The organism is Desulfurivibrio nitratireducens, assembly GCF_044068515.1.
GTDB lineage: Bacteria > Desulfobacterota > Desulfobulbia > Desulfobulbales > Desulfurivibrionaceae > Desulfurivibrio.
Genome location: NZ_JBIPKI010000014.1, coordinates 1 through 48098, shown reverse-complemented (window position 1 = coordinate 48098; position 48098 = coordinate 1). Strand labels below are relative to the sequence as shown.

The 48098-nt window shown below is 61.4% G+C and carries 52 protein-coding genes and 2 tRNA genes; 28 read left to right on the top strand and 26 right to left on the bottom strand.

The annotated features are described in order from the left end of the window. Positions 1-43: 43 nt before the first annotated feature. The 5 genes from ACHHTY_RS05865 to ACHHTY_RS05845 all read right to left on the bottom strand — a co-directional run bounded on the left by ACHHTY_RS05865 (position 44) and on the right by ACHHTY_RS05845 (position 3510). Positions 44-1321 carry a coiled-coil domain-containing protein gene (locus ACHHTY_RS05865; RefSeq protein ID WP_395493165.1) on the bottom strand — a complete coding sequence of 426 codons (1278 nt, stop codon included), beginning with the start codon at positions 1319-1321 and terminating at the stop codon, positions 44-46. Between the two features lie 18 nt (positions 1322-1339). Beyond that, on the bottom strand, positions 1340-1819 hold the full coding sequence (locus tag ACHHTY_RS05860; protein WP_395493164.1) for a hypothetical protein: 480 nt from the start codon (positions 1817-1819) through the stop codon (positions 1340-1342). Positions 1820-1924: 105 nt separating this feature from the next. Beyond that, on the bottom strand, positions 1925-2470 hold the full coding sequence (locus ACHHTY_RS05855) for a hypothetical protein (RefSeq protein WP_395493163.1): 546 nt from the start codon (positions 2468-2470) through the stop codon (positions 1925-1927). A 26-nt stretch (positions 2471-2496) separates the two neighbouring features. Next, complete coding sequence (locus ACHHTY_RS05850) at positions 2497-3018, bottom strand: hypothetical protein (protein ID WP_395493162.1); 522 nt, start codon at positions 3016-3018, stop codon at positions 2497-2499. Positions 3019-3183: 165 nt separating this feature from the next. Beyond that, positions 3184-3510 carry a hypothetical protein gene (locus tag ACHHTY_RS05845; RefSeq protein ID WP_395493161.1) on the bottom strand — a complete coding sequence of 109 codons (327 nt, stop codon included), beginning with the start codon at positions 3508-3510 and terminating at the stop codon, positions 3184-3186. A gap of 346 nt (positions 3511-3856) precedes the next feature. Between ACHHTY_RS05845 and ACHHTY_RS05840 the strand changes: the two genes are divergently transcribed. After that, positions 3857-4060, top strand: a complete 204-nt coding sequence (locus ACHHTY_RS05840) for a hypothetical protein (RefSeq protein ID WP_395493160.1) — start codon at positions 3857-3859, stop codon at positions 4058-4060. A gap of 68 nt (positions 4061-4128) precedes the next feature. On the opposite strand, the gene ACHHTY_RS05835 is transcribed toward ACHHTY_RS05840, so the two are convergent. From ACHHTY_RS05835 to ACHHTY_RS05820, 4 genes are all read right to left on the bottom strand, one after another. Beyond that, entirely contained in the window at positions 4129-4506 is a 378-nt protein-coding gene (locus ACHHTY_RS05835) for a GtrA family protein (protein WP_395493159.1), read from the bottom strand. Further along, entirely contained in the window at positions 4503-5480 is a 978-nt protein-coding gene (locus tag ACHHTY_RS05830; RefSeq protein WP_395493158.1) for a glycosyltransferase family 2 protein, read from the bottom strand. The genes ACHHTY_RS05835 and ACHHTY_RS05830 overlap by 4 nt, the downstream gene beginning before the upstream one ends. A 78-nt stretch (positions 5481-5558) precedes the next feature. Further along, positions 5559-7127 carry an O-antigen ligase family protein gene (locus ACHHTY_RS05825; protein ID WP_395493157.1) on the bottom strand — a complete coding sequence of 523 codons (1569 nt, stop codon included), beginning with the start codon at positions 7125-7127 and terminating at the stop codon, positions 5559-5561. A gap of 128 nt (positions 7128-7255) precedes the next feature. Continuing rightward, positions 7256-8011, bottom strand: a complete 756-nt coding sequence (locus tag ACHHTY_RS05820) for a prepilin peptidase (protein ID WP_395493169.1) — start codon at positions 8009-8011, stop codon at positions 7256-7258. Between the two features lie 330 nt (positions 8012-8341). Here ACHHTY_RS05820 and ACHHTY_RS05815 point away from each other — a divergent pair, with 330 nt between their 5' ends. From ACHHTY_RS05815 to ACHHTY_RS05750, 14 genes are all read left to right on the top strand, one after another. Then, positions 8342-8596: a Flp family type IVb pilin gene (locus tag ACHHTY_RS05815; RefSeq protein WP_395493156.1), complete on the top strand. Its 255-nt coding sequence runs from the start codon at positions 8342-8344 to the stop codon at positions 8594-8596. 168 nt (positions 8597-8764) lie between these two features. Then, on the top strand, positions 8765-10141 hold the full coding sequence (locus ACHHTY_RS05810; RefSeq protein WP_395493155.1) for an ATP-binding protein: 1377 nt from the start codon (positions 8765-8767) through the stop codon (positions 10139-10141). Between the two features lie 41 nt (positions 10142-10182). Beyond that, positions 10183-11085: a Flp pilus assembly protein CpaB gene (cpaB, locus tag ACHHTY_RS05805; RefSeq protein ID WP_395493154.1), complete on the top strand. Its 903-nt coding sequence runs from the start codon at positions 10183-10185 to the stop codon at positions 11083-11085. Further along, the gene (locus ACHHTY_RS05800; protein WP_395493153.1) at positions 11085-12500 is read left to right on the top strand and encodes a type II and III secretion system protein family protein; all 1416 of its coding nucleotides are present in this window, start codon (positions 11085-11087) and stop codon (positions 12498-12500) included. Before cpaB ends, ACHHTY_RS05800 begins: the two co-directional genes overlap by 1 nt. A 13-nt stretch (positions 12501-12513) precedes the next feature. Beyond that, positions 12514-12786, top strand: coding sequence for a hypothetical protein (locus ACHHTY_RS05795; protein ID WP_395493152.1), 273 nt, complete (start codon positions 12514-12516; stop codon positions 12784-12786). A 34-nt stretch (positions 12787-12820) separates the two neighbouring features. Next, a complete protein-coding gene (locus ACHHTY_RS05790; protein WP_395493151.1) occupies positions 12821-14458 on the top strand; it encodes a pilus assembly protein TadG-related protein in 1638 nt (545 codons plus the stop codon). Further along, the gene (locus ACHHTY_RS05785) at positions 14451-14978 is read left to right on the top strand and encodes a TadE/TadG family type IV pilus assembly protein (protein ID WP_395493150.1); all 528 of its coding nucleotides are present in this window, start codon (positions 14451-14453) and stop codon (positions 14976-14978) included. Before ACHHTY_RS05790 ends, ACHHTY_RS05785 begins: the two co-directional genes overlap by 8 nt. Further along, positions 14971-15495 carry a TadE/TadG family type IV pilus assembly protein gene (locus ACHHTY_RS05780; RefSeq protein WP_395493168.1) on the top strand — a complete coding sequence of 175 codons (525 nt, stop codon included), beginning with the start codon at positions 14971-14973 and terminating at the stop codon, positions 15493-15495. Before ACHHTY_RS05785 ends, ACHHTY_RS05780 begins: the two co-directional genes overlap by 8 nt. A gap of 48 nt (positions 15496-15543) precedes the next feature. Beyond that, positions 15544-16734: an AAA family ATPase gene (locus tag ACHHTY_RS05775; RefSeq protein WP_395493149.1), complete on the top strand. Its 1191-nt coding sequence runs from the start codon at positions 15544-15546 to the stop codon at positions 16732-16734. Positions 16735-16781: 47 nt separating this feature from the next. Next, on the top strand, positions 16782-18095 hold the full coding sequence (locus ACHHTY_RS05770) for a CpaF family protein (protein ID WP_395493148.1): 1314 nt from the start codon (positions 16782-16784) through the stop codon (positions 18093-18095). Positions 18096-18163: 68 nt separating this feature from the next. Beyond that, on the top strand, positions 18164-19153 hold the full coding sequence (locus tag ACHHTY_RS05765; RefSeq protein ID WP_395493147.1) for a type II secretion system F family protein: 990 nt from the start codon (positions 18164-18166) through the stop codon (positions 19151-19153). 45 nt (positions 19154-19198) lie between these two features. Continuing rightward, positions 19199-20155: a type II secretion system F family protein gene (locus tag ACHHTY_RS05760; RefSeq protein ID WP_395493146.1), complete on the top strand. Its 957-nt coding sequence runs from the start codon at positions 19199-19201 to the stop codon at positions 20153-20155. 29 nt (positions 20156-20184) lie between these two features. After that, complete coding sequence (locus tag ACHHTY_RS05755) at positions 20185-21702, top strand: LytR C-terminal domain-containing protein (RefSeq protein WP_395493145.1); 1518 nt, start codon at positions 20185-20187, stop codon at positions 21700-21702. After that, complete coding sequence (locus tag ACHHTY_RS05750; RefSeq protein WP_395493144.1) at positions 21695-22567, top strand: tetratricopeptide repeat protein; 873 nt, start codon at positions 21695-21697, stop codon at positions 22565-22567. The genes ACHHTY_RS05755 and ACHHTY_RS05750 overlap by 8 nt, the downstream gene beginning before the upstream one ends. Before the next feature lie 131 nt (positions 22568-22698). Here the strand turns inward: ACHHTY_RS05750 and ACHHTY_RS05745 are convergent, their stop codons facing one another. Together ACHHTY_RS05745 and ACHHTY_RS05740 are read right to left on the bottom strand one after the other, a co-directional pair. Further along, a complete protein-coding gene (locus tag ACHHTY_RS05745; RefSeq protein ID WP_395493143.1) occupies positions 22699-23457 on the bottom strand; it encodes a transposase in 759 nt (252 codons plus the stop codon). An 83-nt stretch (positions 23458-23540) separates the two neighbouring features. Then, positions 23541-24446 (bottom strand): DUF4382 domain-containing protein, encoded by a 906-nt coding sequence (locus ACHHTY_RS05740; RefSeq protein WP_395493142.1) that lies wholly within the window; start codon positions 24444-24446, stop codon positions 23541-23543. Between the two features lie 491 nt (positions 24447-24937). Here ACHHTY_RS05740 and ACHHTY_RS05735 point away from each other — a divergent pair, with 491 nt between their 5' ends. Together ACHHTY_RS05735 and ACHHTY_RS05730 are read left to right on the top strand one after the other, a co-directional pair. Beyond that, entirely contained in the window at positions 24938-25264 is a 327-nt protein-coding gene (locus tag ACHHTY_RS05735) for a DUF4156 domain-containing protein (RefSeq protein ID WP_395493141.1), read from the top strand. Between the two features lie 134 nt (positions 25265-25398). After that, positions 25399-25545 (top strand): DUF3096 domain-containing protein, encoded by a 147-nt coding sequence (locus tag ACHHTY_RS05730; protein WP_395493167.1) that lies wholly within the window; start codon positions 25399-25401, stop codon positions 25543-25545. 102 nt (positions 25546-25647) lie between these two features. On the opposite strand, the gene ACHHTY_RS05725 is transcribed toward ACHHTY_RS05730, so the two are convergent. Beyond that, positions 25648-26313, bottom strand: a complete 666-nt coding sequence (locus ACHHTY_RS05725) for a response regulator (RefSeq protein ID WP_395493140.1) — start codon at positions 26311-26313, stop codon at positions 25648-25650. A 118-nt stretch (positions 26314-26431) separates the two neighbouring features. After that, positions 26432-27880 (bottom strand): ATP-binding protein, encoded by a 1449-nt coding sequence (locus ACHHTY_RS05720; RefSeq protein WP_395493139.1) that lies wholly within the window; start codon positions 27878-27880, stop codon positions 26432-26434. Between the two features lie 197 nt (positions 27881-28077). On the opposite strand from ACHHTY_RS05720, the gene ACHHTY_RS05715 reads away from it, so the two are divergent. The 11 genes from ACHHTY_RS05715 (at position 28078) to ACHHTY_RS05665 (ending at position 37705) form a co-directional block, all read left to right on the top strand. Beyond that, entirely contained in the window at positions 28078-28944 is an 867-nt protein-coding gene (locus ACHHTY_RS05715) for a DUF6515 family protein (RefSeq protein WP_395493138.1), read from the top strand. Positions 28945-29093: 149 nt separating this feature from the next. Further along, positions 29094-29576, top strand: coding sequence for a Spy/CpxP family protein refolding chaperone (locus tag ACHHTY_RS05710; protein ID WP_395493137.1), 483 nt, complete (start codon positions 29094-29096; stop codon positions 29574-29576). A 199-nt stretch (positions 29577-29775) separates the two neighbouring features. Next, positions 29776-30816, top strand: coding sequence for an FAD:protein FMN transferase (locus ACHHTY_RS05705; protein WP_395493136.1), 1041 nt, complete (start codon positions 29776-29778; stop codon positions 30814-30816). A gap of 1 nt (position 30817) precedes the next feature. After that, positions 30818-32188 (top strand): Na(+)-translocating NADH-quinone reductase subunit A, encoded by a 1371-nt coding sequence (locus tag ACHHTY_RS05700; RefSeq protein WP_395493135.1) that lies wholly within the window; start codon positions 30818-30820, stop codon positions 32186-32188. 165 nt (positions 32189-32353) lie between these two features. Further along, entirely contained in the window at positions 32354-33571 is a 1218-nt protein-coding gene (locus ACHHTY_RS05695; RefSeq protein ID WP_395493134.1) for an NADH:ubiquinone reductase (Na(+)-transporting) subunit B, read from the top strand. Then, on the top strand, positions 33564-34349 hold the full coding sequence (locus ACHHTY_RS05690) for a Na(+)-translocating NADH-quinone reductase subunit C (protein ID WP_395493133.1): 786 nt from the start codon (positions 33564-33566) through the stop codon (positions 34347-34349). The genes ACHHTY_RS05695 and ACHHTY_RS05690 overlap by 8 nt, the downstream gene beginning before the upstream one ends. Further along, the gene (locus ACHHTY_RS05685) at positions 34339-34962 is read left to right on the top strand and encodes an NADH:ubiquinone reductase (Na(+)-transporting) subunit D (RefSeq protein WP_395493132.1); all 624 of its coding nucleotides are present in this window, start codon (positions 34339-34341) and stop codon (positions 34960-34962) included. The genes ACHHTY_RS05690 and ACHHTY_RS05685 overlap by 11 nt, the downstream gene beginning before the upstream one ends. A gap of 2 nt (positions 34963-34964) precedes the next feature. Beyond that, a complete protein-coding gene (gene nqrE, locus ACHHTY_RS05680) occupies positions 34965-35567 on the top strand; it encodes an NADH:ubiquinone reductase (Na(+)-transporting) subunit E (protein ID WP_395493131.1) in 603 nt (200 codons plus the stop codon). 182 nt (positions 35568-35749) lie between these two features. Continuing rightward, the gene (gene nqrF / locus ACHHTY_RS05675) at positions 35750-36979 is read left to right on the top strand and encodes an NADH:ubiquinone reductase (Na(+)-transporting) subunit F (RefSeq protein WP_395493130.1); all 1230 of its coding nucleotides are present in this window, start codon (positions 35750-35752) and stop codon (positions 36977-36979) included. A 12-nt stretch (positions 36980-36991) separates the two neighbouring features. Further along, on the top strand, positions 36992-37192 hold the full coding sequence (locus ACHHTY_RS05670) for a hypothetical protein (protein ID WP_395493129.1): 201 nt from the start codon (positions 36992-36994) through the stop codon (positions 37190-37192). A 195-nt stretch (positions 37193-37387) separates the two neighbouring features. Then, the gene (locus tag ACHHTY_RS05665; RefSeq protein ID WP_395493128.1) at positions 37388-37705 is read left to right on the top strand and encodes a DUF6647 family protein; all 318 of its coding nucleotides are present in this window, start codon (positions 37388-37390) and stop codon (positions 37703-37705) included. Here the strand turns inward: ACHHTY_RS05665 and ACHHTY_RS05660 are convergent. From ACHHTY_RS05660 to ACHHTY_RS05600, 13 genes are all read right to left on the bottom strand, one after another. Then, positions 37694-37770, bottom strand: a tRNA-Pro gene (locus ACHHTY_RS05660). The two genes, ACHHTY_RS05665 and ACHHTY_RS05660, sit on opposite strands and share 12 nt — an antisense overlap. Positions 37771-37833: 63 nt before the next feature. Next, positions 37834-38241, bottom strand: coding sequence for a MerR family transcriptional regulator (locus ACHHTY_RS05655; protein ID WP_395493127.1), 408 nt, complete (start codon positions 38239-38241; stop codon positions 37834-37836). Between the two features lie 54 nt (positions 38242-38295). Further along, positions 38296-38589, bottom strand: a complete 294-nt coding sequence (locus ACHHTY_RS05650; protein ID WP_395493126.1) for an integration host factor subunit alpha — start codon at positions 38587-38589, stop codon at positions 38296-38298. Positions 38590-38593: 4 nt separating this feature from the next. After that, positions 38594-41035, bottom strand: coding sequence for a phenylalanine--tRNA ligase subunit beta (pheT, locus tag ACHHTY_RS05645; protein WP_395493125.1), 2442 nt, complete (start codon positions 41033-41035; stop codon positions 38594-38596). A gap of 206 nt (positions 41036-41241) precedes the next feature. Next, positions 41242-42246 carry a phenylalanine--tRNA ligase subunit alpha gene (gene pheS, locus ACHHTY_RS05640; protein ID WP_395493124.1) on the bottom strand — a complete coding sequence of 335 codons (1005 nt, stop codon included), beginning with the start codon at positions 42244-42246 and terminating at the stop codon, positions 41242-41244. A gap of 13 nt (positions 42247-42259) precedes the next feature. Then, positions 42260-42610, bottom strand: a complete 351-nt coding sequence (gene rplT, locus ACHHTY_RS05635) for a 50S ribosomal protein L20 (protein ID WP_395493123.1) — start codon at positions 42608-42610, stop codon at positions 42260-42262. 11 nt (positions 42611-42621) lie between these two features. Continuing rightward, positions 42622-42819, bottom strand: coding sequence for a 50S ribosomal protein L35 (gene rpmI / locus ACHHTY_RS05630; RefSeq protein ID WP_395493122.1), 198 nt, complete (start codon positions 42817-42819; stop codon positions 42622-42624). A 113-nt stretch (positions 42820-42932) separates the two neighbouring features. Beyond that, positions 42933-43424 (bottom strand): translation initiation factor IF-3, encoded by a 492-nt coding sequence (infC, locus tag ACHHTY_RS05625; RefSeq protein WP_395493166.1) that lies wholly within the window; start codon positions 43422-43424, stop codon positions 42933-42935. 215 nt (positions 43425-43639) lie between these two features. Beyond that, positions 43640-45562: a threonine--tRNA ligase gene (gene thrS, locus ACHHTY_RS05620; RefSeq protein ID WP_395493121.1), complete on the bottom strand. Its 1923-nt coding sequence runs from the start codon at positions 45560-45562 to the stop codon at positions 43640-43642. Between the two features lie 163 nt (positions 45563-45725). Next, positions 45726-45800: transfer RNA gene (locus tag ACHHTY_RS05615), tRNA-Val, on the bottom strand. Positions 45801-46339: 539 nt separating this feature from the next. Further along, complete coding sequence (recR, locus tag ACHHTY_RS05610; protein WP_395493120.1) at positions 46340-46942, bottom strand: recombination mediator RecR; 603 nt, start codon at positions 46940-46942, stop codon at positions 46340-46342. Positions 46943-46954: 12 nt separating this feature from the next. Continuing rightward, positions 46955-47263 carry a YbaB/EbfC family nucleoid-associated protein gene (locus ACHHTY_RS05605; RefSeq protein WP_395493119.1) on the bottom strand — a complete coding sequence of 103 codons (309 nt, stop codon included), beginning with the start codon at positions 47261-47263 and terminating at the stop codon, positions 46955-46957. Between the two features lie 183 nt (positions 47264-47446). Continuing rightward, positions 47447-47815: a hypothetical protein gene (locus ACHHTY_RS05600; RefSeq protein WP_395493118.1), complete on the bottom strand. Its 369-nt coding sequence runs from the start codon at positions 47813-47815 to the stop codon at positions 47447-47449. Positions 47816-48098: the final 283 nt, after the last annotated feature.

The window sequence follows — 48098 nt, the reverse complement described above, 5'->3', positions numbered from 1 at the left end:
GCGGAACCCCAGGGGGCCGGCCCCTGATTTTGCTGACCGAGCCCTACTTGCCGGGCTCGAGGTCCGGCTGTTTGCCGAAGCGGAAATTGATTTCGCTCAAGCCTTCCTTGAGCTGTTCGATATTGGTGGCCGAGGGGATGACAAACCCGGCGTTTTGCTCGTCGACGGCGGCGATCCCGACCTTGAGCTTGACCTCGCCATCGCGGATCTCGACCCCCTGCATGCCGGCCTGGAGGCTGGCCTGAAAATCGTTGAGCATCATGCTCACCCGCTCGGGGCTGAGCACGGCGATCCGATTCTCCTGCTGCAACTGGCCCAGCAGGGACTGGTTTTCCCGGGTCAGGGTGGCGAGGCTGCCGCGCAGCCGGTCAAGTTCCGCCTGGGCCGCCTGCAATTCCTGCCTGGCCCCGGCGGCGGCCTCGGCCTGTAGATCCCGCAGGCGATTTTCCAGTAATTGCTGCCCGGCCTGCATGCTGTCCAGCTCTTCCTGCAGGGAACGGTTGAGGGCGATCAGGCCGCCGATCCGCTCATCGAGGGCATCGGCCTCGGCCAGCTTTCGGCGGTCATCCTCCAGAATCGCCTCCAGTTCGGCGATCCGCTCTTCCAGGCGCCGGCGCCCGGCCAGGTAATCCTGGAGAATCTGGCCGAATTCCCGCGATTCGACCGGCTGGTCCGCCAGCCCGGGAACGGCCCGGGCCAAGGCCTCAAGGGCGGCGACCAAGGCCGCGCGGGAACCCAGTTCCGCCTGGCGCCGGGCTTCAATTTCGGTCTTCTCCCGGGCCAGGTTTTCCACCGACTTGATCAGTTTTTCCCGCTCCTTGGCCCAGAGACTTTCCCCTTGCCCCAGCTTGGCCCGCAATTCGGCGATTTCCCCGCCGGTCGCCTTAAGCCGCTCCTCGAGTTCGGTCCGCTCGGCCAGGGCCTTGAGCTGGGCCGCCTGCTCGGCCTTGCCGGTCTTGGCCTGTTCCTTCTGCGCCTGCTCCAGTTCCCGGCGTTCGGCCGCCAAGGCTTGACGGGCCTTGTCCAGCTCCCGGCGCTCGCCGTCCACCTCCCGGCGCGACTGGGCCAACTCCGCCTCGTCCTTTTTGCGGGCCTTGGTCAGTTCCGCCTCGGCGTTTTTCCGCGCCTGGTCCAATTCGGTCTCGGCGTTCTTGCGGGCCTTGGCCAATTCGGCCTCGGCACTCTTGCGGCCCTGCTCCAGTTGCTTGGCCTCCTCGCGCAGCCGGGCCATTTCCTGGCGCAGCGCCTCGTGGTCCGTTTTCAGCTTCTGCAACTGCTGCAACTGGGCGGCCCCCGGGATGTTCAGTTTTTTCTGTGGCATGGCTGTGTCGCCTTAAAATTATTGGTTTTTATCGTTGACGACCAGGATGCGAACGGTGCGGTCCTTGCTGTCCGCCACCCGGACCGTCCACGCCTGCACCTCGGGCTGAAATTTGACCTGGTAGGCCATATCGCCCAGGATATCGCGCAGGCTCTGGATATCCTTGCGCCCCGCCACTTCGGCAATGACCTCCTCCCGGCTCCGGGCGGGGGCGGCGGCCGCCGTCTCCGGGCGGGCGGCGACATAATGGACCTTGATGGTGGACAGCGCCCGGGCCAGCAGCCCGTTGCCGGCCAGGCCGGCGAGGCTGACCGGAGCCAGGATCATGCGGTTGCGGCCGTCAACCCCCAGGCCCTGGACCTTGATTTCAAGCTCGGCCTCCTCGAACATCATCCTGGTCTGCAAACCTTCGGGCAGGCCCAGATCCTGCTGGGCCGCCTCGAAGGACTTGCCGGCGGCTTCGAGCAAATTTTCCAACCCTAGCTGTTGCTTGCTCATATCGGCATCCCGCTGGAATTTTTTTAACCTTAATGATCCGGGAATGACCCGGCCGACATGAAACCCGGCTGGCCGGGCCCCGCTTCACTCGCGCTATAGCCGGGCTCAGCCCCCGTCATCCTCGGGGGCGTTGGCGGTGGTCCGGATCGGCTCGACCCGCAGCGGCATCGGCACCGGCACCAGAGTGGCCGTCACCTTCGAACAGACGCTGACATCGCGGTTGAGCTTGCGCTCGAAGCGAATGCCGGCAGTATCGGCCTGCAGAAAGAGCCGGCCGCCGGCGGAGCGGGTGCCGCTCTCGCTTTCGGTTTCGACCATCTTGAGATCCATCTGCACCTCGATCACCGTCTGGGCGAACTGGTAGAAAGTCGGGTTCACCCCGATTTCCAGCAGGGAAACCTCGTGCGGTTCTTCCTGGCGATAGCTGACCCGGCCGTCGGCCGCGATGGTTTCATGGATGGCGGGCACGACTTTCACCCGGGTTTCGGCCAACTCCCGGACCATTTCCGCCGACGAGGCATCCAGGCCGCGCTGGGCGTCGGCGACACTAAGAGCCACCTCGCGGATCAGGTCGGCCAGGGAGGCCTTGTCGGTCTCCCTGGCCGGCTGCGAGAGGGGAATAAGCGGCGTGCGAATCTTGCTTAAGGGCACGGTGCTCCTCCTTCAGGAACTGGCGTTTAATTAGTTGGGGCCGGGCGGTTGTCCACCGTGTTCATCACCGGCTCGATCCGGGGCGGCGGCGGCACCGGCACCATCCGGGTCACCAACCGGCTGGTGCCGTGCACTTCCTTGCCGAACTTGCGGTTGTGGGAAACATCGGTGTTGACCGACGCGCTCCACATGGAAAAACCAACCTTGGCCTTGGCGCTGACCTTGACGTTGGTTTCCCGCGAGGAGGTAGTCTTGATGTCCATGGTCACCTCGATGGTGGCCTCGGCGAACTGGTAGAAGGTCGGCATCAGGCCGATCTGCAGCAGCGAAACATCCACCGGGTCCTGGCTGGTGTAGCTGACGGTGCCGTTTTCGGCGATGGTCTGGGTTATGGACAGCACCAGGGGCACCGTGGTGTCGGCCAGCAGCTTGGCCGTTTCCACCGAGTTCTCGTCCAGGGCCCGCTGGGCCTCGGCGACGCCCAGCCCGAGCTTCATTACCATTTCCGGTAATGGCACATTGAGTAATTCGTGACCGACACTTGCCATGGCTGTTCTCCTTTCTCCAGGGGTTGATGGTTGCGGCAGCAGCTACCGCGTTTGCATTTGTCGCCTGAACCGCAGGCGGCGCCGGGGCCGCCCGGGGGTAAACCGCGAACCGGCCTGAAAAACCCGGGCTGCCGGGCTCCTCCGGCTATTACCAATTAAGGGCCATCAGGTTCCGGGCTGGGGAGGCTGAGGGCCGGGAGGCGTCGCGCCGGCCCCCTGGGCGGCCAGAAATTTCTGGTAGCGCTCCACATCGAGATGGACCCCGCCGACCTTGCTGATCCCCGGCTCCTTAAGCAGCGCCAAGGCCTGCTTGAGGGCCATCCGGGCCAGCACCTTGGTGCCGTTGAGGCGCATGATCACCTGGCCGTCCCGGGCCCGGACCCGCGGGGCCGGGTCGCTTATGCGGGCAATCACCAGGAACAGCCCCTCGCCGGTGTCGCCAAAGCTTACCTTGGCCCCAAAGCGATTGGCGAATGCCGAACCCGATTCCATGCCCTACCCTCCCTTCATTTTCCTGACCAAATGTTGCTGTATAATTTTGTATAGCGAGGGGCGGGGGAGATTGTCAAGCAAATTTTCTAACAAAAAATAGAGTCGCAAAGCAGACGCGCCAATCGGCCCTCAGAGCCGGTCGGCGGAAGGAAAGTAAGATCAGGGCCCCCGCAGCGGCAAGGTTCGGCGCCAGGCGGCGGGCGGGAGGATGAAAAGAACCGGCCCAGGGGGCCGCCGGCTCCAGCCGCCACCTCTTCACCTGGCTGCTGGGAACCCTGACTTTCTATACCCCGACAGTGTGGAGGGATAAGCTCCGCAGCCGGTCTTCATCGACGGCCGGGCCGATATGTATGGGAAGGAAATTTTTACCGACTACGGCAAGATCACCAAAGTAACCCAAGAAACCGACGCCCTGCTGGCGCAGATCGATATCAACTGGATCATCTTTCCCTGGGACCGCCCCCTGGTCCGTTATCTCAATGCCGGCGGAGGTTGGACGGAAATTTATCGGGATGATCAACTCGCGATTCTGGTGCGGAATCAAGGTTAAGCAACATGATCAGGTAAGACCGGAGCCTGGAATGCGCATTCGTGGCGCCTAAGCCGACTGTCTGTTCGTTACATCCTTCCAGCAAAGGCCCAGTATTTGCCGGCCAGAAAAGTAAGCACCACGATCAGCGCCTGCACCAGCAGCAGGGCCAGTTCAAAGCGCAGCTCCGAGCGGGTCAGCAGCAGGTGAAAAAGGGAGGCGTTGAGCAGGAAAAAACCGCCGGCCACCACAAAAAAGGCCGGCAAGGCGAAACGGAAACGGGAGGGCTGTTCGCGAAAGGTCCAGCGCCAGTGGCCGAGGAAACTGACTCCGAAAGCAACCAGAAAGCCACCCACATTGGCCAGCTCCGGGTGCAAAGCCAGCAAATAAACCAGCCCGACGGCAACCCCGTAGTGGAGCAGGGTGGCGATTCCGCCGACCCCGGCAAAACGCAGCACCTGGGTCATGGCGCGGGCGGCCCCGGTTCACGCAGCGGGCTGTGGTCCAGTTCGTCGGCCACCAGGTAAACCGGGCGCTGCTTGACCTCGTCGAACACCCGGCTCAGGTATTCACCGATCACCCCGATGGAAATCAACTGAATGCCGGCGAAAAACATGATCGAAACCGCCAGGGTGGCGAAACCGGGAATGTCCACCCCAAAAAACAGGGTCCGGAGGGCAATATAGGTGCCATAGGCAAAAGCCAGCAGGGAAATGACCACGCCGATCGCACCCCAGATGCGCAGCGGCACCTTGGTAAAAGAGGTGATTCCGGTCAGGGCCAGCCGGCTGAGTTGGGAAAAGCCGAAGGCGGAACGGCCGCCCTTGCGCACATCAATTTTTACCGGCACGGCGCAAGTTTTGAAACCTACCCAGGCAAAAAGCCCCTTCATAAAGCGATTCCGTTCCGGCAAACGGTTTAGAGCATCCACCACCCGGCGATCCATAACCCGAAAGTCCCGGGCATCGGGGGGAATCGGGGTCTCGCCGCCCCGGGTCAGCAGAGAGTAAAAAAAGCCGGCCCCCATCCGCTTCAGCCAGCGCTCATCGGCCCGGCCGTCCCGCACCGCGTAAACCATGTCGCAACCATCCCGCCAGCGCTCCAGCATGGGACCGATCGTGCTCAGCGGCTCCTGACCGTCGGCGTCGATAATCAGCACCACATCCCCCCGGACCCGGGCCAGGCCGGCGGTGATGGCCGCCTCCTTGCCGAAGTTGCGCGACAGATCGAGCAGAGTCAGCGCCAGCGACTCGGCGATGGCGGCCACCGCCGCCGCTGTATGGTCGCGGCTGCCGTCGTTGACCACAATGATCTCCACCCGCTCGGCAAAGGTATGCAGCATCTCATGCAGTTCGTGCAGGAATTCCGTTATCTCATCACCCTCATTAAAGGCCGGAATAACGCAACTGATGCTGTAATTCACCGGTCTGGCCTGTTCCATGACTATATGCTGACATTCAGAAGGCATTATTAGATTTCTTAGGCGAGATCGTTCTTCAGCCAATTGACAACACCAGGGTCAATCAGCAATTACCACATGGTTTTTTTCTTGATCGTAGAGGGCCGGGTAACCTTGTAGCCAGAAGCGGGGGCGAAAATAGCCTACTGGCTCCAGCAAGCTTTCTTCCCGGTATTCCTGATGCACCCGCTCCAGGATAGGGATTTGGACGCTAAGCGGTTTGGCAATTCCCAGCAAAACCAAGGTGAAAAAAAGTAAAACAAAAAAGTGCGCCCGGGGTGAATGGGACGATGCTTCAACTGCTCCAACTTCAAGCTTTGGGGATTCAATATAGGCAATCCCCAGCATCCAGCCCAGCACCAGAGTCATCATCAATTGGCTGATGGGCATCACGATAATCCCGCTGAACAAGGAATGCACCGCAGCGGTAATCAAGGCCGCAAACAAAGCCGGCCGCAATCTGGCTGTTTCGTCCTCTCCTTTTCCCACGCCGTAATCATTTCGGAGCCACAACACCAGCCCCAAGCTGAAAAGCGCCAAAACGATAAGCAGAGCCGGCACGCCCCATTCGGCCGAGATCTGCAGGAGCGCATTGTGAGGATGGGCGGCAACCCCCATGGCGTAATCGGCATAATGCATGGGTCCAACACCCAGCAAGGGGTGACTAACGGTCATCTCCCAAGCTTCAGACCACAAAGGCTCGCGGCCGCTAAGTCCGCTTAATGCGCGATCGAAAACACTTTCAACCACGGCTGGTTTTCCCACCAACATCAAAGGAAGCCCGTAATGGAGGGTCAAATAGGCCGCCAGGCCGGAGACCATGGCCAGCAGATGCCAGCGCAACCATGGCAGAGCCTGGCGACGATAAAACAGCAGGGTAAGGACCACAGCCACCATACAACCTAAGGTGGTTCCTCGGGTCGCGGTCATGAAGAGCAACAACCACCAACCAGCAGCCGGCAAAAGCAGGGCAAGCCGCCAGGGGCAGGCTCGTCTGACCAGCAGCAGCGGCAACACCATCAGCGGCAAGGTCCAGCTTTGCCACTGGCTGAAAAAACGGACGTTCGAGAAGCTGTTAAACAGCAGTTTGTGGACTAAGCTAAGATCAAAATCATAGCTGACGGCCGCCCAATAATAGCCCGCTGAATAAATCAATAAATAGACGCCACCGACCAGGACCATGGTGACCGCCAGCAACCGGTCAAAAAGAGAACCAAGATTAACCCTGATCACGGCAAGAGATACTGCCGCCAGGAACATGAGGGCAAAATGGGCTACCTCCAGCAGCGCGAACCATGGATAAACCGCCAGTACACTGGAACAAACTCCCACCAGCAAAAGAGCGAGCAACAACATCCTGGTCCGCATCGACAGGAAAAAATATAGTTGCAGCCAATCCTTCCGGGTTGCTCCCCGGCCCAAAGTCAAGCCACAGATTGCAACCAGCAGCAACAAGACAAAAAGCCTTTGATGATTGTAGTTGCCATAAAGCGGCAAAGCCGGCAGTTTCGGCATGAAAACAAGGTAGAAGGCTACTGCCAAAAGGGCGATCACGCCAAAGGCTGAGGACCACATTGGCACAAGCCTGGGCTTGCGATCGGCAGATGACAAACACTTCATATAGTCCATTAGTTGCTTCATCCTTACCCGCCTTATTCCACACTTATCCTGTCAATATCCCCCATTTGGGGGATTTACTTCCAACACAAGTTATGTATATCATCATGCAATAAGTGAACGGCTGTTCACCAGTCGCCTCAGGGCCAGATCTGGAGAAGCTGGTCACCCCCCAGCAGGGCGACCCAGCCGGCCAGGGCCAGCCAGGGGCCGAAGGGAATGGGTTGGCGCCGGTCATGGCCGCCCCAGATGATCAGGACCAGGCCGACCACGGCCCCCAGCAGGGCCGAGAGCAGCAATACCAGGGGCAGGACCTGCCAGCCCAGCCAGGCGCCCAGCAGGGCCAGCAGTTTGAAGTCGCCGTAACCCATGCCTTCCTTGCCGGTCAGCAGGCGGAAGGCGTGGAAAATGATCCAGAGGCTGAGATAGCCGAACACGGCCCCCAGAACCGCCGCCGGCAGGGTGGTGAAGAGGCCGCCGAGGTTGAGCAGCAGGCCCAGCCAGAGCAAAGGTTGGGTAATGATATCGGGCAGGAGTTGGGTGCGCAGATCGATCAGGGTCAGCAGCAGCAAAACCCAGGTCAAGAATATTGCCGCCCCGCCCTGCCAACCGAAGCCGAACCGCCAGGCGGTGATGGCCCCGACCAGAGCGACGGCGAGCCGCAACCAGAGACGGCAGGGAGAGTGAACGACCGCCGGCTCGGCTACCTCCGGCCCGGCCGCCAGTTCGCCCTTAGCCTTGAGCAGGGCCCGGCAATCGGTGGCCCACTCCCGCTCCATCCGGCTCGGCAAAACCTGTCTGAGGCGGTTGAGCAAGGAGGCCGCCACCAGCCCGACAAGGCCGACGGTTAGGGCGAAGAGGAGGGGAAAGGAACTGAAAAGAACTATCATGGCCAAGATCCGGGGTGCCGAGGAAAGCCCCAAGGGGCGGGAAACCATTCCATAGCCAGCGGGTTCCGGCTTGTCAAGCCCTAACTCCCGCAGCCGGGACTCGGGCTGGCCCCCGTGTTCCGGCCGCCTGTGACATAATGTCGCAGCTCGGGACTATGACGAAGAAGAAATTGAAATAATATGAATAAAATCTCATAATAATGCTATTAATAATCAAGGGAAAACTGATATAAGTTCTTATGTGTGGCAGGGCCAGTTCCTCGGTAAAAGCGATACCACGGTTGGAGTCTGGCTAGTTTGGATAATCCTATTTTGGAGGAGAGAACCATGAACAAGATGATGAGTAAGATTTGGCGGAAGGGCAACGAGTTGGTACTGCGGACTCAGGTTCAACTGCAGGAAGGCCTGCGGGCCCTCCCCACGGTCCGGGCCCGACGCAAGGGCCAGGAAGGGGCCACCATGGTGGAATACGCCATCCTGGTAGCGTTGATTGCGGTGGCAGTAATTGCTACCGTAATATTGGTCGGCGAGGAGATCGATAAAGTGTTCAATAAAGTTGTTGATGAGATGGCGAAGGTAACGACCGGATGAGGAGAAAATTAATAGTACACCGGGTTAACAATAGTTGAGGTATAGGCCAAGATACACTTGCAAACCGTTTTAGCCTCAGCTTGTGCCGTTCCCAATCCGGGGGTTATTTAACTCCCGGATTGGGACGGGCCGATCAACCAACCCCAACCCTTCGGGCGACCTGATATCATGAACTCTGAGCTTATCAGCCGCTTCCGCCACCAAAAGCGGGACCTGGGCGGGCGTACCGCCCCGGCCCCGCCCATGCCCCCTACCCCGGTCGCCTTCGAGGACCTGGGGGTGGGGGAGCCGGTGGTGGACAAGCTGATCCTCAAACATCTGCTCAGCGCCGGCAGCCTGCGTACCGACGAGCTGGCCCGGCGTCTGGGCATTCCCCTCTCCCTGATGGAGGCCCCGGTGAGCTTTCTGCGCCGGGAGGCCCTGCTCGAGGGGCGCGGGGAGCGGAACGGCGGCGGCATCGGGGCCTTGCTGCACCTGAACCTGACCGACCAGGGCCGGGCCCGGGCCCATGAATACGCGGGGGAAAACGCCTATTGCGGGCCGATTCCGGTCCCCCTGAAGCAGTACGTCAGCCAGGTGCTGGCCCAGTCGGTGCGGCGGCAGACCGCCGACCGGGAGCGGGCCCGCCAGGTCTTCAACGGCCTGGTGGTGCGCGACGAGGTGGTGGAGAAGATCGGGGCGGCCTTCAACAGCGGCGGCTCCCTTTTTCTTTATGGCCCGCCCGGCACCGGCAAGACCTTCCTGGCCGGCCAGATGGTCCGCCTGCTGAGCGGCGATGTGGCGATTCCCCACGCGGTGGAAATCCAGGGCCAGATCGTCGAGGTGTTCGATCCGGCCACCCATCAGCGCACCGATGACCAATCCGCCGCTGAAGCCCTTAGTCCCGACAGCAATGACGGAGGCTTGATCCGCGACCTTAACGGCCGGATGGATCAGCGCTGGGTCAAGTGCCGGCGGCCGGTGGTGGTTGCCGGCGGCGAACTGATGCCGGAAATGCTGGATCTGGTCTATCAGCCCAATACCGGATTCTACGAAGCGCCCCTTCAAATGAAGGCCAACGGGGGCATCTTCATTATCGACGATCTGGGGCGGCAGGCGGTCGATCCCACCCTGTTTCTCAATCGCTGGATCATGCCTTTGGAGAACGGGATCGACTACCTGAGCCTCCACACCGGGGCCAAATTCCGGATTCCCTTCGACGTACTGCCGGTGTTCGCTACCAACATCGAGCCGGATAGCTTGCTGGACGAAGCCTTTCTGCGCCGGCTCGGTTACAAGGTGGAGATCGATTATCTCACCGAAGAGGAGTTCGCGAAAATCTTCGCCCAGTACTGCGAAGCCAACGCTTTGCCCTACGACCAGGAGATGGTGGAATACCTGGTCAGGGAACATTACCGTCTTAATAACCGGCCCATGGCAGCCTGCCATCCGCGGGATCTGATCAACAAGGCCATCGATTACTGTCTTTACCAGGGGCGCCCCCTGGAACTGACTGCGGAGCTTCTGGACAAGGCGTGGTCGTCATATTTCGTGACCCGCTCCTGACCGGAGCAATAAACAGTATAAGAGAGTAGGAGAAGAATACGATGCAATCCCGTGCACTGTTGATTCTGCTCGTCGCCATCATCCTCGGTGGGGTGGCCGTTTACCTGGTGCAAAGCGTACTGCGCGTGGAGCCCGAGGAACGAGTGGTGGAAAGAGCCCCGGAGATGGCCCAGGTGGTGGTGGCCGCCACTGACCTCGAAGTCGGCGACCGGCTGCAGCCGTTGATGCTGACCACCGCCCCCTTTCCCGCCGCCGCGGTGCCGGAGGGCGCTTACTCCCAGGTCGCCACCGTGATCGGCGACGAAGAGCCGGCCCCCACGGTAATTCAGCAGATGCGCAAGGGCGAAGTGGTGTTGCCCCACAAGATTTCGCCGCCGGGCGGCCGGGCCGGACTGACGGTCAGGATTCCCGACGATATGCGGGCGATAACCATTTCCACCGACGTGATCCAGGGGGTCGCCGGCTTCGTGCTGCCGGGCGACCGGGTGGACGTGCTCCACACCACCACCGCCGCCCGCCTGGCCGGCGACCTGGTAACCCGGGTGCTGCTGCAGAACATCAAGGTGCTGGCCGTCGACCAGGTCAGCTCCGAAAGCGAAGAGGAACCCAAAGTGGTGCGGGCCATTACCCTGCTGGTCACCCCCCAGCAGGCCCAGCGGGTTACCCTGGCCCAGCGGGTCGGCCAGGTTACCCTGGCCCTGCGCAGCGATTCCGACCAGGAAGAGTTCTCGCCCGATGTGATGCGCCTGGTTGACCTGCAGAATATCGGGGCGGAAGCTCCGACCCCGGCGCCCCGGGCCGCCGCTGTCCGCCGGCCTGCCGCTCCGGCCCGGCCGGCTGCTCCCACCCGCCTCAACGTGGAAGTTATTCGCGGCCTGGACGTGCAGCGGGAGGATGTCAATATCGAGCAGCCTGACCAACCCGGCGCGGGAGGGCAACAGTAATGAAGATCCGCAATCGAAAAGGGAGTTATACGGCCATGGTTTCCGTAACGAAAACGACTGTCATGCTCTTGGCTTTTCTGCTGCTGCTGGCCGGAGCCGCCGGCGCCGCCTCGCAGCCCTACAACCTGGACCTGGGCGAAGGGCTGGACGTGGGCGAGCTGAACCTGGCCATCGGCAAGTCGCGCATCGTGACCACCCCGACCAACCTGAGCCAGGTGATGATCGGCAACCCCAACGTGGCCGATGTGCGTCTGCTTTCCTCGCGCCGGGTGATTCTGCTCGGCAAGCAGCAGGGCCGCACCAACCTGGCCTTCCGGGATGAAAACGACCAGGTCATCGCCCTGCTGGACGTGGTGGTCCGCTACGACATCGAGGGCATCAAGCGCAAGCTGTACGAGCTGCTGCCCGAAGAGAAAGGGATCGAGGTGCGCAGTTCCAACGCGGCGGTGCTGCTGACCGGCGAGGTTTCCGATGCCCTGGCGATGGATACCGCCCTCATGGTGGCCCGCAGTTTCGCCAGCGACGACAATGTCAAGAACATGCTCCAGATCGGCGGCGGCCAACAGGTTATGCTGGAGGTGCGGATCGCCGAGATCAAGCGCCGTTCCCTCAAGGCGCTGGGGGTCAGCAGCATTCTCAGCGGATCTTCCAACGATTTCCCCCTGACCCTGATCACCGGGGTTACCACCCCCGGTGCCTTTGCAAGCGCCACCCTGCAATGGACCGACCTGATGCTCAACCTCCAGGCCCTGGAGAGCAAAGGGGTGGCCAAAACCCTGGCCGAACCCAATATCGTCGCCCTCTCCGGCCAGCAGGCCAGCTTCCTGGTCGGCGGCGAGTTCCCGGTGCCGGTAATCCAGGGCGGCACTTCCGACGCCATCACCATTGAATTCAAGGAGTTCGGGGTCGGGCTGGTCTTCACCCCCACCGTGCTTTCCAGCCGCAAGATCAACCTGCGCCTCCAGACCGAAGTTTCCACCCTCGATACCGAGAACCCCATCTCGGTGATGGGAACCTCGGTGCCCTCGCTGGCGACCCGGCGGGCCGGGACCACCATCGAACTGGGCGACGGCCAGAGCTTCGCCATCGCCGGCCTGCTGCAGAACAACATGGATAACGCCATCAGCCAGGTGCCCGGCCTGGGCGACCTGCCCATCCTGGGGGCGCTGTTCCGCAGCACCGAGTTCCAGCGCAACGAGACCGAGCTGGCCATCGTGGTCCGGCCCCGCCTGGTCAAGCCGGGACCGCCGGGCGGCCTGATGCTGCCCACCGACAATTTCATCCCGCCCACGGACATCGACCAGTACCTGCTGGGACGGCTGGAAGGACGACCCAGCCAGGCCGAGGGCCCGGAAGCCGGGGCAAACGTGCCGGCCGAAGGCGGACTGGAAGGCTCTTACGGTCATCAACTCTAAAGAGGGCGAAGATATGCAAGTGCAAAAAGTGATTTTAGCGGCCGCCCTGGCCGCCCTTCTCGGCGCCGCCGGCGGCTGCGTGACCACCACGCAGCACAGCCTGGGCCCGGACTTCGGCAACTCGGTGCAGGCCAACAGCGCCAACCAGGTAATCGACCCCCTGGCCGGCCTGGAAGAAACCGACCCCAACACCCTGGACGGCCGCAAGGGCGAGCTGGCCCTGGATCGCTATCGAACCGAGCAGGCCGAAGCCGAAACCCAGCGTTTAATTACCGACATTAATTAGCGGCGGCCGGCGGCGGAGCCGGCGGGAGACGCTGATGAAGACGATCATGAAAAAACAACGCGGCGCCATCCTGGTGATGACGGCCCTGCTGGTCATCCTGCTGCTGGGGATGGCCGCCCTGGCCCTCGACCTGGGGCGGCTCTACGTGCAGAAAACCGAAATGCAGAACGCCGCCGACACCGCGGCCCGGGCCGGAGCGATGGAGTTAGACGGCGAAAGCGGGGCCCTGGACCGAGCTGAAGCCGCCATCAACGACTTGCTCCGGCACCAGGCCCATTTCTCGCGCGAACCCGAACTGCTGGACCAGTTGAGCACAGAGGCTGGTTCGATTATTTTTTACAATTGGATCGGTAGCAGCTACGACCCAGCCGTTCCCCCTTGTACTCCCAATGCAGATAACAAGTGCGTAACTACCGAAGATCACGACGCCCGTTACGTGGAAGTACGGCTCTACCCGGAGCTGGTCCCCGAACCGGAGGCCTACACCGTCGACCTATTTTTCCTGCCGGTTCTTGGTGTACTGATCGATGATGTGGCCCGGGTTGCCTCGGTGCGGGCCCGGGCGGTGGCCGGCACCAGTTCCGAAATCTGCAACTACCCCCCCATCTTCATGTGCAGCTCCGATCCATCCGACCCCAACGGCGGGATGACGCTCGGCCAGCAGGTGCTGGTTAAGGTCCAAAAAGACAGTTGGACAGCGGGCAATTTCGGCTTTCTTGAAACGCCGGGTCTGGATGAAGATGAGGGTAACCAGGCTCTGGCCAAAGCCCTGGCCAACCCATCCGAGATGGGATGCACCCCCTCGATCGTGACTACCAATCCCGGCAACCGGGTCGGCTGGACCCGAGATGGTCTCAACACCCGCTTCGGCATCTACGGCCACAATATGTTTATGGCCGGCGGTCAACCAGCCGCCGGTTACGAACCGGCGCCCAACGTCATCGACTACCCGCGGGATCGCCGATTTACAGCCGGGCGTTACGGCCAGGGCTGGCATAACCAGGTAGTCGACAGCCTGGCCCACGAATTTTTCGCCCCCAGCGCCTATTCCCCCAGCCAATATTTTGAGACTACCCAGGAAAGCGGTACCAGCGCGCCGGCCAGCCTCGCTACTATCACCCGCTACCAGCTTTACCAGTGGGAGCTGACCGGCGTGGTAACCCCGAACACCGATTACAAATGGCTCGACGAATATGACCCTGCCTCCAGCACCGGGAATCTGCCCAGTTTCAATCTGGACAGAGCCGACTTGTTCTACACTCCCCCTCCCGGGCCGGCACAGCCCCCCCCACCCTATCTTCCGGTTCGCGTCGACAGTCTTCGACAAGGAATCTCCTGCAATGAGAACGATGTGAAGTCGATAAACCCGGTAAACCATGATTGCTCCCTGTTGGACGGTGACCCTGCGCTACTGAGCGCTTCCTACACCCCCGGCTCGCCGCGCAAGCGGGTTCTCTCCGTCGCTATGGTCGACTGTGAGGGACTTGGCGGGGGCAAGACCAGTTTTGATGTGCTCGAGCACGGCACCTTTATCAAAATGTTTTTGACCGAACATATTCCTGCCCCGGCCGGCGGAGAGGACAAGGTCGATGTTTACGCGGAATACCTTGGTCCCGTTGTCGGCGAGGAGCTGCAGTTGATTATTCACAGGGTGATTCAGCTCTATGAATAAACCAAAATACCCAAACCGCCGCCGGGGGGCGGCGATGGTAGAATTCGCCATCGTCCTGGTGTTGCTGGTGCTGATCGTCTTCGGCATCACCGAACTGGGGCGGGCCCTCTATCAGCAGAACAGCCTGACCAAGGCAGTTAACGCAGGCTCACGCTACATCGCCCGCCAGTATGACCTGCTTTACCCTGCGGATGCGGCTAACGACCAATGCTTCCCCAAAGATTCCGTCCGCTGGAACCAAGTCAAGATTGACGCCAGAAATTTGATTATCTGCGGGCAATTGGAATGCGACGGGGCTGACCCGGTGGTGCCCGGGCTGGATTTGGATCCAGAGGACAAAATTACCATCTCCGACCCACCACGAATGTTTGACGATTATTCCGGATCCCCCGCTTGCGTGATCGAAATCTCGGTCAGAACCCCGTTTGTGCCAGTTTTCGGTGACGTGGTGGTACCTCTTACCCGTATTGCCGGATTTGAGCTTAACGCCCGCACGGAGGAGCGCTACATTGGTGAATAGGATGCCATGGCGAAAAACGCCGCTCCGGGCAAAGGTCGAACGCGGTGCGACGATGGTGGAGTTTGCCATCGTAATTGTGGTCTTTATGGTGCTGGTGATGGGCGGCTTCGAATTCGGGCGGATGATCTTCGAATGGGGTCGGGTGGTGGAAGCGACCCGCGCCGGGGTAAGGATGGCGGTAGTTTCAACGCCTCCCGTCGGCTGCCGGGATGCCAATGGCAATCTCACCCTTACGGATGGCAGTTGTGGCCCCGTAAATCCGGATGCGGGATCAGATGTCTTGCTGGCCATGCAGAGAATATTGCCTACAATTGAAAGAGATAACATCGAATTGACCTATACCTCCACCATTATGGGATCTCCTCTTCGATCTGTCCCAATCCCGGTGGTGACTGTAGAAGTACAAGGACTTACCTTCGAACCGGTCGTGGCCGGGTTGCTGGGGCTTCCCACCACAATTCCCATTCCGGGCTTCGCCAGTTCGCAGACCGGCGAATCCCTGAGAGATCTTAATTAGAATGAATAAACGAATCTTCAACATCAAAGTGAGCAACGGACATAAAATATGATCATAACTCTCAACGTAGTGGCCGTAGTGGTCCACAAGGATACCGGCGACCAGATTGCCGATGCCCTGTCGCGGGTCAAGGGGATCAATCTTTCGATCCGGATCGCCGATGCGGGCCGCTCCCTGGGCAAGATCGGCGAGGATGAAATGCCGGATGTGATCATCCTCGAAATCAACGGCCAGGCGGGCCAGGATGTCGAGGATGTCGAGGAAATCCTGGGCCGGGGCGACGACCAGGTCAAAATTTTCGCCACCTACCGGCAAGGCGACAACAACATCTTGCGCCGCCTCTTTCGGGCCGGAGTCAAGAACATCTACCCCCAGCCGTTGGAAACCCAGGACCTGGTCCTGGACCTGGTCGAAGTGATGGCGGAAAAACGCAATCGGGCCATGCAGGCCCAGAGCCGCAAGGGCAGCGTTACAGCCTTCATGAATGCCAAGGGGGGCTCGGGCGCCACCACCATCGCCACCAACGTCGCCCATACCCTGGCGACCAAATACAAGGCCAAGGTGGCCTTGATCGATTTTGACATCCAGTTCGGCTGCGCGGCCATGAGCCTGGACCTGAAATTCGGCGCCGATGTCTGCAACGCCATCTTCCAGCCGGACCGGATCGATCCAATTTTCATCAAGGCCCTGATGACCAGGCATGAAAGCGGCCTGCACGTGCTGGCCTCGCCGGGCAATCTTGGTTCTATCGACGGGATAAAGCCGGGAGCCGCCACCGATCTGCTGCAGGGGGTGATCAACCTTTACGATATCGTGATCATCGATTTGCCCCGCCTCTTTCTGCCCTGGACCATTGAAGTCCTGCAGCTTGCCAATCCGGTGATGCTGGTTTCCCACAACAACCTGGTGACCATCCGGGACACCAAGTTGATTCTGGAGCACCTGCCTCTGCAGGGAGTGCCGGCCGAGCGCATCGAGGTCATCAACAACCGGGCCAAGGCCAAGGTGGCCAGCGTCGATATCGGCGAGATGAAAAAAACGCTCAAACTCGAACGGATTCACCGGGTCACCAACGATTACAGCACGGCGGTGAAAGCCCAGGACCGCGGGGTTCCCCTGGCGGAAATCAGCCGGCGCTCTCCCCTGACCCGGGATATCGAGCATCTGGCCGATTATCTTTACGCGGCCCGCGATGGACAGGAACCTCCCGGGCGCGGCCTGATGGACCGTTTATTCTGATTACCGAACCAGGCTGACCGGCATTAACCCAGATAAGGTAAGTGAAAATGGCGAATAATAATCAACCCCCCAGCGCGCCCCGCACGGTAGGCGCCATGCAGGATCTGAAGAGCCGGATGCACGGCCACATTCTCAACCGGCTCAACCTGGAGATTATCGATCAGATGGCCCCCGAACTGGTTCGGAGCCAGATCGGCGAGCTGGTGGTAGAATTGCTGGCCGAGGAACGGATTCCCCTCAACGCCCAGGAGCGCGCCCGACTGATCAGCGACCTGCAGGACGAAGTGCTGGGACTGGGGCCCATCGAGCCGCTGCTGGCCGACCCCGGCATTTCCGATATCCTGGTCAACACCTACAATCAGATCTATGTCGAGCGCAAGGGGGTGCTGGAAAAAAGCCCGATCCGTTTTCGCTCCAACGCCCACCTGATGCGGATCATCGACAAGATCGCCAGTTCGGTGGGGCGGCGGGTCGACGAGTCCTCCCCCATGGTGGACGCCCGCCTGGCCGACGGCTCCCGGGTCAACGCCATCATCCCGCCCCTGGCGGTGGATGGCCCCATCCTTTCGGTCCGTAAGTTCAGCGTTGATCCCTATACCATGAGCAACCTGGTCACCTTCCGCTCCCTGACCCCCGGGATGGCCGAGTTTCTCGAAGCGGCGATCAAGGCCCGGGTCAACGTTTTGATCTCCGGCGGCACCGGTACCGGCAAAACCACCATGCTCAACGCCATGTCGGCCTCGATCCCCGACCGGGAACGGATCGTCAGCATCGAAGACTCGGCGGAGTTGCAATTGCAGCAGCCCCATGTGGTCCGCCTGGAAACCCGGCCCCCCAACATCGAAGGCAAGGGCGAGATTACCCAGCGCGACCTGGTCCGCAACTCCCTGCGGATGCGGCCGGATCGGATCATCATCGGCGAGGTGCGCGGGGCCGAGGCTCTGGACATGCTGCAGGCGATGAACACCGGCCATGAGGGTTCCCTCAGCACCATCCACGCCAACACGCCCCGCGACGCCCTTACCCGGCTGGAACACATGGTGGGGATGACCGGCATCACCATTCCCCAGCCGGTGGTGCGGCAGCAGATCGCCGCCGCTCTCCACCTGATCGTCAATATCGAGCGCCTGGTGGACGGCCGCCGGGTGGTTTCCAGTGTCCAGGAAATCACCGGGATGGAGGAAAATGTCGTCAACATGCAGGAGATCTTCAACTTCACCCGGGCCGGGGTCGATGATCGCGGCATTGTGCTGGGGCACTTCCAGGCCACCGGCATCCGGCCCTGGATGTTGCGCCGTTTCCGGGAACGGGGAATCACCATCCCCGAGGATACGTTCGAGCCGGAGCGGATTTACGAGTAAGGAAGGGGCTCTCCGCCGAATATTGACGGCGAGAGCAAGCAGCGCAAAGCGAGCCCAGGATAAATAACGTGGATACCCAGGTAATTGTCATCATTGCATCGATTGTCGCCTTCCTGGCCGTGGTGGCTTTGGTGGAGGCGCTCTACCTGCTCTGGCGGGAGTTCTGGCAGGAGGGCCGGCGCAAGATCCGCCGCCGCTTGCGCGACTTATCGGCCGGCGGCGGCCACGGCAAGGAAACCTTCGATCTGCTGCGCTCGCGCCAACTCAGCGATGACCCCTTCACCGACCGGGTGCTTTCGGCGATCCCCCGGATCCGGGCCCTGGACCGTCTGATGGAGCAGGCTGGGTCGGAAGCCTCGGTGCTCCAGTTGATCGTCCTGCAATTCTTCCTCGCCATTGTTTTCTATCTGCTGCTGTGGCTGGGCCTGGGGCTGGCCTGGCCGCTGGCCCTGATCGGTGGCCTGCTGGCCGGCTTCGGCCTGCCCATCATCTATCTCCAAGCCAAGCGGGCTAAGCGGCAGACCAAATTCGTGGCCCAGCTTCCCGACACCATGGATTTTCTGGCCCGGGCGCTGCGCTCCGGCAACCCCTTTACCGCCGCCCTGCATGCCGCGGCCAAGGAAATGCCCCCGCCGGTGGCGGACGAGCTGGCCATCACCTTCGACGAAATCAACTACGGCCTGGAGATCGATGAAGCGCTCTACAACCTGAAAAACCGGGTGGGGGGAGCCGATGTGGCCTACTTCGTCACCGCCGTGCTGGTCCAGCGGCGGACCGGCGGCAACCTGGCCGATGTGCTCAACCGGATCGCCACCATGATGCGGGAACGGAACCGGGCCAGCAAGGAAGTCCAGATTCAGGCGGCCGAAATGAAGCTTTCGGCCTACATCCTGATCGGCCTGCCCTTTTTCGTCGCCGGGGTTCTGTTCCTGTTCCGGCGGGAATACATGGCCACCCTGTTTGACCACCCCATCGGTCAGGTCATCATTTTCATTCAGCTCTTCTTGATGTTGCTGGGCTATCTGGTAATCCGCCGGTTGATCAACTTCCGGATCTAACAGCCCGCCGCAAGGGCAAGGCTACGAAAAATTACGAGGACACTGATGGTGAACGGCGCGGATCTGGCAATCTCAATTCTGGTTTTTATGTCGGTTACCCTGTTTGTCTTGGGGGTATTGATGTGGCTGCTTACCGGCACGAATCCGCTCCAGCGCCGCCTCCAGGAACTGGATAACTCTGCCGGCCCCAGGGATGAGAGCAAGGACAAAAAGCCCAAGCATATGGGGACCTTTCTGGTCCGCTGGATCGAACCGGCCGCCAAACTCATTCTGCCCCGGGAGGAATGGCAAAAATCGCGGGTAAGGTCCCGGTTGATCCGGGCCGGTTTTCGCCAGGACCGGGCCCTGCGGGTCTATCTCGGCGCCAAGGTGGTGGCGGCCCTGGCCCTGCCCCTGCTGGGAGCAGCCGCCCTGTTTCTGACCGGCAGATTTCTGATTATCGCCGAACCCGTTACCATCGTCGCCTTGGTACTGCTGGCGGTGGCCGGTTTCTACCTGCCCGACTTATATTTGCGGCACCGCATCGAAGAACGCCAGACCTCCTTCCGGGAAGGTTTTCCCGACGCCATGGACATGCTGATGGTCTGCGTCGAGGCGGGTCTGGGCCTGGATGCCGCCATCCAGCGGGTCGGCGACGAGATGACCCAGAGCCATCCGATCCTGGGCACCGAGATGCGCCTGGTGAGCCTGGAATTGCGAGCCGGCAGCACCCGGGAGGCCGCCTTGCGCTCGCTGGCCAAAAGGACCGGGATCGATGAAGTGCAGGCCCTGACCACCCTGCTGATTCAGGCCGAGCACTTCGGCACCAGCATTGCCGACGCCCTGCGCGAACACGCCAACGGCATGCGCATCGAACGGATTCAACGGGCCCGGGAAAAGGCGGCCAAGTTGCCGGTCAAAATGATTTTTCCCATTATGCTGTTTATCTTTCCCGCTTTGTTTCTGGTGATTCTGGGCCCGGCCATTATCCGGATCGTAACCGCTTTTTACACGGTGTCATGAGCGCGTTTAAGCCGAAAGGAGTAAAGCACATGAAAAAGAAGGTCTTTTCTCTGCCCATTTTGGCCCTGCTGATCGCCATCGGCGCCGGAACCAGCGGTTGCTCGACCCACCAGTCGGAGGCCGCCCTCTTGCAAGGGCTCCAGCCGGTGGAACGCTTCAGCGGCCACAGCCGGACCGTATTCCAGGAGGATGCCTACCAGGTGGCCGCCGACCATTTCCGGGCCGGTCGCTACGGCCTGGCCGGCAAGATTTACCAGGATCTGCTGGCCCGCCAGCCGGATTCCATCCGGGCCCTGAACGGCGCCGGGGCGGTCTTCGACCAGCTCGGCCGCTACGAGCTGGCCCAGGCCTATTACTACCGGGCCCTCAACCTGGACGGCGGCTCGGCCCAGACCCTGAACAACCTCGGTTATTCGCTGCTGCTGCAGCAGCGCTACGCCGAGGCGGCGCAGGTTCTGGCCCACGCCGCCCGCCTGGACGGGGACAACCCCCGGGTGACATACAACCTGGCCCAGGCCGAGCAGCGCCTGGCGCAGGTGCTGGCCCAGGGCGAGCTGCCGGATCCGGCCCGGCCGGAACCGGTTCAGCAGGATCAGCCCCAACCGGAACCGGCCCCCATGGTCGTGGCAATGGTGACTGAGGAGTCGGCAAGCAGCTACGGGGCAAAACAGGTTGCCGCGATCGAACCGGCTCAGGTTGGGGCGATCGGGCCGGCTCAGGTTCAGGTACCGGCGTCCGCAACGTCGGCCCGCTTGCCGCAACCTGCGGCACTTCCCGCCCGCTTGCAAGAGCCGGCCTTGCCCGATGAGGCAGCAGCCGGGATGCAGCCTCCGCCCATCCCCGATTATGACGTCCATATAGCCAACGGCAACGGCCGCAACGGCCTGGCCTCCCTGACCGCCAATTTTCTCCAAAAGGCCGGGGTCAGGGTGAGCGGGATCAGCAACGCCGGCCATTTCAATTACCGCAAGACCCACGTCTTTTACCGGCCGGGCTTCGAGGCGGCGGCGGACGAATTGACCACCCTGCTCCGCCTGCCGGTGGAAAAAGAGGAATTGGCCAGCGGACGGCTGGACAGCTCGATTCGGGTCGTGCTGGGCCGGGATTTTAAGGTCCAGGAGCGGGAGCTGCGGACCGCGGTGCTGGATCAGGACCACGCCAGCCAGATCGCCGCCAAAAGGCCGGTGGCCGCCCCGGCAACTTTGGCCGCCGACGCCGCCAAGGTAAAACCCGCCGTGGCGGTGGAGGTTTCCAACGGCAACGGCCGCCGCGGCATGGCGAAGCTGGTGGGTCGGGCTCTGGGGGCGGAAGGCGGTTCGGTGACCCGGCTGACCAATGCCGGCTCCTTCAACCAGACCGCCACCACCATTTTCTATCGCCCCGGCACCCGCCAGGAAGCGGAACGGATCGCCCGTGCTCTGCCGGTGGGGGCGGTTTTAACCGAAAGCGAGCAACTGCGGGCCGATATCGGCGTGCGGGTGGTAATCGGCCGGGACTTGCTGGCGCACGAAAACGCCTTGCAGCGGCGAGCGGGGAACCATGCCTGATCACCATCGCTGCCGGTGGCTGTTGCTGCCGGCCCTGCTCCTGCTCCTCAGCGGCTGCGCCACCGTCGGCCCCGACCTCAACGATGAAGCCCGGCATCCGGCCGGGGGAACCCGGGAGCTTCTGCAACGGGCCCAATGGGCCATGGAACACGGGGAGCCCGCCCAGGCCGCCTTTTTCTACCAGGAAGTTCTGGCCGAAGATGAGATGAACGTCGATGCCCTGGTCGGCATGGGCCGGGTCATGCTGCGCCATGGCGAAGCCGCCACGGCGGAAAAGCTCTTCGATCGGGCCCTCGGGTTGGAACCGGAACGGATCGAACCCTTGGAAGGCCGCGGCATCGCCCGCCTTCAACTCATGCAGCTCGAGGCGGCGCGCGCCGACCTGGAGGCGGCTGTCGCCGGGGATCCCCGACGCTGGGAGGCCTTCAACGGCCTCGGGGTGATCGCCGATCTCAACGGCGATTATCGGCAGGCCCAGGACCACTACCGCCAGGCCCTGGCGATTTTGCCCGGCTATCCTAAGGCCCTGAACAACCTGGGCTATTCCCTGCTGATGTCCCGCGAATACCGGGAAGCGGAACAGGTTTTGCGCCGGGGGCTGCAAGCGGCTCCCGAGCATGCCCGGCTGCGGGTCAACCTGGGCCTGGCCCTGGCCTGGCAGGGTCGCTACGAGCCGGCTTACGAAGTGATGGTCCCGGCCCTGGACGCGGCCCGGGCCGCCAACAACGTAGGCTATATCGCCATGCTCGCCGGCGCTTACCAGCCGGCCATCACCTACTTCGACCGCGCTATCGCAGCCCACCCCCGCTACTACGCCACCGCCTACGCCAACAAACTCCGCGCCCAACGCCTAGCCACCAAATAAAATTGGGGTCAGACACCTAAAATTGGGGTCAGACACCCATTTTTTATTTAAAGGCTGATAAAACCTGCTAGGCACCAGCCATAAAAAATGGGTGTCTGACCCCAATTTTTTGCCAATTTTTAGCCCCGATGTTACAACCGGAAGCTTTTATTTCTTTGCGGTCGGCCGGCCTTCTTGGCTGCCGCTCTTCTTTGCCCCAATGCTTCGACCTCCTCCTGGAAGCGGCCATCGCCCAAGGCCCATCCCTTGTGGGTGCTGTCGCGTATTTTTTGCAGATCGTCCTTGTCAAGATCAGCGGCGAAAAGCGCCTGGTAAGCTGCTTGACGGTCCGCATCATCCCGGCCCAGTCGATAATATTCCCGGTGCGGCGTCAGCCAATCGGCATTCGGCCCGTTTCGGCCCAAGGCGTTGCGGCCGTGGCTCGACCACTTATATTCACCCGGAGCGGCCGCCATGCCGGCCCTAATCGGATTCATCTCGATATAGCGCATCAAGGTGAGCAGGTAGCGTTTGCTTTCCACCACCGTAGCTCGGTACCGCCCCTCCCACAAGGTGCCGCTGCGCTGGTACATATAATTGAAATATCCCACATACCGCCGACCGACCGACTGCAGGGTTTTGCTGATACTGTGCTCAGATTCGGGAGTAGCCAGCAGGTGAAAATGGTTGGTCATCCATACATAGGCATGGATCGCCAGGCCGAATTTCGCCGCCGCTTCCACCATAGCCTTGGTGAAGAACCGGTAATCACGATCGGCGGCAAAAATAGTCTGCCGGTTGTTTCCACGCTGGATGATATGCTGCGGCTGACCGGGAATCACATAACGAGGAAGCCGTGCCATAACAGAACCCATAGAAAATTGGGAGAAAAGAAAATCGGGGTCAGACACCCATTTTTTTGGCTATCGCCTAGCAGATTTTATTTGCCCTGCATAAAAAATGGGTGTCTGACCCCGATTTTCCGACCCCGATTTTATTGCTCGCTGAGGAAATTCGCCACCGTGGTTTCCCCGACGACGACATCAACGTTCTGCTGCAGGGGAAAGGTCAGTTCGTCGTCGGCCTGCGGGTCATCCTGGTCGGCATCACAAGTCAGGGCCAGGGTATAGGCGCCCGCAGTCAGGAAGGCGGCCCGATAGCGATACTCGCCTTCATCATCGTTGAACCGCACTGGCGCCACCAGCACGGGGCCCCGGTCTTCATCGATATTGATGTCAACCGGTGTGGCATCGTGTTCCGGGAAGACATAGACCGCCATTCCGTCCTCGGTTTCACAGATTCCGATTACATCCACTTGGCCGGCCACCGCCCCGACCTCGCTGTTGTCGACCATCCGCAGGGTCGGCCGCAATTTGTAGTCCCCGGTGCCGTCCTGCACCACCGATTTGCGCAGATCGAAATCAATGGTAAAGGCGGCGAAACCGCCGGCAGGCACGGTGATCGGCCGATTGAGCTGAAGCCCTCTTTCATCCCCGCTGGGAATGGTCAGATCGTGTTCCCCAGTGGCGGTGACAATGGAGTTGGCGAAGGGCTCGGTATCCAGCCGCAGCCTGATCCACTGGTAGCGGCCCGCCGGCAGGGTCTCCTCGTCCAGCAGCAGCTCGTGGCCGCCGCCTTCCAGGGCCAGCAAATCGATCCGCTTGTAGGGCAGTTCGTTATTCTCTTCGTCAAGGCTGCCGACCTCGAAAAAGAGATTGCCATGTTCGCTGCTGTGGAGTTCTACCCCGCTGAACTGCACCCAGACGGCGGTGGCGTCTTCCACCGGGGCGTCAGTCACCGCCAGCGAAAGGGTCCCCTCGGGGCTGCCCGAACCACTGCTGCAACCGGCCAGCAAAGCCGCGGACATTCCGGCTACCATCAACTTGTTGAACATTTTCATGGCACATCCTCCCATCTGAATCCTGGTTATGATCATTATAAGCTGGGCAAAGGCACCCACTTACCTTACCTTAATGCAAGGACCTTAGCCTATCAGATAGATGCGCCAAAATCAAGTCCGGGGATCGACAGCGGCCAAGTCAGGCCATTTTCCTTCTGGACTAACTATTGAGATATACGATATTTTAAAATAAAAAAGACAGGCATGCCGGGTTTGCCGGGCATCTGGTACGGATAATCGAGTAGATCTCGCGGAACGTCCCCATCGGCTGCCGCTCGCCGCCGATGCAGGACCAGACCTTGTCGGAACCCGGGGTCGGCCATATATGGTTGACAGCCCCGGCCGCATCGCATTACAAGAATTAAGTGGTCAGGTGGTGAGACAATCGTTTTATTGCCGCCGGCAAAAGGTCAGAGACAGCCTATCTTGCCGGCAAGGCGCAAGGAATTGCGGTTGGCGGCGACGTCCCGGAATAAAGGAGGAATGATGCGATGAGACTGGCACTAACGGCAGGAGTGGTTATCGCGGCGGTCCTGTTGCTCGGGGCCTGTACCTGGGTCAAGCCCACGGTGCAGGGGGAAAAGGTGCGGGTGCTGACGGCCGAGGAAGTGGTCAAGTGCGAGAGGGTGGGCCAGACCACCGTATCGTTGCTGGCCCGGGTGGCCGGCATCGAGCGCAGCCCCCGCAAGGTCCAGGAAGAACTTAACGTCCTGGCCCGCAACAGCGCCGCCGACGTGGGCGGCGACACGGTGGTACCGATGGGCCCGGTGGAAGATGGCAAGCAGACTTTCGCCATCTACCGCTGCATGCCCCGCTAATCAATAAATTGGGGTCAGACACCCATTTTTTATTTTAAGGCTAGTTCAAACTGCTGGCAGCAGCCATAAAAAATGGGTGTCTGACCCCAATTTACGTGACCTCAATTTATTCCAAAAAGGAGCTGAACATGAGCATGATGGTAAGTCTTACTCCAGTGGTTTCCCTTATCGCCGGCATTCTGATCCTGCTGGTGCCCCGGCTGCTGAACTATATCGTCGCGATCTACCTGATCCTTATCGGCGTGCTCGGCCTTTTGGGCCCGAATTTCATGCATGGTTGAACAATGTGAAAATTGGGGTCAGACACCCATTTTTTATTTTAAGGCTGATGGATTCTGCTAGTCAGCAGCCATAAAAAATGGGTGTCTGACCCCAATTTTCCGTCATTCTTCGTACTTGTAGCCGACCCCGTAAACCGAGTGGATCAGTTCCTGCTCCGGGGCGACAGCGGCGATTTTTTTGCGCAGTTTCTTGATATGGCTGTCGATGGTCCGATCGCCGACCACCCGCTGGTCGACGTAGATCCCGTCCATCAGTTGGGAGCGGCTGTAGATTCGGCCGGGCCGGGCGCTGAGGATTTGCAGCAGGTTGAACTCTACCGCCGTAAGGTCCAGGGCCTTGCCATGCAAAGTGGCCTTGTAGCGTGATTCATCCAACACCAGCCCCGTGGCCGGGGCCGGCCGCCCGGCCGCCCGCCGCAGCACCGCCTTGACCCGGGCCACCACCTCCCGGGGGCTGAAGGGCTTGCAGATATAGTCATCGGCCCCCAGCTCCAGGCCCAGCAGGCGGTCGATCTCTTCCACCCGGGCGGTGATCATTATGATCGGCACCGCCGAAAAAACGCGAACCTCCTTGCAGATCTCCAAACCATCCTTGCCCGGCAGCATCAAATCCAGCAAGATCAGCTCGGGCTCGTGCTCCCGCACCCAGGGAACCACCGCCAAACCATGGTCCAGCCGAGCCACGGCAAAACTCGCCTGGCTGAGATAATCCTCAAGCAGGGCGGCGAGTTTGGGTTCATCCTCGACGATCAGAATCGTAGCACTCATTCCTGTTCTCTCAAAATTGGGGCCCCAGGCAAAATTGGGGTCAGACACCCATTTTTTATGTAAGGCGAGCTTAAAATGCTAGGCATCTGCCATAAAAAATGGGTGTCTGACCCCAATTTTATTCTACCGGCAGTTCTATGGTTATCCACAGGCCTCCCAGGGGCGAAACCCGGGCCGTGATCAGGCCCTCGTGGGCTGCGACAATGTTGCGGCAAATGGCCAGGCCGAGACCGGCCCCGCCGGTGGCCCGCCGGCGGGAGCCCTCCAGCCGGTAGAGGCGCTGGAAGATTCGTTCCAGTTCCGCCGGAGGAACGCCGGGCGCGCTGTCCCGCAGGTGGATCACGGCCAGGCCGGGGCCGGGCTCCAGGCTCAATTCCACCCGGCCCCCGCTATCGGTGTACTTCAGGGAATTATCCAGCAGATTGGCGAAGAGTTGGTGCAGCCGTTCCGGGTCGCCGACCATTGGGACCGGCGGGGCGGCGGCCAGCTCGGCGGCCAGGGTGATGCCCTTGGCCAGGTAAGGGGATTCGTACTGGGCCACTGCTTCCCTGATGGTCGCGGTCAGATCCAACTCCTGCTTGCGATAGGTCAAAGCGCCCAGGTCGGAGAGCGAAAGCTGGTAGAGGTCGTCCACCAGCCGACCCAGTCGCAGAACTTCAGCATGCAATGAATGAAGGGCCGCGGGAGTGGTGGAGCGAACGCCGTCCTGCAGGGCCTCGATCTCGCCCCGCAGCACCGCCAGGGGAGTGCGCAGTTCGTGGGAGATATCGGCCACCCATTGACGCCGGTCCTGCTCGTTTTTCTCCAGCACCAGAGCCATATTGTTGAAATCACGAGCCAGTTGGCCCAGCTCGTCAGTGTCGTGGACCGGCACCCGGGTGTCATAGGCCCCGGCGCTGAGCCGGTGGGTGGCGGCGGCCAGGTTGCGGATGGGGCGCACCAGGCGGCTGGCCAGGGGCAAGGCGATCAGGGTCGAGATCAGCAGGGCCGCCCCGGCAATTAAAGCCAGGGCCAGTTTCTGCTGACGGACGAACTGGAACTGGTGGCTGTCATAGGTCCTGGTGCGGGGGACCAGGCCCAGGTAGCCGACGGTTTCCGCCCCCCGCCGCAGCGGTTGCAACTCGATCGCCGCGTAGCCCTCGACGCCCCGGGGGGAAACAACCACTCCCCGGTCGGCATCGAGCACCACGACCCGGCGCTCGAAGCGCCAGGTGCCGGGGGTTTCGCGCCCCTCCTCGGCCTGGTTCTCCCGGGCGATCAGGCGCTCCAGGCGTCTTTCCAGGCGGCGGGCCTGTTCAGGGTCGGCGGTATCGGTGGGCAGGGTGTGAACCAGGAGTTGCAGCCAGGAAGCCTGGTCCCGGCGGAGAAAATCCCAGTCGCCCTGTTCGGCGTAAACCTGTTCCAGCTCGCCGGCCAGGGATACCAGCCGCTGCTGTTCGATGGTGTTGACATAGCGCAGAAAGCCCCGGTCGATGCTCCACTGCATGATCAGCCACATGCAGAGCACCACCGCCGCGGTGGCGGCAAACATGGCCAGAAAGAGCCGGTATTTGATTCCGATCCGCATCAGGGGGCCTCACGGGGGGAGAGGAAACCGGGAGTCTTCTCATACCATGAATTGCCGGGGAAAAAAACCGGCCGCGGCCGGACGGGGCAAACTTTCACATTTCTTCCATATTTGCGCCACATTCGCCGGTTATTCATTAACTAACAGGATGAGATTCCGGACCTGGCCATCATAAACCAAAAATGCAGGAGGACATCATGAAAACCATCGCTCTGTCCCTACCGAGGCTGGGGAAAATTATGCTGGTGGCGCTGGTGACGTCGGGATTGCTGCTGACCGGCAGCGGGCCGGCCTGGGCCGAGCTCGGCGGGGACCGCAATCGCGGCCAGGCGGATGTGCGCCAGCAGGAACAGGCGCGGGGCGGCCAGAGAACCCCGCCGGGGCAATCACGCCGCCAGCAGCAGGCCACCCCCCCCGGGCAATATCGCCAGCAACAGCAGAACCGCCCTTCCGGGCAATACCAGCAACAACAACCAAGCCGCCCTTCCGGGCAATACCAGCAGCAGCAACAGAGCCGCCCGGGAAGTCAATATCGCCAGCCCCAACAAACCCGCCCGTCGGGCCAATACCGGCAGCAACAACCGGTGACGGTGGTGCGCCAACTGCCTCCGGGGCATCGCAAGGTGGTGGTTAAAAACCGGCATTATTATGTGCACAACCACCGCTTTTACACCCACGGTCCCGGCGGCTACGTGGTGGTGCGGCCGCCGGTGGGCGCCGTGGTGCCCGCCCTGCCCGGCCTTTCGGTCCGCGTTTCCATCGGCGGCGTGGCTTACTTCCGCTACGACGATGTTTATTACCGGCCGGGCCCCCGGGGCTACATCGTGGTTGAGGCGCCCCGCTACTACCCGGCCCCGGTTTACAGCCAGGTGGTCAAGGTCTGGGTTTCGACCCTCAATTTGCGCAGCGGTCCCGGCACCCAGTTCGCGGTGATCGGCCAGACCTGGCGGGGTCAGCATCTGACGGTGATCGGCCAGACTCCGGGCTGGTACCAGGTGCTGCTGCCCGGCGGCGGAACCGGCTGGGTCATGAGCCAATACACCCGAACCCTGGCCACCGGCTGAGCCGGGACTGGAGGCCACCGTCACCGGCCCGAGGAGGTCGGTGACGGAAAACATGCGTCAACTTGCCGTTGCGCTGGACTTAATCGACCCTTGGCAGCATCAACCACCGTCTTTAGCGACGACCAACCATCAAACTTCAGGAGCATACCATGAAAAAGAATCTGCTCGCCGTTGCCGCTCTGACCATCGCCCTCGCCGCCGGCCCTGCCCTGGCCGCCCCGGCCGACCGCAGCGAATCGCCACGGCAAATCAAGCACAAGTACAGTGAAACGCGAGATAATTCGGGGAACCGGCACTTCGCCCGCCTGGCCCGCGACCTCGAACTGAGCAGCAAACAGCAGAGCCAAATCCGGGAGCTCAAGGCGGCGCACCGGCAGGAGGTCAAACCGCTGTACCGGAATCTCGGCGAGGAGCGTCGGGAAATGCGCCAACTGGTGCAAGCCGAGGCCTTCGATGAAAGCGCGGCCCGGGCCATCGCCGCCCGCCAGGCCGAAACCAGGGCCGGACTGCTGGTGGAACAGGCGCGGATCGGTCACCAGATCCGCGCCGTACTGACCCCCGAACAACAGCTCCTGGCCGACCAGAAGCGCAACCGGGACCAGCGGGAGCGCCGCCCCCGCGCCCCGCAATAATCACGCCGCTAAACTCAGCGCAAAAATTGGGGTCAGACACCCATTTTTCTTCGCTAAAAATGGGTGTCTGACCCCAATTTTGTTGGCCCGGAGGGAGACGGCTTGCCAGAAAAGAGCGGATCATATAGCATTCATATGGTGCCGGAAATTAAGGCCCCCTTTTTACTCAGGCAAATTCAAGCGCCAGGTGATAATTTTCATGATTGACGTCGGTTATAGAAAGAAAGGCATCAAGCGCCGGACCGTGTTGCAGATTATGGCTCTGGCCGGAGTTGGCGGGTTCGGCCTGCTGCGTTGGTTTTCCACCAATAACGATACCGGCTTGCAGGTGGTCAGGCGTAGCCGGATTTTGTTGGGTACCGAGGTGAACCTGAGCGTTTACGGCCGGGACCGGGACCAGCTTGAAGCCGCGGTCGGGGCAACTTTTGCCCGGATGGAAAGCCTGGAGGAGAAGTTGAGCCGCTACCGGCCGACCAGCGAGGTTTCCCGCCTTAATCGCACCGGCCACCTGGAAGAAGCCGGCCCCGAGCTGCTGGCCATCCTGCAGACGGCGGCCCTGGTAAGCGCCAAAAGTGACGGCGCCTTTGACGTTACCATGCTGCCCCTGCTCGATCATTATGAGCAACAGGGCGCGGCGGCCGATGCAGCAAAGCTGTTTACCCTGCCTGAGCCGCCGGAAGAGGCCCGCCGGGCCGTTGACCACCGGGCTCTGCGCGTGGACGGGCGACGGGTAACCCTGGCCCGGCCGGGGATGAGCGTTACCCTGGATGGGATCGGCAAGGGTTACATCGTCGATCAGGGAGTGGCCGCACTGGTCGAGCATGGCTGCAATCAGGTTTATGTTGAGGCCGGCGGCGACCTGGCGGTAAGAGGCGGCAAGGCCGGCGGCGAGCCCTGGCGGATCGGGCTCAGGCCCCCCCGTTCCGGACCGGCCGCGAAGATGGCGGTGGTCGCGGCCGACACCATGGCGGTGGCTACTTCCGGGGATTATTTCCACTATTTCAGTCCCGATTTTCGCCACCATCATATTATTGATCCCCGGGTCGGGTTTTCCGCTCAGGAACTGGCCAGTTGCACGGTAACCGCTCCCGATGCCGCCCTGGCCGACGCTCTGGCCACCGCTTGCATGGTTTTGGGTCCGGGGGAAGGAAGCGAACTGCTGACCCGGTTCCCCGGTTGCGAGGGCTATTTTGTCGGCAAGGATCTGACAGTGAGCAGAACTCCCGGATTTCCGGCCTGAAATGCAATCGTTTATTCTAAAAAAAGGGCTTGATATTCCGATCAGCGGGGCTCCCCGCCCGGTGATCGAAACCGGCGGCCGGGTTGAGCATGTGGCCCTGCTGGGCGACGACTATGCCGGCCTGCGTCCCGCGATGGAGGTCAAGGTTGGCGACCGGGTGGCCGCCGGCCAACTGCTTTTTACCGACAAAAAGAATCCCGGGGTTAATTTTACCGCGCCTCTTGGCGGCGAAGTGGTGGCCATCAACCGCGGGCCGCGCCGCCGTTTTGAGTCGCTGGTGATCCGGGCGGCGGTCGACGATCAGCTCTCCTTCGCGGTGGCAGGCAAAAGCGGGTCGGCGGCGGCGATTCAGGAGATCCTGATCGAATCCGGGCTTTGGGCCGGGATCAGGACCAGGCCGTTCGGCAAGGTGGCGGCGATCGACGGGAAACCGTCATCGCTGTTTGTCACCGCCATCGATACCCGACCCCTGGCGGCCGATCCGGCCCTGATCATCGCCGAGGCCGCCGAGGAGTTCCGCCTTGGCCTTAAAATTCTGCAAACGCTGGTTCCCAAGCTGTTTTTGTGCGCGGCCGCCGCTGATCTGCCCGGTCAGGAACTGGACGGCGTCAGCACGGTTCGTTTTCAGGGACCGCACCCGGCCGGGTTGCCCTCCACCCATATCCATCTGCTTGATCCGGTGGGGCCCGGCGGCAAAAGAGTCTGGCAGATTGAATATCAGGAGGTGATCGCCGTCGGGCACCTTTTCCGCACCGGCCGGCTGCCGACCACCAAAACGATTGCCCTGGCCGGGCCGAAGGTCAAAAATCCCCGGCTGCTCCGGACCCGGCCGGGAGCGGCGATCGATGAGCTCTGCGCCCAAGAGCTGCGGGAAGAAAATTTGACCGGCGCCAAAGGTGAAGTCCGGCTGCTTTCCGGTTCGGTGCTGGATGGGCGGTCGGCGAGCGGCAACTTCAAATACCTGGGGCGTTATCACCACCAGGTCAGTGCCCTGGCGGAGGATTCCGGCAGCGGCCTTTTCAGTTGGCTGTGGCCGGGAAGTGATCGTTTTTCCCTGCTTCCGGTTTTTCTTTCGGCTCTGACCAGGTTTAAAGCCGGCGGCGGCCGCTTGGCGATGAAGACCGCCCAGTGGGGCGGCCCTCGGGCCATCTTTCCTTTGGGCACCTATGAACAGGTGGTGCCGCTTGATTTCGTGGTCACGGCGCTTTTGCAGTGCGTGGCCAGCGGCAACACCGAGAAGGGGGTGGAGCTTGGCTGCCTGGAGCTGATCGAAGAAGATCTGGCCCTCTGCAGTTTTGTCTGTCCCGGCAAAAACGATTTCGGCCCCATGCTGCGCGAGATCCTGACCAGGATCGAGGAAGAGGGCTGGTAGGTAATCGTGCCCGGGGCACCGCATCTTGCGGCGATCGGGACGGCTCACAAGGGGACAGATTTGAAATCTGTCCCCGATCACGCATCGCCGGCCCGCTTGCCGCAACCTGCGGCACCCCGGGCACGATTACTCCGAATGGTATGAGAAAAGGGCGGTATAATTAATATGATCGGGAGACTGGCGGCATATATTCACTCCCTGGAGCCCCACTTCAGCAAAGGCGGTCGCCTGGAGCGCTGGTACCCGCTTTTTGAGGCGGTGGACTCTTTTCTTTCCGGCAGCAGCCAGACCACCGCCGGCGCTCCCCATGTCCGCGACGCCATCTGTTTGAAACGCATTATGCTGGTGGTAATCATCGCCCTGATCCCCTGCGTGGTCATGGCCCTCTGGAACACCGGCTATCAAGCCAACCTGGTTCTGCAGAACCTGGGGGTCAGCTCGGTGCCGGGCTGGCGCGGCGCGGTTCTGGCCGCCACCACCGGCCTTTCGCCGTCCAGCCTGACGGCCAACCTGATGCACGGCGCTCTTTATTTCCTGCCGATCTACCTGGTCTGCGTGGCGGTTGGCGGTTTCTGGGAGAGCCTGTTCAATGTCGTGCGCGGCCACCAGATGTCCGAGGGTCTGATGGTTACCAGTCTGCTGCTGCCCCTGACTCTGCCGCCCACCATCCCCCTCTGGCAGGTCGCGGTGGGAATGAGCTTCGGGGTGGTTTTTGCCAAGGAGGTTTTTGGCGGAGTTGGGCGCAACTTTATGAATCCGGCCCTGGTGGCCCGGGCCTTTCTCTTCTTTGCCTACCCGATCGGGATGACCGGGGAAGAGGCCTGGATCGCCGTCGATGGCTTCAGCAGTGCCTCGCCGCTGGCGGTTCTGGCCGCTGCTCCGGTGGCCGCCGACCCGCTGGCCGGTCTCGATTATCAATGGTGGGACGCCTTTGTCGGCACCATCCCTGGTTCGATGGGGGAAACCTCGGCCCTGGCCTGCTTAGTGGGAGCGGCCCTGCTGCTGTTGACCAGGATCGCCTCCTGGCGGATCATGGGCGCGATGCTGCTGGGCGCCTTGAGCTTCAGCATGCTCTTCTGGCTTTTTCCGTCGCCGGAAAATCCCTGGCACCAGGTTCCGCCGCACTGGCACCTGGTGCTGGGCGGTTTTGCCCTGGGCCTGGTTTTTATGGCCACCGATCCGGTCACCGCTCCTCATACCGACCTGGGCAAATGGTTCTACGGCTTTTTCATCGGCGCTTTGACCATTCTTTTCAGGGTGCTTAACCCGGCTTTCCCCGAGGGGGTGATGCTGGCGATCCTGATGGGCAACATCATCGCGCCCTCGCTTGATTATCTGGTGATTCGGGCCAATATCAGCCGAAGGATCGCGCGATATGGCTAAAGACAGCGCCATCGGCTCCTTTACCATCGTACTGCTGCTGGCCTTGGTCTGTTCGGCCCTGGTTGCCGGGACGGCGGTGGGACTGCGGGATCGCCAGGAGGCCAACCGGCTCCTTGACCGCCAGAAAAATATCCTGCTGGCCGCCAATCTTTATGAGCCGGGAGCTGACCTCGCAACGATGCTGGCCGCGGTCGAGACCAGGATCGTCAGGCTGGCTGACGGGGCCTTTGTTCCGGCCGCCGAGATCGATCCGGAAGAGTTCAATCAGCTTGAGGCCGCCCTTGATCCCCAGACCGGCCGGGAGTTGAGCCGGCCGGAGGACCTGGCCGGGCTGGGCAGAGTGGAAAAATACTCCCTGGTCTACCTGGTCCGGGATAACGGCAGGATCGACCGGGTGGTGCTGCCCATCCGCGGCCGGGGAGTCTGGTCGACGATGCATGCCTATATCGCCCTCGCTGATGACTTTAACACGGTGGTCGGGGTTACTTTCTACCTTCACGGAGAGACCCCCGGCCTGGGTGGAGAGATCGAGAATCCGGCCTGGCAGGAAAGCTGGCAAGGCAAGCAGGTCTACGACCGGCAAAATCAGCCTACTTTAAGGGTGATCAAAGGGCAGGCCCCGCCCGGCGAGGCTGGAGCTCACCAGATCGACGGGATCTCGGGGGCGACCAGAACCCTGGATGGGGTCAGCAAGTTGTTGGAGTTCTGGTTCGGCGAACACGGCTTTCAACCCTTCCTGGAACGGCTCCGGGCTGGAGAAATCAACGATGAGCGATGAAAGCAAAAGAGAACTCTTTTTTCGGGCGATCTTTGAGCGCAACCCCATCACTCTGCTGGTTTTGGGGATCTGTTCGGCCCTGGCGGTCACCGGCAGCATGGCCACCGCCCTGGTCATGTCGATCGCCCTTACCCTGGTAACCGCCTGCGCCAGCGCCATTATCAGTATTTTGCGCCACCGGATTCCCAATACCGTGCGAATCGGAATCCAGATCACGATTATCGCCACCCTGGTGATCCTGGTAGATCAGGTGCTGCAAGCCTTTTTCTACGATCTTTCCCGCCAACTGTCGATCTATGTCGGCCTGATTATCACCAACTGCATCGTGATGGGCCGGGCCGAGGGCTTTGCCATGAGCAACTCGCCGGGCAGGGCTTTCGTTGACGGGGTCGGCAACGGTTTGGGCTACTCCTTCATTCTGATGACGGTGGCCTTCTGGCGTGAGCTGCTGGGAGCCGGGACCCTGTTTGGCTACACGATCCTCCAGCCCGCCATCCGGGGCGGCTGGTACGAAACCAACGGCTTGATGCTGTTGCCGGCCAGCGCCTTTTTCCTGGTCGCCCTGTTGATCTGGTTGCTGCGTGAAATCTACCCCAGTCAACTGGAGAAGTGAAGATGGGCCACTATTTCGAGATATTTTTTACCGCGCTTTTTGTCGAGAATCTGGTTCTCTCCTTTTTTCTCGGAATGTGCACCTTTCTGGCCATCTCCAAGCAGGTCAAATCCGCCCTGGGCCTGGGCCTGGCGGTGGTGGTGATCCAGGCGATCACCGTGCCGCTCAACAACCTGATTCTGAACCTGGTGCTGAAGCCCGACGCCCTCTCCTGGGCCGGTCAAGGCGGGATAGATCTTACTTTTCTGGGGCTTCTGGTCTATGTGGGGGTCATTGCCGCCGTGGTGCAGATTCTAGAAATGGTGCTGGATCGTTTTGTGCCGGCGCTCTACAACACCCTGGGCATATTCCTCCCGCTGCTCACGGTCAACTGCGCCATCCTGGGCGCCAGTCTCTTTATGGTGGAGCGGGATTACTCCCTGGGCGAAAGTTTTGCCTACGGCCTGGGGGCCGGCGGGGGATTTCTGCTGGCGGTGGTGCTGCTGGCCGGCATCCGGGAAAAACTGGAATATGCCGATCCCCCCAGCGGCTTAAAAGGGCTGGGAATCACCTTTATCACCGCCGGCTTGATGGCCCTGGTCTTTATGGGGGTTGCCGGTTTTTAGGCCCCGCTGGGCAAGCGGTCAGGGGGCACCGCATCTTGCGGCGATCGGGCCGGCTCACGTACTGGCGTACGCGTCGCCGTCCCGCTTGCCGCAACCTGCGGCACCCCGTGACCGCTTGCTTCCGGTTGGGTTCCGTGATCAATTGCCTCGTCGGCTGTTAAGAAACAAGAAACGCAGGAAACATGGCTGAGATTCTGACCGCGATCATCTCCTACCTGGCGATCCAGTTCTTTCTGGTCGGGGTAATTGTCGCGGCTCGTAAAAACCTGGTGCCGGCCGGGGATGTCACCATCCTGGTCAACGGCGAAAAAAAGCTGGCCGCCAAACCCGGCGGCAAGCTGCTGGGCAGCCTGGCCGAGCACGGCATCTTTCTCTCTTCGGCCTGCGGCGGCAAAGGCAGTTGCGGCCTGTGTCTGGTTACGGTCAAAAGCGGCGGCGGCGCCATTCTGCCCAGCGAGCGTTCCCTGATTAACACCAAAGAGGCCCGGGCGGGCGTGCGCCTCTCCTGCATGGTATCGGTAAAAAGGGACCTGGAGATCGTGGTCCCCGGCGAGATGCTGGAGGCCAGAAAATGGCATTGCGTGGTGGAATCCAATAAGCAGATCGCCACTTTCATTAAAGAGCTGGTGTTGCGGTTGCCGCCCGAGGAAGATGTCGATTTCAAGCCCGGTGGTTTTATCCAGATCGAGATTCCGCCCCATGTTTTGGAGTACAGCGGTTTTGAGGTTGACGAAAGGTTTATGGGCGACTGGACCAAGTTTCGTCTGTTCCAGTACAAGTCCGAGGTTGAAAGTCCGGTTACCCGGGCCTACTCGATGGCCAACTATCCGGGCGAGAAGGGGATCTTGAAGCTCAATGTCCGGCTGGCCACCCCGCCGCTGACGGAACAGGAGGCCAGCCGGCTGCCGCCGGGCAAGGCCTCATCCTACATCTTCAACCTGAAACCCGGCGATGAGGTCACTGTTTCCGGGCCATATGGCGAATTTTTTATCCAGGAGGGCGAGCAGGAGATGATCTACATCGGGGCGGGAGCCGGCATGGCACCGCTGCGCAGCCATATATTCGAATTGTTCAAGGCCCGGAAAACCAAGCGCAAGGTTTCATTCTGGTACGGCGGCCGCAACCTGCGGGAGGTTTTTTACCGGGAGGAGTTTGAGGAGCTGGCCCGCGAGTTTCCCAATTTTTCTTTTCACCTCTCCCTCTCCCGGCCCTGTCCCGATGGCGAATGGGATGGGCATGTCGGCCATATTACCAAGGTATTGTACGAAAATTACCTGAAAGACCACGAGGCTCCGGAAGATATCCAATATTATGTCTGCGGGCCGACGCCGATGGTCAAGTCTCTGCTTGAGATACTGGCTGATCTAGGGGTGGAGAGAGAGAATATCTTTTTTGATGATTTCGGCGACTAACGGCAGAATTCAATGACCAAAACTTTTTTACTGACCTTCGGCATCACACTCCTGGTGGTTGGGCTTTTTATCCTGCTGCTCAACTACTGCCGGCGGCGATTACGCAATACTCCCCACGGGCTGACCGGAATCTGCCACAAAGACGGCGGCAGAATCTGCTCTTCCTGCGCCACCGCCTACAGGAAAGAAAAGCCGGGTCGCGATGAAAGCTAAGCCCTCTGGAGAAAATTGGGGTCAGACACCCATTTTTCTCTATGATTGCTTTTTAAAAGTAAAATGGGTGGCAAAAATGGGTGTCTGACCCCAATTTTAGGAGGGAGGGGGCGACATGGAAGCACTGATTTCGGGGTTCTTGATCTGGATCTGCCTGCAAATCGGCTGTGAGCCCCCGCCGCCACCCGCCATTAATTGGTTTCGCAGCAAGCCCTGGCGGAACGTTTCTATGGCGCCAAACCACCGACTCAGGCCTATGTCTGCGGGCTCTACGACGACGAGACGCAGACTATTTTTTTGCCTGATGAATGCTGCCCCGACGATCTGCTTAACCAAAGCACCCTGCTGCATGAACTGGTCCACCACGTGCAGGAGGCCACCGGCATGGTTTACCCGTGCTCGGCGGCCCGCGAGCGCCTGGCCTACGAACAAAAAATTGGGGTCAGACACCCATTTTTCTTTTGGGAAGAAAAATGGGTGTCTGACCCCAATTTTGCGTACTGGTCGGGATGAGAGGATTTGAACCTCCGGCCCCTTGAACCCCATTCAAGTGCGCTACCAGGCTGCGCTACATCCCGAAATTCCGTGCAAGGAAAAAGAGAATTTACCGGCCCGGCGGGCCGCTGTCAAGGAGGAATCGGTCAGCGCTGCTCCAATATCTTCTTCAGGGTCAGCAATTCTTCCTTGATCCCGCTGAAGATGGTGGCGGCCTTAGCCTGGTCGCCTGCGGCGGAAGGAGTTGCGGCGGCCGCCGGTTTGGCCGGGGAAGGAGGCTCCGGAGCCGGCCGGGGGCGGCGCCGTTCGGCGGCCAGGAGCTTTTTGGCCCCGCTGATCGTAAAACCCTCCTCCTTGAGGAGCCGCTTGATCCGCAGGATATTTTCCACATCTTCGCGGCGATAGAGACGTTGCCGGGAGTGAGCCCGCTGGGGGCTGAGAATTTTAAACTCCGACTCCCAGTAGCGCAGGACGTGCTGCTTGACTCCGGTGATATCGCAAACTTCACCGATCTTGAAATAAAGCTTGTCTGGTATTGCGGTTTCCTTGTTCAAGGATCAGCTCACGGCAGAATTCGCGGTTGGATGCTCCACCGGTCCGCAGCGGCCTTATTTGCCGTTGATCCGCTCCCGGACGATCTTGCTGGGGCGAAAGGAAATCATGCTGCGCTTGGTGATTTCCATGGGATCGCCGGTCCGGGGATTGCGGCCCTGGCGCGGAGACTTACGGCGCACGTTAAAGGTGCCGAACTGGACCAGTTTGATGGACTCTTCGGCCAGCAGAGTTTCCTTCAGGCGGTCAAAAACGATATCCACCAGGTCGGCGGCGCTGCGCTGCGAAAAGCCCATTTTTTCGTTGATCGCCTTGGCCAGATCTTTGCGGGTCAGGTTTGCTCGGTTCATCTTTCTAGGCCTCTCGTAGTTGACCGTGGAAGCGCTTCTCCAGCAGATCGATGATCCTGCCGTGCACCACTCCCACTTTTTTATCATTCAGGGTCTGTTCGGCATCGCGGTAATGAATGGCAAAAGCGACGCTTTTCCTCCCCCCCCCAATATTCTTACCCCGATAAACATCAAATATTTCTACCCGATCCAGCAGTTTGCCACCGGCCTCGCGGATCGCCGCCAGCATATCCCCGGCCGCGACCTCTTCCGGCACCAGCATGGCCAGATCCCACTTGACCGCCGGGAACCGGGGCAAGGAACTGAAGCTCGGCCGGGCCGCGGCCAGAGCGTTGAGCAGGGACATGCTTATATCAAGATAAAAGACTTCCTGCTTGATGCCAAATGCTTTTAATACGGAAGTGCTAAATTTTCCGCATTCCCCGTAAGATTGCTCGCCCTTGCTCTCCGTCAGCACCAGGTGACAGCCCGGCTCGGCATAGGGGGGTGTCTCGGCGGCGCTGGTCAGCTCCAGGCAGTCGAAGGCCAGGCCGGCCAGCAGTTCTTCCAGGGCGCCCTTGATGTCATAAAAATCGACCGGCGTTTCGCCCTCCCAGAGCAGGGGGGCGCCGGGGTGGCGGCGGCCGCTGAAGACCGCGGCCAGCCGCTCCTCTTCCCGGGGCAGCTCAGCGCCCTCAGGGAAGAAAACCTTGCCCAGTTCAAAGAGCCGCAGGTCGGTGGACTGGTGATTGATGTTGTGGCGGGCATTTTCCAGCAGGCCCGGCAGCAGGGTGGTCCGCATCACGCACTGTTCCTCGCTCAAGGGGTTGAGCAGGGCCAGGGAGCGGCGGCGGGAATCGTGGTCGGGCAAGCCCAGGGCTTCACCATGGGCCGGATTGACAAAGCTGTAATTTATGGCCTCAAAGCAACCGGCGGCCAGCATCAGAGCCCGCGCCTTTTCCCGGCGGCCGGCAGCGGCATCCAGGGGCGGCAAGGTCATCTCCACCTGGGGCATGCTGGTGGGAATCCGGTCATAACCGATCAGGCGGGCTACTTCTTCGATCAAATCGATTTCCCGCTCCAGGTCCACCCGGAACGAGGGCGGGACGATGCGCAGGGTCTGCTCATCGAGGCGCTCGCCGGTGATCTCGATCCCGGCCAGGACCTTTTCCACCGTGGCCAGATCAAGGCTGGTTCCCAGCAGGTCGTTGATCCGGGCCAGGCGCAGGGTCAGCACCGGCGGCTCGGGTACTCCCTCGCGATAATCGATCCCGCCTGCCACCACCTCGCCGCCGGCCAACTCCCGCATCAGCCGCAGGGCCCGTTCCATGGCCAGGGGGGCGGCCTGGGGATCCACGCCCCGTTCAAAGCGGTAGGAGGAGTCGGTGGCCAATTTCAGGGCGGCAGCCGTGCGTCGCACGCTTTTGGCCTCGAAACAGGCGCTTTCCAGGAGAATATTGACGGTCTCGGGGCTGACCTCGGAGCTGGCGCCACCCATGATCCCGGCAATGGCCACCGCCTTTTCGGCATCGGCGATCACCAGCATTTCCGGATCCAGTTGGCGCTCGCCCCCGTCCAGGGTGGTCATTTTCTCCCCGGGGGCGGCCCGGCGCACCCGGATCCGGCCGCCGGCCAGGCGGTCGAAATCAAAGGCGTGCATGGGCTGGCCGTATTCCATCATCACCAGGTTGGTGACATCGACCACGTTATTGATGGGCCGCAACCCCACCGCCAGCAGGCGCTGGCGCAGCCAGCGGGGCGACGGGGCGATGCGGACCCCGCGGAGCAGCCGGGCCGCGTAGCGATGGCAATCGGGCGCTTCCACCGACACCGAGAAAGGCAGCTCGCCAGCGGTCAGCTCGGGGGCTTCCGCAACCGGCTTAGTCAGCGGCAGGCCGCTGAAGCCGGCAACCTCGCGGGCCAGGCCGATAACCCCGGTGCAATCGGGACGATTGGGCGTCAGGTCCACCTCGATCATGGTGTCGGCCAGCCCCAGGGCTTCGCGCAGGGGCGCTCCGGGCCGCAGGCCGGGAAATTCGGCCGGGTCGAGATCCATGATCCCGCCGCTTACCGTCCCTTCGGGGGCCAGGCCCAGTTCCTGCTCGGAACAGAGCATGCCTTCGGAAAGCTCGCCGCGAATCTTGCTGGAGCGGATTTTCAGCCCGCCGGGCAGCACGGTGCCGGGCACCACCAGGGCCGCGAACATGCCGGCCCGGACATTGGGCGCCCCACAAACCACCCGGCGCAAATCAGTGCTGCCGTCCTCGACCTCGCAGAGGGTCAGGCGGTCGGCGTTGGGATGGGGCCGCACCGCCGCCACCCGGGCGATTACAACCTCGTCCAGGCCGGGATAAAGGGGCTCCACCGCGTCCACCTCCAGCCCGAGCAAAGTCAGGCGGGCGGCGATTTCCTCCGGGGGGAGTTCGACGGCCACATATTCGCGCAACCAGTTATAAGTAAATTTCATAGTTTTCAGAGGACAGAGGACAGAGGACAGAGGACAGAGGACAGAAGATGGCGGCCATGACGCGCCGGCGGGAAAATGGTCGCAGCATTTCCCCTTTCGACTTTCGTGTTATGGCTTCATCCTCGATCCCTGGTCCTCGCTCCACCGACCTCTGCCCTTCGTCCTCCGTAATCTGACCTCTGTCTTCTGTCTTCTGGTCTTCTGGATCAGAACTGGCGCAGGAAGCGCAGGTCGTTTTCGTAGAAAAGCCGGATATCGTTGATCCCGTAGCGCAGCATGGCAATCCGCTCGATGCCGAGGCCGAAGGCGAAGCCGCTGTATTCCTCCGGGTCGTAGCCGACCTTGGCGAAAACTTCGGGATCGATCAGGCCGGCGCCCAGGATCTCGAGCCAGCCGGTCTGCTTGCAGACCCGGCAGCCCTTGCCGCCGCAGATCACGCAGCCGATATCCACCTCGGCGCTGGGCTCGGTAAAGGGGAAGAAGCTGGGCCGGAAGCGGATGGGGGTGGCGGCGTCGAACATCCGGGCGATGAAAACCGACAGCACGCCCTTGAGATCGGCGAAGGAAACCTTGCGGTCGACCAGAAAACCCTCCACCTGGTTAAACATCGGGGTGTGGGTGATATCGGAATCGCAACGGTAAACCTTGCCCGGGGCGATTATCCGCAGGGGCGGCTGGGCCTGTTCCATGGCCCGGATCTGCATGGGCGAAGTGTGGGTCCGGAGCAGGCAGCCTGCATCGACGTAAAAGGTGTCGTGCATGGCCCGGGCCGGATGGTGGGGCGGGATATTGAGGGCCTCGAAATTGTAGAAATCGGTTTCCACGTCCGGGCCTTCGGCCACCGAGAAACCCATGCCGACAAAGATCGCGCAGACCTCGGCCATGACCTGGGTAACGGGATGGAGCCGCCCGGCGGGATAACGCCGGCCGGGCAGGGACGGATCGAGCCGCTGGGCCGCCGCCGGGCCGCCGGCCAGTTCTTCCCGGCGGGCGGCGAAGGCGCTTTCCAGCGTCGCCTTGATCTCGTTGGCCAGTTTGCCCAGCCGGGGCCGCTGGTCGGCGGGAGCCTGGCCCAGGCCGCGCATCAGGGTGGTGAAACGGCCCTTGCGTCCCAAATATTCGACCCGGAAGGGCTCGAGCCCATCCGGGTGCGAAATTCCCGCCAGGGCCGCTTCGGCCTCGGCGCGCAAGCGCTGGAGTTCCTCTTCCATCCTTGCGTGAACCTTAATTGCTCTGGGAAGACTGTACCACGGCGGCGAAACCGGCCGGGTCCATGATGGCCAGGTTGGCCAGCACCTTGCGGTCGAGATCCACTCCGGCTTTCTTCAGACCGCCCATCAGACGGCTGTAGGTGGTGCCGTGCTCGTGGGCGGCGGCGCCGATCCGAACGATCCAGAGGCTGCGGAAATCGCGCTTCTTCTGGCGCCGGTCACGATAGGCGTAAACCAAGGCGCGATCCACCGCCTCGGAGGCGCTGCGGATCTGACGACTACGACCACCGACATAACCGCTGGCCTGCTTGAGAATTCTTTTGCGGCGCCGACGCGCCTTGAAACCACGGGCTACCCTGGGCATGACTGCTCTCCTTACAGATAGGGAATCAAACGTTTGATGCCGGGAGCGTTGGTGGCATCCACCAAGGTTCCCTGCCGCAGCGAACGTTTTCTTTTCGTTGATTTTTTGGTGAGGATGTGGCTGGTGAAGGCTTTGCGCCGGGCCACCTTGCCGGTCCCCGTGCACTTGAAGCGCTTGGCCGCTCCCCGGTTGGTTTTCATCTTAGGCATGACGTGCTCCTTTTTTTTAAGGACCAGGGACAAGGATCAAGGGCAAGGGGATAACAACACCCGCTTGCAGCCCCGTTTCCTGCACCCCGGCCCTTGAATCTTGGACCTTGAACCTATTTCGGACCGACCAGCATGGTCATCTGCCGCCCTTCCATCTTGGGCGCCTGCAGGATGACCCCGTCTTCGGTCAATTCTCCCGCCACCTTGTTGAGGGTCTCGATCCCCAGGGTGTCGGCGTAAACTATTTCCCGGCCGCGGAAGCGCAGGGTCACCTTGACCTTGTTCTTCTGCTGGAGGAATTTCCTGATATTTTTAACCTTGAAATCAAGGTCGTGTTTTTCGGTCTTGGGGCGCAGCTTGATCTCCTTGACCTCGACCACCACCTGTTTTTTCTTGGCTTCCTGCTGCTTCTTGCTCATTTCATAGCGGTATTTGCCGTAATCCATGATCCGGCAAACCGGCGGCTTGGCGGTGGGAGAAACCTCCACCAGGTCCAGCCCGCTCTCTTCCGCCTTGAACAAGGCTTCCCGTGGAGACATGATGCCCAACTGGTTGCCCTCGGCATCGATGAGCCGTACTTCATCGCAGCGAATCTGCTGATTGATCCGCGCCCGGACTTCTTTTTGCTCCGGATCCTTCCTTTTGCCCTTAATGATACCCGGCCTCCTGTTTCAAGTGGCTATAATACGACGGCGGGAACGCCTGGGGCCGGCCCGGCTGCCTGCCCTGGCCCCGCTGGCTTTTCCGTTTACCTTTTTCAACACAAAAGGGGATATATACCATACTCGCGGGGAATTGCGCCAATAAATTCTTTGGGGCGCTAAGTGCTCCGCTCGCCTTTGGCGGCCGCCACCAGGGCGGCGAATTCGCTCACCGGCATCGGCGGCAGGTTTTCGCCGTCGCGGCGCCGGACGGTCACCAGGCCGCTTTCCGCCTCCTTGTCGCCGACAATCAGCATGTAGGGAATCTTCTGCAACTGGGCTTCGCGGATCTTGTAGTTGAGCTTCTCGTTGCGAATATCCTTCTCCACCCGCACCCCCGCCCGGCGCAGCTCTTCGTAAACTTTTTCAGCGTAGGCGAGCTGAGCGTCGGTGATATTGCAGATCCGGGCCTGGACCGGGGCCAGCCAGACCGGGAAGGCCCCGGCGTAATGCTCGATCAGCACCCCGAAAAAGCGTTCCAGCGAACCCATCAGGGCCCGGTGAATCATGATGGGCTGGTGCTCGGCGCCGTCATCTCCGGTGTAGCCCAGAGCGAAGCGCTCGGGCAGGTTGAAATCCACCTGGATGGTGGAACACTGCCAGGCCCGGCCCAGCACGTCCTTGATTTTGATGTCGATCTTGGGGCCGTAGAACACCCCCTCGCCGGGGTCGATGCTGTAGCTCAGCCCTTTCTTTTCCAGGGCGATTTTCAGGGCCTCGGTGGCCTGATCCCAGTGGGCGTCGCTGCCGACGTATTTCTCCGGCCGGGTGGAAAGATAAATATCGTAGTCGGCAAAACCGAAGGCCTTGAGAATATGCAGGTTGAGATCGAGGATCCGGAAGATTTCCTCCTCCAGGTGATCGGGCCGGCAAAAGATATGGGCGTCATCCTGGGTAAAGCCCCGGACCCGCATCAGGCCGTGCAGGGCGCCGGTCTTCTCGAAGCGATAAACCGTGCCCAGCTCGCACCAGCGCACCGGAAATTCCCGGTAGCTGCGCTTGCGGCTCTTGTAGATGGCGATATGGAAGGGGCAGTTCATCGGCTTGAGCTGGTACTGAACCTCCTCGACCTCCATGGGGGCGTACATGTTTTCGCTGTAAAAGTCGAGATGGCCGCTGGTCCCCCACAACTCGCGGCGGGCGATATGGGGGGTGTAAAGCAGCTCGTAACCGTGGCGGTAGTGCTCCTCGCGCCAGTAATCCTCGATGATCCGCCGCAAGAGCGCCCCCTTGGGCTGCCAGAGGATCAGGCCCGGCCCGATCTGGTCGTTGATGGTGAAGAGCTCCAGCTCCCGGCCCAGCTTGCGGTGGTCGCGCTTCTTGGCCTCCTCCAGTTTTTCGAGGTAGGCTCGCAGTTCCTTCTTGTCGAAGAAGGCGGTGCCGTAGATCCGCTGCAGCATCCGGTTCTTTTCATCGCCGCGCCAGTAGGCGCCGGCCAGGCGGGTCAGCTTGACCGCCTTGAGCCAGCCGGTGGAGGGCAGATGGGGTCCCCGGCAGAGATCGACGAAATTGCCCTGGCGATAGAGGGAAACCCGGTCGGCCTCGATCTCGGCGAGCAATTCCACCTTGTATCGCTGGCCCTGGCGCTGGAAAAAGTCGACGGCCGCGGCCCGGTCCATTTCCTCGCGGGTGAAGGGGCGGTCGGCGGCGACGATTTCCGCCATCCGGGCCTCGATTTTTTCGAGGTCTTCCGGGGTGAAGGGCTGGTCGCGGTCGAAATCGTAATAAAAACCGTCGGCGGTGGCCGGACCGATGGTGACCTGGACATCCTCGCCGAAGAGTTCCAGCACCGCCTCGGCCATAACATGGGCGGCGCTGTGGCGCAGCAGGTCCAGGGCCTCGGGGCTTTCCGGGGTCACCGGACTGACCTCGCCGCCGGCGGCCAGGGGAGCGCCCAGGTCCACCAGGGTCTCGCCCACCCGCAAAGCCAGGGCCCGCTTGCGCACCTTGTTGGAGAACATCTCCTTGAGGACTTCGGCGGCGGTGATCCCGGCGGGAAAGTTTCGGCTCTGGTCGGCGTTGGTCAGGGTGATTTCAGTCATGGTCGTCTGTGAAAACCGGTAAACGTTCAGCCGCGCCGCACCGGCGGCAGACCCGGGGGCCACAAGCCCCCGGTCCGGAGCAATGCTGAACGGCTACAAAAACGAAGCTTCGCAAGGCGGTTTCCAGCCGAACTGGATTCCTTGCGAAGCCCCGGTGAGTTACTGGTAGGCACGGGCGGGATTGAACCGCCGACTTCTACCGTGTCAAGGTAGCGCTCTCCCACTGAGCTACGCGCCTGCTCTGGTAAACTTGCGCCAGCACCGCATCTTCGGGCGATCAGCCCCCGCGGCATACTGAAGTATAGCCGCGGGGGCTGCTTGCCCGAACCTGCGGCACTGGCGCAAGTTTACCTGGTTTCCCCGGTTGGAGAATGGGGATGCTTTGAAACGGAAAGGAATTACCAATTACCTGGTTCGCTGTCAAGGGGAAATCGGGGAAATCTCCATCAACCCCCGCCAGCCGACCAACAAGCAATAGCTTGCTGGTTGTTCGGCCAAGCCAGGGCCGGTAAACGTGCGGCAGTGCCGCAGATTTGGGCAAGCGCCGGCGGCGGCACCGTTCATTGTCGTTTATGCATATATAAGTGCTAAATATAGCGTAATCACTTGAATTTATGCGAAAAAACCAAGCAACCTGGACAATCAGTTTTGAAGGATTGAACCAGCCAGGGCCAGTAAACGTGCGGCAGTGCCGCAGATTTGGGCAAGCGGAACGGCGCCGCGTACTTCGGTACGCAAGCCGGGCCGATCGCCCAAAGATGTGGTGCTGCCGCACGTTTACTGGTCCTGGCGGGAGGTGATGGCGCGGGTCAGGGTGAGCTCGTCGGCGTGCTTGATGTCCATGCCCATGGGGATGCCGTAGGCCAGGCGGGTTACCCGGACCTTGCAGTTGGCGTGGAGGTGGCGGATCAGGTAGGCGGCGGTGGCCTCCCCCGGGACCGTCGAGCTGGTGGCGATCAGCACTTCGCGGACCTGCTCGCGGCGGATTCGCGCCACCAGCAGGTCCAGTTTCAACTCCTGGGGGCCGATGCCGTCCATGGGCGAAAGGACCCCGTGGAGGATATGGTACTTGCCTTTGAAGCAGGAGGTTTTTTCAATGGCGATGAGATCACCCGGCTCCTCGACCACGCAGACCAGGCCGGGGTCCCGGCCGGGGTTGCGGCAGATCTGGCAGGGATCCTCCTCGGAAAAGGCAAAGCAGGTGGAGCAGAGGGTGATCAGCTCGTGCAGTTCGGTCAGGCTTTTGGCCAGGCCCCGGGCCTCCACCGCCGGCCGGCGCAGCAGATGCAGGGCCAGCCGGGTCGCCGTCTTGCGGCCGATGCCGGGCAGGCGGCTCAAATCGGCAATCAGACGGGCCAGAGCGGGAGGGATGACATTCATCGGGAGCGCGGCTTAAAAAAGACCGGGGATATTCATGCCGCCGGTGAGCTTGCCCATCTCGACCTTGATCATCTCCTGGGCCCGGTTCATGGCGTCGTTGACCGCCGCCACCACCAGGTCGCGCAGCATCTCCGGATCATCGGGGTTGATCACCTCTTTTTCGATCCTGAGATCGACCAACTGGTGGCGGCCGTTGACGGTGGCCTGAACCATGCCCCCACCCACGCTGGAAGAGACCGTGCGCTCGGCCAGTTCGGCCTGCAGCGCGGTCATTTTCTGCTGGAATTCCTGGGCCTGCCTCATAATCTGGTTCATATCCATATAAAAACCTCCTCTGCGTTGGTCGGCTTCAACCGGCGGTCCTGCCGGTTATCCGAAGCCGGGGCGGGAGCTGGCCGACCGCCAAGATTTAGGGCGGAATTTTTTGGCTTTGCGGGGACCGGACCCCACAAGGCGGAGCCGGCACAGGCTTGGCCAACCCCGGGTCGGGGTGGCGACCCGGAGTTACTTATTGGCGGTGCGAATGCCGGCGATATCGCCGTTGAAGAGCTCAACCACCGTCTGAACCAGGGGATCGTTGGCCAGGGCCCGGCGTTCTTCCTGGGGCACCCCCTCGCCATCCACCGCCAGGGTCCCGCCGCCCCGGATCCGCAAGCGGATGGTCAATTCCTGCTGGAAATAATCCTGGGCGAACTCGGTCAGCAGGCGACTGTTTTCCGGCTCCTCGAGCAGCTTGCAGTCGGACAGATCATCATAGCGCACCACCAGTTCACCGCCTTCTTCCCGCGCCCCGGCAGCCATATCGAGAACCGGGGCCATCCAGACCTTGCGCTGGCGGACATAGTTGACAAAACCATCCCAGTCCGGCCGCAAATCCCGGCCCGGGGCCGCTTTGGGCTCCCCGCCGGCCGCGGCCGCTGCTGCTTCAGGCGGGGCGGCGTCAGGGCCCGGGGTGGATGCCGCCGGCCTGCTTGAAGCGGCCGAGGATGGCGACCGAACCCCGGCCGGGGCCGAGCCGGCCTTTGGGGCTGAAGAACCGCCAACCGGTTCCCGGCGCTCAGGCTTTGTCGACCGGGATGGCGGCGGTTTTTTGCCGGCGCCGACAGCTTCACGCCCCGCCGGGGCCGGCGGGGGCCCTTCAGGCCCGGTGTGCTGG

Bases quoted from the DNA above. Each gene is read 5' to 3' on its own strand.
- pheS (WP_395493124.1), bottom strand. From the start codon at position 42,246: ATGGAAGAGGAACTCCAGCGCTTGCGCGCCGAGGCCGAAGCGGCCCTG.
- nqrF (WP_395493130.1), top strand. From the start codon at position 35,750: ATGGCTGAGATTCTGACCGCGATCATCTCCTACCTGGCGATCCAGTTC.
- ACHHTY_RS05810 (WP_395493155.1), top strand. From the start codon at position 8,765: ATGAACTCTGAGCTTATCAGCCGCTTCCGCCACCAAAAGCGGGACCTG.
- ACHHTY_RS05685 (WP_395493132.1), top strand. From the start codon at position 34,339: ATGAGCGATGAAAGCAAAAGAGAACTCTTTTTTCGGGCGATCTTTGAG.
- ACHHTY_RS05800 (WP_395493153.1), top strand. From the start codon at position 11,085: ATGAAGATCCGCAATCGAAAAGGGAGTTATACGGCCATGGTTTCCGTA.
- ACHHTY_RS05850 (WP_395493162.1), bottom strand. From the start codon at position 3,018: ATGGCAAGTGTCGGTCACGAATTACTCAATGTGCCATTACCGGAAATG.
- ACHHTY_RS05835 (WP_395493159.1), bottom strand. From the start codon at position 4,506: ATGACCCAGGTGCTGCGTTTTGCCGGGGTCGGCGGAATCGCCACCCTG.
- ACHHTY_RS05670 (WP_395493129.1), top strand. From the start codon at position 36,992: ATGACCAAAACTTTTTTACTGACCTTCGGCATCACACTCCTGGTGGTT.
- ACHHTY_RS05760 (WP_395493146.1), top strand. From the start codon at position 19,199: ATGGTGAACGGCGCGGATCTGGCAATCTCAATTCTGGTTTTTATGTCG.
- ACHHTY_RS05750 (WP_395493144.1), top strand. From the start codon at position 21,695: ATGCCTGATCACCATCGCTGCCGGTGGCTGTTGCTGCCGGCCCTGCTC.
- pheT (WP_395493125.1), bottom strand. From the start codon at position 41,035: ATGAAATTTACTTATAACTGGTTGCGCGAATATGTGGCCGTCGAACTC.
- ACHHTY_RS05720 (WP_395493139.1), bottom strand. From the start codon at position 27,880: ATGCGGATCGGAATCAAATACCGGCTCTTTCTGGCCATGTTTGCCGCC.
- ACHHTY_RS05860 (WP_395493164.1), bottom strand. From the start codon at position 1,819: ATGAGCAAGCAACAGCTAGGGTTGGAAAATTTGCTCGAAGCCGCCGGC.
- ACHHTY_RS05830 (WP_395493158.1), bottom strand. From the start codon at position 5,480: ATGGAACAGGCCAGACCGGTGAATTACAGCATCAGTTGCGTTATTCCG.
- ACHHTY_RS05825 (WP_395493157.1), bottom strand. From the start codon at position 7,127: ATGGACTATATGAAGTGTTTGTCATCTGCCGATCGCAAGCCCAGGCTT.
- ACHHTY_RS05715 (WP_395493138.1), top strand. From the start codon at position 28,078: ATGAAAACCATCGCTCTGTCCCTACCGAGGCTGGGGAAAATTATGCTG.
- cpaB (WP_395493154.1), top strand. From the start codon at position 10,183: ATGCAATCCCGTGCACTGTTGATTCTGCTCGTCGCCATCATCCTCGGT.
- thrS (WP_395493121.1), bottom strand. From the start codon at position 45,562: ATGACTGAAATCACCCTGACCAACGCCGACCAGAGCCGAAACTTTCCC.
- ACHHTY_RS05785 (WP_395493150.1), top strand. From the start codon at position 14,451: ATGAATAAACCAAAATACCCAAACCGCCGCCGGGGGGCGGCGATGGTA.
- ACHHTY_RS05840 (WP_395493160.1), top strand. From the start codon at position 3,857: ATGTATGGGAAGGAAATTTTTACCGACTACGGCAAGATCACCAAAGTA.
- ACHHTY_RS05705 (WP_395493136.1), top strand. From the start codon at position 29,776: ATGATTGACGTCGGTTATAGAAAGAAAGGCATCAAGCGCCGGACCGTG.
- ACHHTY_RS05695 (WP_395493134.1), top strand. From the start codon at position 32,354: ATGATCGGGAGACTGGCGGCATATATTCACTCCCTGGAGCCCCACTTC.
- recR (WP_395493120.1), bottom strand. From the start codon at position 46,942: ATGAATGTCATCCCTCCCGCTCTGGCCCGTCTGATTGCCGATTTGAGC.
- ACHHTY_RS05755 (WP_395493145.1), top strand. From the start codon at position 20,185: ATGAAAAAGAAGGTCTTTTCTCTGCCCATTTTGGCCCTGCTGATCGCC.
- ACHHTY_RS05700 (WP_395493135.1), top strand. From the start codon at position 30,818: ATGCAATCGTTTATTCTAAAAAAAGGGCTTGATATTCCGATCAGCGGG.
- ACHHTY_RS05735 (WP_395493141.1), top strand. From the start codon at position 24,938: ATGAGACTGGCACTAACGGCAGGAGTGGTTATCGCGGCGGTCCTGTTG.
- ACHHTY_RS05740 (WP_395493142.1), bottom strand. From the start codon at position 24,446: ATGAAAATGTTCAACAAGTTGATGGTAGCCGGAATGTCCGCGGCTTTG.
- ACHHTY_RS05725 (WP_395493140.1), bottom strand. From the start codon at position 26,313: ATGAGTGCTACGATTCTGATCGTCGAGGATGAACCCAAACTCGCCGCC.
- ACHHTY_RS05775 (WP_395493149.1), top strand. From the start codon at position 15,544: ATGATCATAACTCTCAACGTAGTGGCCGTAGTGGTCCACAAGGATACC.
- ACHHTY_RS05795 (WP_395493152.1), top strand. From the start codon at position 12,514: ATGCAAGTGCAAAAAGTGATTTTAGCGGCCGCCCTGGCCGCCCTTCTC.
- nqrE (WP_395493131.1), top strand. From the start codon at position 34,965: ATGGGCCACTATTTCGAGATATTTTTTACCGCGCTTTTTGTCGAGAAT.
- ACHHTY_RS05710 (WP_395493137.1), top strand. From the start codon at position 29,094: ATGAAAAAGAATCTGCTCGCCGTTGCCGCTCTGACCATCGCCCTCGCC.
- ACHHTY_RS05770 (WP_395493148.1), top strand. From the start codon at position 16,782: ATGGCGAATAATAATCAACCCCCCAGCGCGCCCCGCACGGTAGGCGCC.
- ACHHTY_RS05650 (WP_395493126.1), bottom strand. From the start codon at position 38,589: ATGAACCGAGCAAACCTGACCCGCAAAGATCTGGCCAAGGCGATCAAC.
- ACHHTY_RS05865 (WP_395493165.1), bottom strand. From the start codon at position 1,321: ATGCCACAGAAAAAACTGAACATCCCGGGGGCCGCCCAGTTGCAGCAG.
- ACHHTY_RS05790 (WP_395493151.1), top strand. From the start codon at position 12,821: ATGAAGACGATCATGAAAAAACAACGCGGCGCCATCCTGGTGATGACG.
- rpmI (WP_395493122.1), bottom strand. From the start codon at position 42,819: ATGCCTAAGATGAAAACCAACCGGGGAGCGGCCAAGCGCTTCAAGTGC.
- ACHHTY_RS05845 (WP_395493161.1), bottom strand. From the start codon at position 3,510: ATGGAATCGGGTTCGGCATTCGCCAATCGCTTTGGGGCCAAGGTAAGC.
- ACHHTY_RS05690 (WP_395493133.1), top strand. From the start codon at position 33,564: ATGGCTAAAGACAGCGCCATCGGCTCCTTTACCATCGTACTGCTGCTG.
- ACHHTY_RS05730 (WP_395493167.1), top strand. From the start codon at position 25,399: ATGATGGTAAGTCTTACTCCAGTGGTTTCCCTTATCGCCGGCATTCTG.
- ACHHTY_RS05605 (WP_395493119.1), bottom strand. From the start codon at position 47,263: ATGGATATGAACCAGATTATGAGGCAGGCCCAGGAATTCCAGCAGAAA.
- rplT (WP_395493123.1), bottom strand. From the start codon at position 42,610: ATGCCCAGGGTAGCCCGTGGTTTCAAGGCGCGTCGGCGCCGCAAAAGA.
- ACHHTY_RS05815 (WP_395493156.1), top strand. From the start codon at position 8,342: ATGATGAGTAAGATTTGGCGGAAGGGCAACGAGTTGGTACTGCGGACT.